The sequence below is a fragment of the Variovorax sp. 01N429 genome (assembly GCF_056399425.1).
On the sequence record NZ_JBFTRG010000011.1, the window covers coordinates 57,672 to 111,916 of the forward strand.

Annotated in this window: 64 protein-coding genes, 2 tRNA genes and 1 pseudogene (2 of these 67 cut by a window edge); 46 read left to right on the plus strand and 21 right to left on the minus strand. The window is 61.1% G+C overall.

Features of this window, described 5'->3' with window-relative positions; all coding sequences use genetic code 11:
* The 16 genes from mlaE to hisA form a co-directional block, all read left to right on the plus strand.
* Positions 1–700: the 3' portion of a lipid asymmetry maintenance ABC transporter permease subunit MlaE gene (mlaE, locus tag AC1DSF_RS19780; RefSeq protein ID WP_478125466.1), read on the plus strand. Its footprint begins 83 nt before the window's first position; only the last 700 of its 783 coding nucleotides appear in the window; the start codon falls outside the window, past its left edge; it ends in the stop codon at positions 698–700.
* 26 nt (positions 701–726) lie between these two features.
* Positions 727–1,215 (plus strand): outer membrane lipid asymmetry maintenance protein MlaD, encoded by a 489-nt coding sequence (mlaD, locus tag AC1DSF_RS19785; protein WP_478125467.1) that lies wholly within the window; start codon positions 727–729, stop codon positions 1,213–1,215.
* A gap of 20 nt (positions 1,216–1,235) precedes the next feature.
* The gene (locus tag AC1DSF_RS19790) at positions 1,236–1,940 is read left to right on the plus strand and encodes an MlaA family lipoprotein (protein ID WP_478145401.1); all 705 of its coding nucleotides are present in this window, start codon (positions 1,236–1,238) and stop codon (positions 1,938–1,940) included.
* Between the two features lie 127 nt (positions 1,941–2,067).
* Positions 2,068–2,730, plus strand: coding sequence for an MlaC/ttg2D family ABC transporter substrate-binding protein (locus AC1DSF_RS19795; protein ID WP_478125468.1), 663 nt, complete (start codon positions 2,068–2,070; stop codon positions 2,728–2,730).
* Positions 2,731–2,736: 6 nt separating this feature from the next.
* On the plus strand, positions 2,737–3,009 hold the full coding sequence (locus AC1DSF_RS19800; protein WP_478125469.1) for an STAS domain-containing protein: 273 nt from the start codon (positions 2,737–2,739) through the stop codon (positions 3,007–3,009).
* A 34-nt stretch (positions 3,010–3,043) separates the two neighbouring features.
* Positions 3,044–3,991 carry an ABC transporter ATP-binding protein gene (locus AC1DSF_RS19805; protein ID WP_478125470.1) on the plus strand — a complete coding sequence of 316 codons (948 nt, stop codon included), beginning with the start codon at positions 3,044–3,046 and terminating at the stop codon, positions 3,989–3,991.
* Entirely contained in the window at positions 3,991–4,755 is a 765-nt protein-coding gene (locus AC1DSF_RS19810) for an ABC transporter permease (RefSeq protein WP_478125834.1), read from the plus strand. Before AC1DSF_RS19805 ends, AC1DSF_RS19810 begins: the two co-directional genes overlap by 1 nt.
* Positions 4,756–4,762: 7 nt before the next feature.
* Positions 4,763–5,017, plus strand: a complete 255-nt coding sequence (locus AC1DSF_RS19815; protein ID WP_478125471.1) for a BolA family protein — start codon at positions 4,763–4,765, stop codon at positions 5,015–5,017.
* A gap of 18 nt (positions 5,018–5,035) precedes the next feature.
* Positions 5,036–6,322 carry a UDP-N-acetylglucosamine 1-carboxyvinyltransferase gene (gene murA / locus AC1DSF_RS19820; protein WP_478125472.1) on the plus strand — a complete coding sequence of 429 codons (1,287 nt, stop codon included), beginning with the start codon at positions 5,036–5,038 and terminating at the stop codon, positions 6,320–6,322.
* Entirely contained in the window at positions 6,319–6,960 is a 642-nt protein-coding gene (gene hisG, locus AC1DSF_RS19825) for an ATP phosphoribosyltransferase (protein ID WP_478125473.1), read from the plus strand. Before murA ends, hisG begins: the two co-directional genes overlap by 4 nt.
* A 13-nt stretch (positions 6,961–6,973) precedes the next feature.
* Positions 6,974–8,290: a histidinol dehydrogenase gene (hisD, locus tag AC1DSF_RS19830; RefSeq protein ID WP_478125474.1), complete on the plus strand. Its 1,317-nt coding sequence runs from the start codon at positions 6,974–6,976 to the stop codon at positions 8,288–8,290.
* A 27-nt stretch (positions 8,291–8,317) separates the two neighbouring features.
* Positions 8,318–8,683: a hypothetical protein gene (locus AC1DSF_RS19835; protein WP_478125475.1), complete on the plus strand. Its 366-nt coding sequence runs from the start codon at positions 8,318–8,320 to the stop codon at positions 8,681–8,683.
* Positions 8,684–8,688: 5 nt separating this feature from the next.
* A complete protein-coding gene (gene hisC / locus AC1DSF_RS19840; protein ID WP_478125476.1) occupies positions 8,689–9,780 on the plus strand; it encodes a histidinol-phosphate transaminase in 1,092 nt (363 codons plus the stop codon).
* Positions 9,777–10,406 (plus strand): imidazoleglycerol-phosphate dehydratase HisB, encoded by a 630-nt coding sequence (gene hisB / locus AC1DSF_RS19845; protein WP_478125477.1) that lies wholly within the window; start codon positions 9,777–9,779, stop codon positions 10,404–10,406. Before hisC ends, hisB begins: the two co-directional genes overlap by 4 nt.
* Complete coding sequence (gene hisH / locus AC1DSF_RS19850) at positions 10,403–11,053, plus strand: imidazole glycerol phosphate synthase subunit HisH (protein ID WP_478125835.1); 651 nt, start codon at positions 10,403–10,405, stop codon at positions 11,051–11,053. The genes hisB and hisH overlap by 4 nt, the downstream gene beginning before the upstream one ends.
* Positions 11,054–11,206: 153 nt before the next feature.
* Positions 11,207–11,950 (plus strand): 1-(5-phosphoribosyl)-5-[(5-phosphoribosylamino)methylideneamino]imidazole-4-carboxamide isomerase, encoded by a 744-nt coding sequence (gene hisA / locus AC1DSF_RS19855; RefSeq protein WP_478125478.1) that lies wholly within the window; start codon positions 11,207–11,209, stop codon positions 11,948–11,950.
* A 104-nt stretch (positions 11,951–12,054) separates the two neighbouring features.
* On the opposite strand, the gene AC1DSF_RS19860 is transcribed toward hisA, so the two are convergent.
* Together AC1DSF_RS19860 and AC1DSF_RS19865 are read right to left on the minus strand one after the other, a co-directional pair.
* Positions 12,055–13,008 (minus strand): amino acid ABC transporter substrate-binding protein, encoded by a 954-nt coding sequence (locus AC1DSF_RS19860; RefSeq protein ID WP_478183300.1) that lies wholly within the window; start codon positions 13,006–13,008, stop codon positions 12,055–12,057.
* Between the two features lie 12 nt (positions 13,009–13,020).
* Positions 13,021–14,328, minus strand: coding sequence for a dicarboxylate/amino acid:cation symporter (locus AC1DSF_RS19865; RefSeq protein ID WP_478183301.1), 1,308 nt, complete (start codon positions 14,326–14,328; stop codon positions 13,021–13,023).
* A 137-nt stretch (positions 14,329–14,465) separates the two neighbouring features.
* On the opposite strand from AC1DSF_RS19865, the gene AC1DSF_RS19870 reads away from it, so the two are divergent.
* The 9 genes from AC1DSF_RS19870 to tatC all read left to right on the plus strand — a co-directional run bounded on the left by AC1DSF_RS19870 (position 14,466) and on the right by tatC (position 19,294).
* Positions 14,466–15,308 carry a D-hexose-6-phosphate mutarotase gene (locus AC1DSF_RS19870; protein WP_478145335.1) on the plus strand — a complete coding sequence of 281 codons (843 nt, stop codon included), beginning with the start codon at positions 14,466–14,468 and terminating at the stop codon, positions 15,306–15,308.
* A 19-nt stretch (positions 15,309–15,327) separates the two neighbouring features.
* Positions 15,328–16,107, plus strand: a complete 780-nt coding sequence (gene hisF, locus AC1DSF_RS19875; protein ID WP_478125482.1) for an imidazole glycerol phosphate synthase subunit HisF — start codon at positions 15,328–15,330, stop codon at positions 16,105–16,107.
* 17 nt (positions 16,108–16,124) lie between these two features.
* Positions 16,125–16,526 (plus strand): phosphoribosyl-AMP cyclohydrolase, encoded by a 402-nt coding sequence (hisI, locus tag AC1DSF_RS19880; RefSeq protein WP_478183335.1) that lies wholly within the window; start codon positions 16,125–16,127, stop codon positions 16,524–16,526.
* Positions 16,523–16,906: a phosphoribosyl-ATP diphosphatase gene (locus AC1DSF_RS19885; RefSeq protein WP_478125484.1), complete on the plus strand. Its 384-nt coding sequence runs from the start codon at positions 16,523–16,525 to the stop codon at positions 16,904–16,906. Before hisI ends, AC1DSF_RS19885 begins: the two co-directional genes overlap by 4 nt.
* A 17-nt stretch (positions 16,907–16,923) precedes the next feature.
* Positions 16,924–17,313, plus strand: a complete 390-nt coding sequence (locus AC1DSF_RS19890; RefSeq protein WP_478125485.1) for a DUF4870 family protein — start codon at positions 16,924–16,926, stop codon at positions 17,311–17,313.
* A complete protein-coding gene (locus AC1DSF_RS19895) occupies positions 17,303–17,662 on the plus strand; it encodes a histidine triad nucleotide-binding protein (RefSeq protein ID WP_478125486.1) in 360 nt (119 codons plus the stop codon). Before AC1DSF_RS19890 ends, AC1DSF_RS19895 begins: the two co-directional genes overlap by 11 nt.
* A 65-nt stretch (positions 17,663–17,727) precedes the next feature.
* A complete protein-coding gene (gene tatA / locus AC1DSF_RS19900; RefSeq protein WP_478125487.1) occupies positions 17,728–17,964 on the plus strand; it encodes a Sec-independent protein translocase subunit TatA in 237 nt (78 codons plus the stop codon).
* Between the two features lie 13 nt (positions 17,965–17,977).
* The gene (gene tatB / locus AC1DSF_RS19905) at positions 17,978–18,436 is read left to right on the plus strand and encodes a Sec-independent protein translocase protein TatB (protein ID WP_478125488.1); all 459 of its coding nucleotides are present in this window, start codon (positions 17,978–17,980) and stop codon (positions 18,434–18,436) included.
* Between the two features lie 60 nt (positions 18,437–18,496).
* Positions 18,497–19,294 (plus strand): twin-arginine translocase subunit TatC, encoded by a 798-nt coding sequence (tatC, locus tag AC1DSF_RS19910; RefSeq protein ID WP_478125489.1) that lies wholly within the window; start codon positions 18,497–18,499, stop codon positions 19,292–19,294.
* A 19-nt stretch (positions 19,295–19,313) separates the two neighbouring features.
* Here the strand turns inward: tatC and AC1DSF_RS19915 are convergent, their stop codons facing one another.
* Complete coding sequence (locus AC1DSF_RS19915; RefSeq protein ID WP_478125490.1) at positions 19,314–20,477, minus strand: Do family serine endopeptidase; 1,164 nt, start codon at positions 20,475–20,477, stop codon at positions 19,314–19,316.
* Positions 20,478–20,620: 143 nt separating this feature from the next.
* Between AC1DSF_RS19915 and AC1DSF_RS19920 the strand changes: the two genes are divergently transcribed.
* Together AC1DSF_RS19920 and pdxA are read left to right on the plus strand one after the other, a co-directional pair.
* Positions 20,621–21,397 (plus strand): Nif3-like dinuclear metal center hexameric protein, encoded by a 777-nt coding sequence (locus AC1DSF_RS19920; protein WP_478125491.1) that lies wholly within the window; start codon positions 20,621–20,623, stop codon positions 21,395–21,397.
* A complete protein-coding gene (gene pdxA / locus AC1DSF_RS19925; RefSeq protein ID WP_478125492.1) occupies positions 21,394–22,461 on the plus strand; it encodes a 4-hydroxythreonine-4-phosphate dehydrogenase PdxA in 1,068 nt (355 codons plus the stop codon). Before AC1DSF_RS19920 ends, pdxA begins: the two co-directional genes overlap by 4 nt.
* On the opposite strand, the gene mscL is transcribed toward pdxA, so the two are convergent.
* Positions 22,448–22,879: a large conductance mechanosensitive channel protein MscL gene (gene mscL / locus AC1DSF_RS19930; RefSeq protein ID WP_478125493.1), complete on the minus strand. Its 432-nt coding sequence runs from the start codon at positions 22,877–22,879 to the stop codon at positions 22,448–22,450. The two genes, pdxA and mscL, sit on opposite strands and share 14 nt — an antisense overlap.
* 176 nt (positions 22,880–23,055) lie before the next feature.
* Here mscL and petA point away from each other — a divergent pair, with 176 nt between their 5' ends.
* The 6 genes from petA (at position 23,056) to AC1DSF_RS19960 (ending at position 27,269) form a co-directional block, all read left to right on the plus strand.
* The gene (gene petA, locus AC1DSF_RS19935; protein ID WP_478125494.1) at positions 23,056–23,670 is read left to right on the plus strand and encodes a ubiquinol-cytochrome c reductase iron-sulfur subunit; all 615 of its coding nucleotides are present in this window, start codon (positions 23,056–23,058) and stop codon (positions 23,668–23,670) included.
* Between the two features lie 10 nt (positions 23,671–23,680).
* A complete protein-coding gene (locus AC1DSF_RS19940; protein ID WP_478125495.1) occupies positions 23,681–25,081 on the plus strand; it encodes a cytochrome b in 1,401 nt (466 codons plus the stop codon).
* Between the two features lie 16 nt (positions 25,082–25,097).
* Positions 25,098–25,853, plus strand: coding sequence for a cytochrome c1 (locus AC1DSF_RS19945; protein WP_478125496.1), 756 nt, complete (start codon positions 25,098–25,100; stop codon positions 25,851–25,853).
* Positions 25,854–25,950: 97 nt separating this feature from the next.
* Positions 25,951–26,562 carry a glutathione S-transferase N-terminal domain-containing protein gene (locus tag AC1DSF_RS19950; protein ID WP_088955903.1) on the plus strand — a complete coding sequence of 204 codons (612 nt, stop codon included), beginning with the start codon at positions 25,951–25,953 and terminating at the stop codon, positions 26,560–26,562.
* A gap of 19 nt (positions 26,563–26,581) precedes the next feature.
* Entirely contained in the window at positions 26,582–27,154 is a 573-nt protein-coding gene (locus AC1DSF_RS19955; RefSeq protein WP_478125497.1) for a ClpXP protease specificity-enhancing factor, read from the plus strand.
* A 39-nt stretch (positions 27,155–27,193) separates the two neighbouring features.
* Positions 27,194–27,269, plus strand: a tRNA-Thr gene (locus AC1DSF_RS19960).
* Between the two features lie 217 nt (positions 27,270–27,486).
* On the opposite strand, the gene AC1DSF_RS19965 is transcribed toward AC1DSF_RS19960, so the two are convergent.
* The 4 genes and pseudogenes from AC1DSF_RS19965 to AC1DSF_RS19980 form a co-directional block, all read right to left on the minus strand.
* A complete protein-coding gene (locus AC1DSF_RS19965; protein ID WP_478125861.1) occupies positions 27,487–27,663 on the minus strand; it encodes a hypothetical protein in 177 nt (58 codons plus the stop codon).
* Between the two features lie 149 nt (positions 27,664–27,812).
* Positions 27,813–28,073 (minus strand): annotated as a pseudogene (locus AC1DSF_RS19970) (tripartite tricarboxylate transporter substrate-binding protein); the annotation flags it as partial.
* Positions 28,048–28,680 (minus strand): DsbA family protein, encoded by a 633-nt coding sequence (locus tag AC1DSF_RS19975; protein ID WP_478125498.1) that lies wholly within the window; start codon positions 28,678–28,680, stop codon positions 28,048–28,050. The pseudogene AC1DSF_RS19970 and the gene AC1DSF_RS19975, both read right to left, overlap by 26 nt.
* 31 nt (positions 28,681–28,711) lie before the next feature.
* Positions 28,712–29,440 (minus strand): SDR family oxidoreductase, encoded by a 729-nt coding sequence (locus AC1DSF_RS19980; protein WP_478125499.1) that lies wholly within the window; start codon positions 29,438–29,440, stop codon positions 28,712–28,714.
* A 461-nt stretch (positions 29,441–29,901) separates the two neighbouring features.
* Here AC1DSF_RS19980 and AC1DSF_RS19985 point away from each other — a divergent pair, with 461 nt between their 5' ends.
* The 4 genes from AC1DSF_RS19985 (at position 29,902) to AC1DSF_RS20000 (ending at position 34,202) form a co-directional block, all read left to right on the plus strand.
* Positions 29,902–30,351, plus strand: coding sequence for a winged helix-turn-helix transcriptional regulator (locus AC1DSF_RS19985; RefSeq protein WP_478125500.1), 450 nt, complete (start codon positions 29,902–29,904; stop codon positions 30,349–30,351).
* 99 nt (positions 30,352–30,450) lie between these two features.
* A complete protein-coding gene (locus tag AC1DSF_RS19990) occupies positions 30,451–32,739 on the plus strand; it encodes a TonB-dependent receptor (RefSeq protein ID WP_478125501.1) in 2,289 nt (762 codons plus the stop codon).
* A gap of 17 nt (positions 32,740–32,756) precedes the next feature.
* Positions 32,757–33,443, plus strand: a complete 687-nt coding sequence (locus AC1DSF_RS19995; RefSeq protein ID WP_478125502.1) for a Fe2+-dependent dioxygenase — start codon at positions 32,757–32,759, stop codon at positions 33,441–33,443.
* 114 nt (positions 33,444–33,557) lie between these two features.
* The gene (locus AC1DSF_RS20000; protein WP_478125503.1) at positions 33,558–34,202 is read left to right on the plus strand and encodes a PepSY-associated TM helix domain-containing protein; all 645 of its coding nucleotides are present in this window, start codon (positions 33,558–33,560) and stop codon (positions 34,200–34,202) included.
* A gap of 1 nt (position 34,203) precedes the next feature.
* Here the strand turns inward: AC1DSF_RS20000 and AC1DSF_RS20005 are convergent, their stop codons facing one another.
* Positions 34,204–34,509: a hypothetical protein gene (locus tag AC1DSF_RS20005; protein WP_478125836.1), complete on the minus strand. Its 306-nt coding sequence runs from the start codon at positions 34,507–34,509 to the stop codon at positions 34,204–34,206.
* Between the two features lie 176 nt (positions 34,510–34,685).
* Here AC1DSF_RS20005 and secA point away from each other — a divergent pair, with 176 nt between their 5' ends.
* Genes secA through AC1DSF_RS20025 form a run of 4 tightly spaced genes read left to right on the plus strand, consistent with a single transcriptional unit; the run spans position 34,686 to position 40,009 of the window.
* Positions 34,686–37,463 (plus strand): preprotein translocase subunit SecA, encoded by a 2,778-nt coding sequence (gene secA, locus AC1DSF_RS20010; protein ID WP_478183302.1) that lies wholly within the window; start codon positions 34,686–34,688, stop codon positions 37,461–37,463.
* A gap of 22 nt (positions 37,464–37,485) precedes the next feature.
* A complete protein-coding gene (argJ, locus tag AC1DSF_RS20015; protein ID WP_478125505.1) occupies positions 37,486–38,715 on the plus strand; it encodes a bifunctional glutamate N-acetyltransferase/amino-acid acetyltransferase ArgJ in 1,230 nt (409 codons plus the stop codon).
* On the plus strand, positions 38,712–39,581 hold the full coding sequence (locus AC1DSF_RS20020; RefSeq protein ID WP_478125506.1) for an ATP-binding protein: 870 nt from the start codon (positions 38,712–38,714) through the stop codon (positions 39,579–39,581). Before argJ ends, AC1DSF_RS20020 begins: the two co-directional genes overlap by 4 nt.
* Positions 39,581–40,009: an NUDIX domain-containing protein gene (locus AC1DSF_RS20025; RefSeq protein ID WP_478125507.1), complete on the plus strand. Its 429-nt coding sequence runs from the start codon at positions 39,581–39,583 to the stop codon at positions 40,007–40,009. The genes AC1DSF_RS20020 and AC1DSF_RS20025 overlap by 1 nt, the downstream gene beginning before the upstream one ends.
* Before the next feature lie 22 nt (positions 40,010–40,031).
* Here AC1DSF_RS20025 and AC1DSF_RS20030 read toward each other — a convergent pair whose 3' ends face one another.
* The 10 genes from AC1DSF_RS20030 to AC1DSF_RS20075 form a co-directional block, all read right to left on the minus strand.
* A complete protein-coding gene (locus tag AC1DSF_RS20030) occupies positions 40,032–40,241 on the minus strand; it encodes a DNA gyrase inhibitor YacG (RefSeq protein ID WP_478125508.1) in 210 nt (69 codons plus the stop codon).
* On the minus strand, positions 40,238–40,993 hold the full coding sequence (gene zapD, locus AC1DSF_RS20035) for a cell division protein ZapD (RefSeq protein ID WP_478125509.1): 756 nt from the start codon (positions 40,991–40,993) through the stop codon (positions 40,238–40,240). Before zapD ends, AC1DSF_RS20030 begins: the two co-directional genes overlap by 4 nt.
* 34 nt (positions 40,994–41,027) lie before the next feature.
* Entirely contained in the window at positions 41,028–42,041 is a 1,014-nt protein-coding gene (locus AC1DSF_RS20040) for a hypothetical protein (protein WP_478125510.1), read from the minus strand.
* A gap of 1 nt (position 42,042) precedes the next feature.
* Complete coding sequence (locus AC1DSF_RS20045; RefSeq protein ID WP_478125511.1) at positions 42,043–43,536, minus strand: MBOAT family O-acyltransferase; 1,494 nt, start codon at positions 43,534–43,536, stop codon at positions 42,043–42,045.
* Between the two features lie 74 nt (positions 43,537–43,610).
* Positions 43,611–44,213, minus strand: coding sequence for a dephospho-CoA kinase (gene coaE, locus AC1DSF_RS20050; protein WP_478125512.1), 603 nt, complete (start codon positions 44,211–44,213; stop codon positions 43,611–43,613).
* A 16-nt stretch (positions 44,214–44,229) separates the two neighbouring features.
* Complete coding sequence (locus tag AC1DSF_RS20055) at positions 44,230–45,072, minus strand: prepilin peptidase (protein ID WP_478125513.1); 843 nt, start codon at positions 45,070–45,072, stop codon at positions 44,230–44,232.
* Positions 45,072–46,295: a type II secretion system F family protein gene (locus tag AC1DSF_RS20060; RefSeq protein ID WP_478125514.1), complete on the minus strand. Its 1,224-nt coding sequence runs from the start codon at positions 46,293–46,295 to the stop codon at positions 45,072–45,074. Before AC1DSF_RS20060 ends, AC1DSF_RS20055 begins: the two co-directional genes overlap by 1 nt.
* A 20-nt stretch (positions 46,296–46,315) precedes the next feature.
* On the minus strand, positions 46,316–48,049 hold the full coding sequence (gene pilB / locus AC1DSF_RS20065) for a type IV-A pilus assembly ATPase PilB (RefSeq protein ID WP_478125515.1): 1,734 nt from the start codon (positions 48,047–48,049) through the stop codon (positions 46,316–46,318).
* 291 nt (positions 48,050–48,340) lie between these two features.
* A tRNA-Pro gene (locus tag AC1DSF_RS20070) sits at positions 48,341–48,417 on the minus strand.
* Positions 48,418–48,453: 36 nt separating this feature from the next.
* Positions 48,454–49,446, minus strand: a complete 993-nt coding sequence (locus tag AC1DSF_RS20075) for a polyprenyl synthetase family protein (protein ID WP_478125516.1) — start codon at positions 49,444–49,446, stop codon at positions 48,454–48,456.
* A gap of 185 nt (positions 49,447–49,631) precedes the next feature.
* Between AC1DSF_RS20075 and rplU the strand changes: the two genes are divergently transcribed.
* From rplU to proB, 4 genes are all read left to right on the plus strand, one after another.
* Entirely contained in the window at positions 49,632–49,943 is a 312-nt protein-coding gene (gene rplU / locus AC1DSF_RS20080; protein WP_478125517.1) for a 50S ribosomal protein L21, read from the plus strand.
* A gap of 12 nt (positions 49,944–49,955) precedes the next feature.
* Positions 49,956–50,213: a 50S ribosomal protein L27 gene (gene rpmA, locus AC1DSF_RS20085; RefSeq protein ID WP_478125518.1), complete on the plus strand. Its 258-nt coding sequence runs from the start codon at positions 49,956–49,958 to the stop codon at positions 50,211–50,213.
* A gap of 68 nt (positions 50,214–50,281) precedes the next feature.
* On the plus strand, positions 50,282–51,337 hold the full coding sequence (cgtA, locus tag AC1DSF_RS20090; RefSeq protein WP_478125519.1) for an Obg family GTPase CgtA: 1,056 nt from the start codon (positions 50,282–50,284) through the stop codon (positions 51,335–51,337).
* 50 nt (positions 51,338–51,387) lie between these two features.
* Positions 51,388–52,533, plus strand: a complete 1,146-nt coding sequence (proB, locus tag AC1DSF_RS20095; protein WP_478125520.1) for a glutamate 5-kinase — start codon at positions 51,388–51,390, stop codon at positions 52,531–52,533.
* Between the two features lie 4 nt (positions 52,534–52,537).
* Here the strand turns inward: proB and AC1DSF_RS20100 are convergent, their stop codons facing one another.
* Both AC1DSF_RS20100 and AC1DSF_RS20105 read right to left on the minus strand, forming a co-directional pair.
* Positions 52,538–53,035, minus strand: coding sequence for a CNP1-like family protein (locus AC1DSF_RS20100; protein ID WP_478125521.1), 498 nt, complete (start codon positions 53,033–53,035; stop codon positions 52,538–52,540).
* Entirely contained in the window at positions 53,022–53,678 is a 657-nt protein-coding gene (locus AC1DSF_RS20105) for an RNA pyrophosphohydrolase (RefSeq protein WP_478125837.1), read from the minus strand. Before AC1DSF_RS20105 ends, AC1DSF_RS20100 begins: the two co-directional genes overlap by 14 nt.
* 124 nt (positions 53,679–53,802) lie before the next feature.
* On the opposite strand from AC1DSF_RS20105, the gene AC1DSF_RS20110 reads away from it, so the two are divergent.
* Positions 53,803–54,245: the 5' portion of a proline--tRNA ligase gene (locus AC1DSF_RS20110; protein WP_478125522.1), read on the plus strand. Its footprint extends 1,306 nt past the window's final position; 443 of the gene's 1,749 nt are visible here — the first part of the coding sequence; its start codon is at positions 53,803–53,805; its stop codon lies beyond the right edge, outside the window.

Consider the following 54,245-nt stretch of genomic DNA (forward strand, 5'->3'; position numbering starts at 1 on the left):
GAGATTGTTCATACGCGGAGCGGGCAGCTTGCGCCGCTTTGGACTGGTGCGCGACCAGATTCATTTCCTTGGCAACTATTCGCTTGCGATCATCGCGGTGTCCGGTCTGTTCGTCGGGTTCGTGCTCGGGCTGCAGGGCTACTACACATTGCAGCGCTACGGTTCCTCCGAGGCGCTGGGATTGCTCGTGGCACTCAGCCTCGTCCGTGAACTCGGCCCGGTTGTTGCGGCGCTGTTGTTCGCCGGGCGGGCGGGCACTTCCCTCACGGCGGAGATCGGCCTGATGAAGGCTGGCGAGCAGCTCAGTGCCATGGAAATGATGGCTGTGGATCCGGTGCAACGCATTCTTGCCCCGCGGTTCTGGGCCGGCGTCATCACGATGCCGCTGCTGGCTGCGGTGTTCAGCGCTGTGGGCGTGTTGGGTGGTTACGTCGTGGGCGTCCTGATGCTGGGCGTCGACCCTGGGGCATTCTGGGGGCAGATGCAGACTGGCGTGGATGTCTGGAAGGATGTTGGCAATGGTGTCGTCAAGAGCATCGTGTTCGGGCTGACGGTCACCTTCGTGGCACTGCTGCAAGGCTATGCGTCACAGCCAACCCCTGAAGGCGTCTCCCGCGCCACTACACGCACTGTGGTCGTCGCTTCGCTCGCCGTGCTGGGGCTCGACTTCCTGCTGACCGCCATGATGTTCAGCATCTAGAAAAAACGATCAGGAGAGTGCAAGACATGCAACGTTCAAACAAAGATATCTGGGTCGGCCTGTTCGTGCTGATTGGTGCCGCCGCGCTGCTTTTTCTCGCGCTCCAGTCGGCCAACCTGTTGAGCCTCAACTTCCAGAAGACCTATACAGTGACCGCGCGTTTCGACAACATCGGTGGTTTGAAGCCGCAGACGGCGGTCAAAAGCGCGGGCGTCGTTGTTGGGCGTGTCGAATCGATCACGTTTGACGACAAGAACTTCCAGGCCAGCGTCGCGATTGCGCTGCAAAGCCGATACAGTTTCCCGAAGGACAGTTCGCTCAAGATCCTGACCAGCGGCTTGCTGGGCGAGCAATACGTCGGAATCGAAGCTGGCGCCGATGAAAAGAACCTGCAGGCCGGCGACGTCATCACGTCGACGCAATCCGCAGTCGTGCTCGAGAATCTGATCGGTCAGTTTCTATACAGCAAGGCTGCAGAGGGCAGCACGCCGTCAGGCAATTCAAACAAGAAATGAACCCACGATCCCTTTTTGACATGTCGAATGCGCTTGCTGCGTGCCTGCGAGGCTTGACCGTCGGCGCTCTTGTCATGCTCGCTGGTTGCGCAACTGGCCCGAACGCCAATCCGGCTGACCCGCTCGAGCCGCTCAATCGCCAGGTCGCGCGCTTCAACGACACCGTGGACGACGCCGTGCTGCGCCCGGTCGCGACGGTCTATCGCCGATTCCTTCCCTCACCGGTTCGCACGGGCGTGAACAACTTCTTCGGCAATCTCTCGGACGTGTGGAGCTTTGCCAACAGCGTGGCGCAGCTCAAGCTGCAAGACAGTGCACAAACCTTCATGCGCGTGAACGTCAACACGTTCTTCGGGCTTGGCGGATTGCTCGACATCGCGACAGAGGCCGGAATCGATCGCCACACCGAGGACTTCGGCCAGACGCTGGGTCACTGGGGTGTGCCAAGCGGTCCTTACCTGGTGCTTCCGCTGCTCGGTCCATCGACGTTCCGGGATACCGCTGCGCTCGTGGTGGACGTGAACGGCGACCCCGTCAACTATGTGACCAATATTCCGCTGCGAAACTCCATGTATGCACTTCGCTTGGTGGACCTGCGCTCCAACCTTCTGCGCGCGGGGCAGCTTTTGCAGGATGCCGCGCTTGACAAGTATTCGTTCACCCGCGACGCCTTCTTGCAACGTCGCCGCAATGACATTAACGATGGCAAATTGTCCGACGACTGAAGCCGTTGGATGACTGCGGGGTTTGCAATCCGTTGCTGCGAGCCTCGTGAGGCCATGGAACCGTGGCACTTGGTGCGGCGTCCAACACCGCTCGACCGATCAAGACTTCGAACAAGGGATTAGACCGATGAATCAGATTTTTCAACGCCGATTTTTGGGGCGCCTTGCGCTCGCCGGCCTGCTCATGGTCGGCGCGGCCTTGACGTTGGTACAGCCTGCCCGCGCAGCCGACGAATCGCCCGACGCGCTCGTCAAGCGCATTTCTGCGGACGTGCTCGACACCATCAAGGCTGACAAGTCGATCAAGGCCGGCGACATCAACAAGATCATGGCGCTGGTGAACACCAAGATCATGCCCAACGTGAACTTCGAGCGCATGACTGCTTCCGCGGTCGGGCCTGCCTGGCGTCAGGCGACGCCCGACCAGAAGCAACGGCTGGAAGAGGAATTCAAGAAGCTGCTGGTGCGGACTTACGCGGGGGCGCTCGATCAAGTCAGTGATCAGACCGTGAGCGTGCGGCCTTTCAGAGGCTCGCCAGACGAGAAGGAAGTGCTGGTTCGCACTGAAATCCGCGGCGGCGGCGATCCCGTGCAGCTCGACTATCGGCTTGAGAAAACGCCCGGCGAAGCAGGCGGCTGGAAGATCTACAACATCAATGTGCTGGGCGTCTGGCTCGTCGACACCTACCGCACGCAGTTTTCGCAGCAGATCAACAGCAAGGGCATCGACGGCTTGATCGACGCGCTGGTTGCGCGGAACAAGAGCAATTCTGCCAACGGCAAGGGCTGATCGGCCATGCTGGTCCTGCCGCAGAAGCTGACCCACGACGAAGCGCCCGCTTGCGTTTACATGCTCCAGCGCGGTCTGGCCGGGCAGACGGACACCGCCACGGTGGTCGATGCCACTGCGTTGCAGCACTTCGATTCTTCAGCGCTCGCGGTGCTGCTCGAATGTCGGCGAGAGTCGAGCGCGCTAGGACGCGGCTTCGCCGTAAAGGGCCTGCCACCACGCCTGCGAGAGCTTGCTTCTTTGTACGGCGTTGCGGGACTTTTGCCTGCCGCGCCATAAAGAAGCGGCCAGACCTCTAAAATCGCGGGTTCCCATGCCCGCGATCTCCTTTCAATCGGTCTCAAAGACCTATCCTGCCTCACGCCAGCAACGGGCCCAGGGAACACCGGGTCTACGCGCCGTCGACAACGTGACCTTCCAGATCGAGGAAGGTGAATTCTTCGGCCTTCTCGGCCCGAACGGCGCAGGCAAAACCTCCCTCATCAGCATGCTCGCCGGACTTTCGCGTCCGACGGAAGGCGCAATCAGCGTGCACGGCTTCGACGTCCAGAAGCAGTACGCTGAAGCGCGCCGCCAACTTGGCGTGGTGCCGCAAGAGCTGGTTTTTGATCCGTTCTTCAACGTGCGCGAAGCTTTGCGCATCCAATCCGGCTACTTCGGCATCAAGAACAACGACGACTGGATCGACGAGCTCCTGCACAGCCTGGGGCTGGCCGACAAGGCCAATGCCAACATGCGTCAGCTCTCCGGCGGCATGAAGCGTCGCGTGCTGGTCGCCCAGGCGCTGGTGCACAAGCCGCCGGTAATCGTGCTCGACGAACCGACCGCAGGGGTCGACGTCGAATTGCGCCAGACCCTATGGCAGTTCATCGCCAAGCTCAACAAGCAAGGCAGCACGGTGCTGTTAACCACGCACTACCTGGAAGAAGCGGAGGCACTATGCCATCGCATTGCCATGTTGAAACTGGGTCGAGTGATCGCGCTGGACCGTACGAGCGAACTCCTCCGCTCCGCCGCGAGCAACGTTTTGCGCTTCAAGACCGACGGCATGCTGCCATGGTCCATTGCGCAGCACGCGCGCGTCACCGGACGCATCGTCCAACTGCCTGCCCAGAATGCTCGCGAAGTCGAGCAATTGCTTGCCGCAATCCGCGAAGCCGGCCTGGATGTCGAGGATGTCGAAATGCGCAAGGCTGACCTGGAAGACGTCTTTATCGACCTCATGGCCGGCGAGCAGACGCCCTTGGAGGTCGCAAGATGATGGTCAATGCGCTCGGGTGGCGCGCGCTGCTCTACAAGGAAACACTGCGCTTCTGGAAGGTAGGCTTCCAGACCGTCGGCGCCCCGGTGCTGACCGCAATGCTCTACCTGATGGTGTTCGGGCATGTGCTCGAAGACCACGTCAAGGTCTACGGGACTGTGAGCTATACGGCTTTTCTAGTACCGGGCCTCGTGATGATGAGCGTCTTGCAAAACGCTTTTGCCAATAGTTCGTCGTCCATCATCCAGAGCAAGATCATGGGCAGCCTGGTATTCGTGTTGCTCACGCCTTTGTCTCACTGGGGCTGGTTTTTTGCCTACGTCGGATCATCGATCGTACGCGGGCTGGCTGTCGGCTTGGGTGTGTTCGTCGTGACGGCGTTGTTCGCCGTGCCGGGGTTCGTCGCACCGTGGTGGATCGCCATTTTTGCCTTTCTGGGTGCTGCCATTCTGGGTACGTTGGGGCTGATTGCAGGTCTTTGGGCCGAGAAGTTCGATCAGATGGCCGTGTTCCAGAATTTCCTGATCATGCCCATGACCTTCCTGTCGGGCGTGTTCTATTCCATCGGCTCGCTGCCCCCTTTCTGGCAGACCGTCAGTCACCTGAACCCGTTTTTCTACATGATCGACGGCTTTCGCTATGGCTTCTTCGGTGTCAGCGACGTGTCGCCATGGCTGAGTTTCGCGATCGTCGGCACTGCGTGGTTGGTGGTCAGTGCGATCGCCGTTCACTTGCTGCGCATCGGCTACAAGATTCGCGGATAACCCTGATATGACTGCTGAAGAACTTCAATCGATCATCGCGGCAGGCATGGCCTGCGAGCACATCGCGCTCGAAGGAGATGGCAGGCACTGGTACGCGACGATCGTCTCCGCGGAGTTCGAGGGCAAGCGCGCCATCCAGCGTCATCAGCGTGTTTACGCCACCCTGGGTGCCAAAATGCATACCGACGAGGTGCATGCGCTCTCGATGAAAACGTATACGCCCGCCGAATGGGCGAGCCAGAACTCTTCGCCTTCTCGCTAGACCTCCGCTGGATTTCACATGGACAAACTTCTGATTCGCGGCGGGCGTACGCTTCGCGGCGAGGTACTCATTTCCGGCGCCAAGAACGCCGCCTTGCCCGAACTCTGCGCGGCACTGCTGACGGATCAACCGGTGACGCTGCACAACGTGCCTCGCCTCAAGGACGTGGCGACGATGCTCAAGCTGATTCACAACATGGGTGTCGCAGCCGAGCGGGATGACAACGGCACAGTCCGCATCAACGCGCGATCGCTCGAAGTCCCCGAAGCGCCGTACGAACTTGTCAAGACGATGCGCGCTTCGGTGCTTGCATTGGGGCCGCTTCTTGCGCGCTTCGGCAAGGCCAAGGTGTCGCTGCCGGGCGGCTGCGCCATCGGATCGCGCCCTGTCGACCAGCACATCAAGGGCATGCAGGCCATGGGCGCTGACATCGTGGTCGAGCACGGCTATATGGTCGCGAGCGTCGGTGGGGGCCGCAAGCGCCTGCATGGCGCGCGCATCACCACCGACATGGTCACCGTCACCGGTACCGAGAATTTCCTCATGGCAGCCGCGCTGGCAGAGGGCGAGACGGTGCTCGAGAACGCCGCCCAGGAACCCGAGATTGCCGACCTTGCCGAGATGCTGATCGCCATGGGCGCAAAGATCGAAGGGCACGGCACCAGCCGCATCCGCATTCAGGGCGTGGACAAGCTGCGCGGATGCACCCACCAGGTGGTGGCGGACCGGATCGAAACGGGCACCTTCCTGTGCGCCGTGGCGGCTACGGGCGGCGACGTGCTCCTCAAGCACGGTCGGGCCGACCATCTCGATGCCGTGATCGAAAAGCTTCGCGCCGCAGGGGCTGAAGTGACCGCCGTCGATGGTGGCATCCGCGTGCAAAGTCGCGGCCGCCTCAAGGCGCAGAGCTTCCGCACCACCGAATACCCCGGCTTTCCGACGGACATGCAGGCGCAGTTCATGGCGCTGAACGTAATCTCGGAGGGCACTTCGACGGTGACCGAGACGATTTTCGAGAACCGCTTCATGCACGTCGACGAGATGCTGCGCCTGGGCGCCCGCATCCAGACCGACGGCAAGGTGGCAGTGCTCGAGGGAGTACCGCAGCTGTCGGGTGCAACGGTGATGGCAACCGACTTGCGCGCGTCGGCCAGCCTTGTCATCGCAGGACTCGTGGCGGACGGCGAGACGCTGGTGGATCGCATCTACCACCTGGACCGCGGCTATGACCGAATGGAAACCAAGCTGCGCGGACTCGGTGCCGACATTGAACGCGTCGCCGGGCCTGCCGAGGTGCAGCCATGATCACGCTGGCGCTCTCGAAGGGACGAATCTTCGAGGAGACCATGCCTCTGCTTGCTGCTGCCGGCATCGAGGTGACGGAAGATCCCGAGAAGTCCCGCAAGCTGATTCTGGCGACGACTCGGCCGGAAGTGCGTGTGGTGCTGGTGCGGGCGTCCGATGTGCCGACCTACGTGCAGTACGGTGGCGCCGACCTCGGCGTTACCGGGCTCGACGTTCTGCTCGAGCACGGAAACCAGGGCTTGTATCAGCCGCTCGATCTGCGCATCGCGGCCTGCCGCCTCAGTGTCGCGGTTCGCGCCGACTACGATTACGCTTCGGCCGTGAAGCAGGGTTCGCGCATCAAGGTCGCGACCAAGTACGTCGGATTGGCGCGCGACTTCTTCGCGAGCAAGGGCGTGCACGTGGACCTGATCAAGCTGTACGGCAGCATGGAGCTCGCTCCGCTGACGGGTCTGGCGGACGCCATCGTCGATCTGGTGTCGACGGGCAACACCTTGAAAGCCAATCAACTGGTGGAAGTCGAACGCATCATGGACATCAGCGCACGGTTGGTCGTCAACCAGGCTGCGCTCAAGCTCAAGCGTGAAGCGATCCGTCGCATCGTCGATGCTTTCGAATCTGCCATACCTTCTTCGTGACAGTGCACCCGCCATGAACCTGAAAGCAGTCCCCGCCCGTCTGTCGACCGGTTCGGCCACCTTCGAGGCCGAATTCAAGGCACGCCTCCATTGGTCCGCGGAGGCAGATGCTGCAATCGAGCAGGTCGTGGCGGACATTCTTGCCGACGTGCAACGTCGTGGTGACGCGGCAGTGCTCGAATACACCCGTCGGTTCGACCGGCTCGACGTGGCCACCATGGACGCACTCGAACTCACGGCCGTCGAACTGCGCGAAGCTTTCGAGTCGCTTCCTCACGCCCAGCGAGAAGCGCTGGAAGCCGCTGCAAGCCGCGTGCGCAGCTATCACGAAGCGCAGAAGACGGCGAGCGGCGAAAGCTGGAGCTACCGCGACGCGGACGGGACGCTGCTGGGGCAGAAAGTCACGCCACTGGACCGCGTCGGCATCTACGTTCCTGGAGGCAAGGCCGCCTATCCGTCGAGCGTCCTGATGAACGCCATTCCTGCGCATGTTGCCGGTGTCGGCGAAATCATCATGGTCGTGCCGACGCCCGGCGGCGAAAAGAATCCGCTGGTGCTCGCCGCGGCGCACGTCGCCGGTGTGACGCGCGCCTTCACCATCGGTGGGGCGCAGGCGGTGGCGGCGCTGGCTTACGGCACTGGCTCGGTGTCCGCGGTGGACAAGATCACGGGTCCGGGCAATGCCTATGTGGCTGCCGCGAAGCGCCGCGTGTTCGGCACCGTCGGCATCGACATGATTGCGGGCCCCAGCGAAATCCTGGTGCTTGCCGACGGCACGACGCCGCCGGATTGGGTGGCAATGGACCTGTTCAGCCAGGCAGAGCACGACGAACTGGCGCAGAGCATTCTGCTGTGCCCTGATGCGGCCTACATTGAGCGCGTTCAGCAGGAAATCGATCGACTCCTGCCCTCCATGCCACGCGCGGCAATCATCGCGGCGTCCCTCAGCGGACGTGGCGCGCTGATCCACACGCGAAGCATGGAAGAGGCGTGCGAGATCAGCAACCGGATTGCGCCGGAGCATCTGGAGGTGAGCAGCCGTGAGCCGCATCGCTGGGAACCGCTGCTCAAGCATGCGGGTGCGATCTTTCTCGGTGCGTACACGAGCGAAAGCCTGGGCGACTACTGCGCGGGCCCGAACCACGTTCTGCCGACCAGCGGCACGGCGCGTTTCAGCTCTCCGCTGGGCGTGTACGACTTCCAGAAACGTTCGAGCCTCATCGAGGTCAGCGAAGCCGGCGCGCAGGTTCTGGGGCGCGTCGCCATGGTTCTGGCAGAGGGCGAGGGGCTGTCCGCGCACGCCGAGGCTGCACGCATGCGACTGCGCTGATGGTCTTTGGAAGGAATTCCTGAAGTGATGCAAAACCGACTGAACACGCTCCGCGCTGCGCTGGCGTTGGCAGTGTGGGTCTTCGCTGCAAGTGCGCAAGCCATGACCATCCGCGAGCTTCGCACCCTCGAAGCGAACGAGAAAGACGGCAAGCTCTACGCGAACTACTACCTCGTCGGGGTCATGGAGGGTCTGCGTGAAGCCAATGACGCGGATCAGCGGGAGCACCTCAAGCCGCGCTTCTGCGTCAACGGCCGCAAACTCGAGCCCGTCATGGCGCGCTCGCTCTACCAAACCGAACTGACCCGCAACGCCGACAACTACGAAGCGGACATGCCCGTGCAGCTGGTGCTTGCCGCTGCCTTGCGTAACAGCTATCGCTGCGCGCCTTGAATCGAATGACTTCCATGACCGCCATAAACCGCGCACTCGGCCGCATTCGTGCTGATGTGCAATCCATGCACGCCTATGCCGTCCAAGACGCGCGTGGCCTGCTGAAGCTCGATGCGATGGAAAACCCATACAGCCTGTCGCCAGAGTTGCAGACGGCTTTGGGACAGCGCCTCGGTGCCCTTGCATTGAATCGCTACCCGGGCGCTCGGGGCGCCGATTTGCAACGCGCACTGGCGAAATACGCCGCGATGCCGGAAGGTTTTGCCCTGATGCTCGGCAACGGCTCGGACGAGCTGATTTCGCTCCTTGCCATGGCCTGCGACTTGCCGGGAGCAACCATCGTGGCGCCCGTCCCGGGTTTCGTGATGTACGCGATGAGCGCCCAGTTGCAGGGACTGCGCTTCGTTGGCGTTCCGCTGACGGCCGATTTCGAGCTGGATGAACCAGCGATGCTCGCGGCCATCGAGCGCGAAAAGCCCGCCATCGTCTATCTGGCCTATCCGAACAACCCGACGGCCAATCTCTGGAACGACGCAGCGATCGAGAAGATCGTCGAAGCGCAAGGCGCGCAGGGTGGTCTGGTCGTCATCGACGAGGCTTACCAGCCCTTCGCCGGCAAGAGCTACATCGATCGCGTGAGCCGCCATGACCATGTGCTGCTGATGCGCACGCTCAGCAAGTTCGGCCTGGCCGGGGTTCGGCTGGGCTACATGATGGGGCCGGCAGCGCTGGTCGCCGAGATCGACAAGGTCCGGCCACCCTACAACATCAGCGTCCTGAACTGTGAGTGCGCGCTTTTCGCGCTGGAGCATGCGGACGTGTTCGCCAACCAGGCAGCGGACATTCGAACACAGCGAAACCGGATTTTCGAGGCTTTGGGCCGTCTGCCCCGCGTGAAGAGTTGGCCGAGCGAAGCCAACATGATCCTCGTCCGGGTGCCGGATGCCTCGAAGACCTTCGAGGGCATGAAGGCGGCCGGCGTACTGGTCAAGAACGTTTCTAAAATGCACCCATTGCTCGCGAATTGCCTGCGCCTGACCGTCGGAACCGCCGACGAGAATGCGCGGATGATCGCGGCGCTCGAAGCTTCACTATGAACACTCCAACGGCACCCGAAGCAGTCGTCGCAGCTGGCGCGCGCGTGGCGTCCGTCACGCGCAACACCGCCGAGACCAAGATCACGGTCCAGGTCAACCTCGACGGCACCGGCCGCTCGAAGCTCTCGACCGGGATCGGCTTTTTCGATCACATGCTCGATCAGATCGCGCGGCACGGCCTGATCGACCTCGACATCGACTGCAAGGGCGACCTGCACATCGACGGCCACCATACCGTGGAAGACGTCGGCATCACGCTGGGGCAGGCTGTTGCCAAGGCAGTGGGCGACAAGACGGGCATCCGGCGCTATGGGCATGCCTATGTACCGCTGGACGAGGCGCTCAGCCGCGTGGTGATCGACTTTTCGGGCCGCCCGGACCTGGTGATGGATGTCCCCTTCACCAGCGGGATGATCGGCACCTTCGACACCCAACTCACCTCCGAGTTTTTCCACGGCTTCGTCAATCACGCTTTCGTCACGCTGCACGTCGACAACTTGAAGGGTGTCAATGCGCATCACCAGTGCGAGACTGTCTTCAAGGCTTTTGCCCGGGCGCTGCGTGCGGCGCTGGAACTCGATCCGCGTTCCGCCGGGGTCATTCCTTCCACGAAGGGTTCGCTCTGACAAAGAACACTGTTGCCGTCGTCGACTACGGCATGGGCAATTTGCGGTCGGTGTCGCAGGCCGTCCAGCATGCGGCCGATCAGGTGGGGGTGGAAGTGTTCGTCACTTCAGACCCGGACGTCGTACGTAAGGCCACGCGGATCGTGCTGCCGGGGCAGGGCGCCATTCCCGACTGCATGCGCGAGTTGCGCGATTCGGGCTTGCTCGAGCCGGTTCTCGAAGCCGCGGCTTCCAAGCCGCTCTTTGGCGTGTGCGTGGGCATGCAGATGCTGTTGTCACACAGCGACGAAGGACCGACCGAAGGTCTCGGCTTGATCCCTGGCGACGTCCGCAAGTTCGACCTGGCCGGCCGCGTGCAGCCGGACGGCAGCCGCTACAAGGTCCCGCAAATGGGATGGAACCAGGTGGTGCAGGCGCGCAAGCATGCAATGTGGGCCGGCGTGCCCGACCAAAGCTACTTCTATTTCGTGCATAGCTTCTACGTGAAGCCTGCCGATGCCGCCCACAGTGTGGGCGAGGCAGACTACGGCGGCCGCTTTACCGCCGCCGTCGCACGCGATAATATTTTTGCCACCCAGTTCCACCCGGAGAAGAGTGCGAACGACGGGCTTCAGCTCTACCGAAATTTCCTCCACTGGAATCCTTGACGCAGTGAACGCACCGAATACCCGGCTCCGGTCTGCGCCCGCAGGCCCTGCCGGAATCTGAGTACGATCCCGCTTCCTGCCGCCCACTTTCATCCGTCCGCTTCGATTTCCCGCGATTCCTCTTCCATCGCTCGTTCCAAGCAATTTCGCACCATGCTCCTCATTCCTGCGATCGACCTCAAAGACGGCCACTGCGTTCGCCTCAAGCAGGGCGATATGGATCAGTCCACCACTTTCAGCGAAGACCCAGCCGCAATGGCGCGCAAATGGCTGGAAGCCGGCGCGAGGCGGCTTCACCTGGTCGACCTGAACGGCGCCTTTGCCGGAAAGCCGCAGAACCACGCCGCCATCAAGTCGATCCTCAGGGAAGTCGGCGATGACATCCCCGTGCAACTCGGCGGCGGCATCCGCGACCTGGACACGATCGAGCGCTACATCGACGATGGCCTGCGCTATGTGATCATCGGAACCGCGGCGGTGAAGAATCCCGGTTTCCTGAAAGACGCATGCAGTGCCTTTGGTGGCCACATCATCGTCGGGCTTGACGCCAAGGACGGCAAGGTGGCGACCGATGGCTGGAGCAAGCTCACAGGCCATGAAGTCGCCGACTTGGGCAAGAAGTTCGAGGACTACGGCGTGGAATCGATCATCTACACCGACATCGGCCGCGACGGAATGCTGTCGGGCATCAACATCGACGCCACCGTGCGCCTGGCGCAGGCGCTCACGATCCCCGTCATAGCCTCTGGCGGGCTGTCGAACATGGCGGACATCGACAAGCTCTGCGCTGTCGAACCCGATGGTGTCGAGGGCGTCATCTGCGGTCGAGCGATCTACTCCGGCGACCTGGACTTTGCCGCCGCGCAGGCCCGCGCGGACGAACTCGCCGAACAATAGGCTCGCCCCCAGGTTGACTCACTTCGTGTGGTCGCCCACCCCCTGCCGGGGGCAGCGCCAGCGGCCCGGCGAAGCCGGTTCCGCGGCGCTTCGCGCACTGAAACCTACTCCGCCTTGATTGCCATCATCTGGATGATTGTTTCCAGCTGGGGGCTCATCGGAAGATTCAGGCTCGTGCCAGACGGCAGTTTGCGCAGGAACCAGCGCTTGTACTGGCGCTCGATCTCGCCATCCTCCGCGAGGTCGTGAAAGGTGTCATTGACAACGGCAGCCATCTGAGGGTCGTTCTTGCGATACATCACCCCGTACGGGTCATACGACAGAAACTCGCCGACAACCTGGTAGTCGCTCGGGGCGTTCGCACTTCCGCGGTCTTGGGCGATCAGGCCGTACAGCAGCACATCGTCGGTCGCGAATGCCTCCGCCTTGCCCGACTTCACCAGCGCAAATGATTCGGCATGGTCGTGCGACACCACGAGATTCAGGTTGAGCTTGAAGCGTTCCGAGATGTCGCGCATGGTTTTTTCGTTGGTCGTTCCGCGCGTTACGGCGACCGACTTCCCGGCCAGGTCCCGGAACGATTGGATCGGCGAATCCTTTCGGACCAGCAGCTTGGTGCCCGAGACGAAGATCGTGGGCGAAAAGCTCACGCGCTTCTGCCTCTCGAGATTGCTCGTGGTGGAGCCGCACTCGAGATCCACCTGGCCGCTGACGACGGCATCGATGCGCGATTCGGACGTCACTGGAACCCACCGGGTCGCGAGCGTCTTGTGGACCGAGTCGCTCATCGCCTCGACCAGCGCCTTGCAAAGTTCGATCGAATAGCCGATCGGCTCATTGCGTGACGATAGGTAGGAAAACGGAATCGAAGACTCGCGATAGCCGATGGTGACGGCTCCGGCATCGCGCACCTTGGCCAGCGTCCCGGCCAGCGCGGCGGGCGTGGCGGGCGCTGGGTCGGACTGTGCCCACGCCCGCGTCGACGGCGTTGAAAGGGCCGCAAAGCCGCAAATGAGCGCGGCTATGCCCGACAGTATTCGCGTTCGCAAGAGCGCCATGGCCGTTCGTCCTCAGGCATGGGCAGGATGAGCGATGGTGGCGGCGAGTTCGGCGTCCAGCGATCGGGCGTTTGCCTCGGCCTCGCTTTGGCTCATCAGTTCGCCTTCCCACTTGGCAACGACCGCGGTGGCGATGGAGTTGCCGACGGCATTGGTCGCCGAGCGGCCCATGTCCAGGAAGGTGTCCACACCCAGGATCAGCAGCAGCCCCGCCTCCGGGATGTTGAACTGGTTGAGCGTGGCGGCGATCACCACCAGCGACGCGCGCGGCACGCCGGCCATTCCCTTCGAAGTCAGCATCAGGATCAACAGCATGGTGATCTGCGTGCCGATGGGCAGGTTGATGTCATAGGCCTGCGCAATGAAGAGCACAGCGAAGGTGCAATACATCATCGAGCCGTCAAGATTGAAGGAGTAGCCCATTGGCATCACGAAGCTGGAGATCTTGCGCTTCACGCCGAATCGGTCGAGTGCGATCAGGATCTTCGGGTAGGCCGCCTCCGAACTGGCTGTTGCGAACGACAGCAGGAATGGCTCGCGGATATAGCTCAGCAGCTTCAAGATTCGCGGCCCCAGGAAGATGAAGCCGGCGAGGGCCAGCAAGCACCACAGCATGAAGAGGCTGATGTAGAAGCCGCCCATGAAAACGGCGAACTTGAGCAGGATGTCCAACCCGTTGACGGCAACGGTGGCTGCCATAGCGGCCAACACGGCAAGGGGCGCGAGCTTCATCACGTAGCCGGTGATCTTCAGCATCGCGTGCGAGAGTTCCTCGATGGCACTGACCAGCGTCTTGGCCTTCTCGCCGAGCGAGGCCAGCGCCACGCCGAAGAACATCGAGAAGACGACGATCTGCAGGATCTCGTTGTTGGCCATCGATTCGACAAAGGAACGCGGCACCATGTGGCTGACGAAGTCCTTGAGGGTGAACTTCGAGGTGGCCAGGTTGGCGGACGAGCCAATGTCCGGCAGCGGCAGACCCAGGTTGTGGCCCGGCTGCAGGATGTTGGCCATGACCAGCCCCAGGATCAGCGATACCAGCGAAGCAGTGACGAACCATGCCAGCGCCTTGCCGAATACGCGCCCGACCGCGGCCGCGTCGCCCATGTGCGCGATGCCCACCACCAGCGTGGAGAACACCAGCGGACCGATCAGCATTTTGATCAGCCGCAAGAACACGTCTGACATGATCGATATGTAGCCGGCGATCTCCGTTGCGGTCTTCTTGTCCGGAAAGTTCACGAAGACCATGTAGCCCACGATGATCCCAATCACCATCGCGATCAGGATCCAAACGGCTGGGGGCAGTTTCCTTCTCATGGGTGCTCTCCTTGCGAATACGTGCGGGAGGATCTTCTATGGCCGACATCCCGCCGTCGCGAGCGCCTGCTGACGCGATTTCAAGCGAAATCTGTGTTGACCGCAATCCCGACACAGGCGAAACCTAGAATCGGGCCATGTCTGTCCAAACGTCAGCTTTTCGCGGCCAACCGGTGGTGCGCCTTGCGCTTCCCGCCGGCGACAGTTGCATGGTCGCCCTCCACGGTGCGAACGTGCTGTCCTGGATGACCGCTGATGGCGTGGAGCGCCTATACCTGAGCCCCGATGCCCGTTTCGACGGCCACAGCGCCATTCGGGGGGGCGTGCCGATCTGCTGGCCGCAGTTCAACATGCGTGGGTCGCTGCCCAAGCACGGGTTCGTGCGCAATGTGCCGTGGCAGCCTGAATCGCAGGAAACCAATGGCAAGCGCAGCACGGCCGTCCTCTTGTTGCAGGCTGACGAGGCAACACGCGCCATCTGGCCACATGCGTTTCGCCTGCGCCTGACAGTGACTCTTGCGCCGCATTCGCTGCGCGTTGCGCTCACGGTCGACAATCCCGGGAGCGGCCCTTGGTCCTTTGCGGCTGCGCTGCACACCTATTTGCGTGTCGACGACGTGACTTCGCTTCGGCTCGAAGGCCTGCAAGGCGCCAATCGCTGGGATGCCGTGCGTGACGATCGCCATGTCGAACTGGCGCCCGCGCTCAGCTTCGGCTCTGAATTCGACAGCGTTTATGCATCCCCCGCGCGTCCGCTGCGGCTGATCCAGCCTTCAGGCACGCTCGAGATATCGCACAGTGCGAGCTGCACCGAGACGGTGGTCTGGAACCCCGGCCCCATCTTGAGCACCAAGCTCGACGACCTGCCCGATGATGGATGGCGCCACATGCTTTGCGTCGAGGCGGCGCGAATCGACGAGCCTGTCCTTCTGGTGCCGGGTGCGCAGTGGCAAGGCTGGCAGCAACTCACTATTTCCTGAATTCCTGACCCTCGAATCCATGCTTGCCAAACGCATCATTCCCTGCCTTGACGTGACCGGCGGCCGCGTCGTCAAGGGCGTCAACTTCGTCGAATTGCGCGACGCCGGCGACCCGGTCGAAATCGCCGCGCGCTACAACGCACAGGGCGCGGACGAGCTCACGTTCCTCGACATCACCGCCACGAGCGACGAGCGGGACCTCATCCTCCCCATCATCGAAGCCGTGGCTTCGCAGGTGTTCATTCCCCTGACGGTCGGCGGCGGCGTGCGCACCGTGGCGGATGTGCGCCGTTTGCTCAATGCCGGCGCGGACAAGACCAGCTTCAACTCGGCAGCCATCGCGAATCCGCAGGTCATCGAAGACGCGTCCCAGAAATACGGCGCCCAGTGCATCGTGGTGGCAATCGACGCCAAGCGCCGCACGGTGGAGGACGCTGCAACCCGTGGACCGGGTTGGGACGTCTACAGCCACGGCGGCCGCAAGAACACCGGTCTCGACGCAGTCCTATGGGCGGTCGAGATGGCGCGGCGCGGCGCCGGAGAGATTCTCCTGACCAGCATGGACCGTGACGGCACCAAGAGCGGCTTCGACCTCGAACTCACGCGCGCCGTCAGTGACGCCGTGAGCGTGCCCGTGATCGCTTCGGGCGGGGTCGGCAGCCTCGAACACCTAGCTGACGGCATACAGACGGGCGGCGCCGATGCAGTCCTTGCCGCAAGCATCTTTCACTACGGCGAATTCACCGTGGGCCAAGCGAAGGCGCAGATGGCGGCGCGGGGCATTCCCGTGCGGTTTTGATGACCGACAATTCAGCCATGAATTGGCTCAACGAAGTGAAGTGGGATGCAAACGGACTGGTGCCCGTGATCGCACAGGAGCAGGGCAGCAAGGACGTCCTGATGTTCGCCTGGATGAACCGCGAAGCACTGGCAAAGACCGCCGAAATCGGTCGCGCCGTGTATTTCAGCCGATCCCGCGGCAAGCTCTGGTTCAAGGGCGAGGAATCGGGCCACGTGCAGACCGTCCATGAGATTCGTATCGATTGCGACAATGACGTCGTGTTACTGAAGGTCACTCAGCTCGGACACGAGCCGGGGATTGCATGCCACACGGGCCGCCACAGCTGTTTTTTCAGCAAATACGAAAACGGCCGTTGGACAGTTGCCGAACCGGTCTTGAAAGACCCTGCCGCGATCTACACATCGTCCCCAAGATGAGCGACACACAATCCAACTCCGCGGACGCACTGGCGCGGCTGGCTGCCGTGATCGAGAGCCGGCTGCCTGCGCGCGGCGGCGATCCCGACAAGAGCTACGTCGCGCGCCTTCTTCATCGGGGGCCGGACGCTTTCCTGAAGAAAATCGGCGAAGAGGCGACCGAAGTTGTCATGGCGGCCAAGGATGCTGACCATGGCGGCGATCGCTCCAAACTGGTGAACGAAGTGGCCGATCTCTGGTTCCATAGCATGGTGGCGCTCGCGCATTACGGCTTTTCGCCAAGCGACGTGGTCGCAGAGCTCGAGCGCCGTGAAGGTACCAGCGGCATCGAGGAAAAAGCCCTGCGCAAGGCGCAGGATCGCGAAGCTTCCAACGACTGAGGAAACGAGAGGACACCATGCCCAACGACATCGTGACTGTCGAACCCAACGACTCCCTCAAGACCTGGGGCTGGGTCAGTTACATCCTGCACCTCGTGGTGGCAATCGGCGCGGTCCTGCCTGGTGCACAGGCTTCCGTCGGCCTGCTGCTGATCGCCCTGATCATCGACCTCGTCAAGCGCGACGAGGCGGCAGGCACTTGGCAGGCATCGCATTTCAGCTGGCGCATTCGAACGGTCGTGTTGGCCGGCGTGCTGTATGTGCTCACGGCATGGCTGTGGCTGCTTCTCTTCGTGCCGGGCTGGATCGCCTGGGCCCTGATTTCCCTTTGGTTCCTCTATCGCATCGTCAAGGGGATGGTGCGAATGAACGCGGGCCGATCCATGGAGCCATCGAATGTCCTCTGACCCGAACTGCGTCTTTTGCAAGATCATCGAGGGCAAGATTCCCTCGCGCAAGGTCTACGAGGATGAAGAACTCTTCGCCTTCCACGACATTGCGCCGTGGGCGCCAGTGCATTTCATGATCGTGCCGAAGCGGCATGTCCCTTCGATGGCACAGGTCAGCCCTGAAGACGCGCCTTTGCTCGGGAAGATCATGGTCCTGGCTCCCAAGCTGGCCACCGAGCAGGGTTGCAGGCCCTATCCGGACGGCGGTTTTCGTATCGTCGTCAATACCGGGGCCGAGGGCGGGCAGGAGGTCCACCATCTCCACATACACGTCATGGGCGGCCCCCGGCCATGGCTCAGAGGGTGATTCCCGCCCCATCAGGCGGCATTTGCGCGCCGTCTAAAATCTCTCATATTCTTCAGGAGTAATCCATGGGTTCACTTTCCATCTGGCACTGGCTGATCGTGCTGCTCGTCGTGGTGATGATCTTCGGCACCAAGAAGCTCCGCAACATGGGCTCGGACCTCGGCGGTGCGGTCAAGGGATTCAAGGACGGCATGCGCGACGGCTCGGCACCTGAAACGCCAGCCAACCCGAACGCTCAGGTGACCAACACCGGCGCTGCCGACAAGTCGACGATCGACGTCGAAGCGCGTCAGAAGTCCTGAGCCACAAACGTCCGTGATCGATCTCGGCATCTCGAAACTCGCGCTGATCGGCGCAGTCGCACTCATCGTCATCGGACCTGAAAAGCTGCCGCGCGTTGCCCGCACTGTGGGCACGCTGCTCGGCAAGGCGCAGCGCTACGTCAACGACGTCAAGGCCGAGGTCAATCGATCGATGGACCTGGACGAGTTGCGCAAGATGAAAGATACGGTGCAGGATGCCGCTCGCGATGTCCAGCACAGCATCCAATCGGGCGCGAGCGAGTTCGAAAAGCAGATTTCTGATATCGGCCACACGCCCGCCGATCAAGAGCCGGTGCTCGCCGCTTATCCGCAATACAAGCACCCACGCAAGAATTGGCGCTTGAAGCAGGGCGCCACGCCGCAGTGGTACAAGGCGCGCAACGGGGTGCGCACCAAGGCGCTCTCGGGCGCAGCGCGTGTAGCCCGTTACCGTCCTCACAAGATCAACTAGTTTCGGCGCGATCCGGGTGCATCGAGCGCGCCCTGAATTCCCGTCCGCAGCGCCCCCCACATGGCCGACTCCACCGACAAGAACAAAGAAGACGAACTGGCTGGCACCGAGCAGCCTTTCGTCCAACACCTGATGGAGCTGCGGGATCGCCTGCTCTATTGCGTCTATGGCCTCGTGGTTGCCGGCATCCTGCTTGCCATTTGGCCGGGCCCCAGCGGTTTGATCGACCTGATCGCCGTGCCGATCCGCAACCACATGCCACACGACGCGAAGTTGATCGCGGTGGGTGTTTTCTCGCCATTTTTCGTGCCGCTCAAGGTGCTGGCAATGACCGCGGTGCTCCTGGCGCTGCCTTGGCTCATGTACCAGGTCTGGATGTTCGTGGCGCCGGGGCTCTACAGCCACGAAAAGAAGTTTGCGCTGCCGCTGATCATCTTCGGCAGCCTGCTCGCATACGCCGGCATCGCGTTCGTCCAGTTCTTCGTTCTGGATAAGATGTTCGGCTTCATCCAGCGATTCACGCCGCCGTCTGTCGCCGCCACTCCGGATATTTCGTCGTACGTAGAGGCGATCCTGTCGCTCTACATCGCTTTTGGCGTGGCTTTCCAGGTGCCGATCGTGGTCATGTTGCTGGTGCGCTTCGAGATGGTTACCGTCGAAAAGCTGCGCTCATTCCGCGGTTATTTCATCGTCGTCGCCTTCGTGGTCGCGGCGGTGCTGACGCCGCCGGATGTCGTTTCTCAGCTTGCGCTCGCGATCCCGATGTGCCTGCTGTACGAAGTCGGCATCATCGGTGCGCGCTACTTCTCGAAGTACACCAAGGCGCCGGAAGAAAGCGCCGACTCCGCTCAGCCCTGAGCGGCAGCGGTCGCCTCTGTCACTCGGTCTCCGAGGGCACGCGTCGGACCGGCGATTTGGGCCTCGCGCCTGCGGTCACTTCCAGTTCGAGCTTGTCGCCGCCCCGCTGCATGGCAAATCGGGTCGAATTGCCTGGCTTGAGACCGGCCACGGCGGTCAGCAGCTCCTGGACATTTCGGATGTCCTTATTGCCGACGCCCGTAATGACGTCGCCAGGGCGAACGCCCGCCTTCGCCGCCGGCCCGTTTTGCAGCACGCCAGTGATGATCACGCCAGTCTTGGCCTTGACGCCGAAGGTCTCGGCCAGCTCGGGAGACAGTTCGTTCGGCTCCACGCCGATCCATCCGCGCGTGACCTTGCCGGTCTTGACGATGTCCTCCAGCACCTGTTTGGCCGTCGAGACCGGAATGGCAAACCCGATCCCCATGCTGCCGCCCGAACGCGAATAGATGGCGGTGTTGATGCCTTCGAGATTGCCGTTGACGTCGATCAACGCGCCGCCCGAATTGCCCGGATTGATGGCGGCATCGGTCTGGATGAAGTTTTCGAAGGTGTTGATGCCGAGTTGGTTGCGCCCGAGCGCCGAAACGATGCCGCTCGTGACGGTCTGACCGACCCCGAACGGATTGCCGATGGCGAGCACCTGGTCTCCCACTTGCAACGCATCGGAGTCGCCGAGGACCACCACCGGCAGCTTGTCCAGATCGATCTTGAGGACGGCCAGATCCGTATCCGGATCGGTCCCGATCACCTTGCCGTGCGCGTGGCGGCCATCGTTGAGCGTGACTTCGATTTCGTCGGCGCCCTCGACCACGTGATTGTTGGTGAGGATGTAACCGTCCGCGCTGACGATCACGCCGCTGCCCAGTCCAACCTGCGGCTGGTTGGCGCCCGGGTCGCCGAAAAAGAAGCGAAACCAAGGGTCGTTATTGCGGGGATTCAGCTGTGCCGCCTTGCTGGTGTTGATGCTGACAACCGCGGGCGACGCCTTCTTGGCCGCGCCGCTCAGACTACCGGGCGCCGTCGCCTGTGGATTTACGGGGGGCGCCTGCGTCAAGGCAATCGTGCCTCGCAGCCCGTTTGCTTGCCTGTCGAGCCACTCGGGCTTGAGTGTTCCAACGACAAAATAGGCCGCGAGAAGAACGGTAACGGCTTGGGCAAACAGCAGCCAGATGCGTTTCATGAAAAGAACTGATCCGAGGAAGTAAATGCGCCTCTGTGGGTGGGCGCAGTGCTTTTCATTGTCCCTCAACGCGCGACAGGTTTCCGGGTCTGCAGCCGCGCCCCTGGCATGCAGCCGGCGTCTGCCGGGTCCACAATGGCGCGATGAGCACGACCCGCCATGAACTACTTCTCGCCTTCGACGTGCTGCTTGCTCCCGAGCGATTCAAGGACTACGGACCGAACGGCCTCCAGGTCGAAGGCCGCACGACCGTCCGGAAGATCGTTTCCGGCGTGACTGCGAGCCGCGCGCTGATCGAAGCCGCCATTCACGCCGAAGCCGATGCCATCTTTGTCCATCACGGGCTTTTCTGGCGCGGCCAGGACGGGCGCGTGACTGGCTGGATGCGTCAGCGCCTCGGCCTGCTGCTCGGCGATGACGTCAACCTTTTCGCATATCACTTGCCCCTTGATGCACATCCGGAGTTGGGCAACAACGCTCAATTGGGCGCAAAGCTCGGACTGACCGCCCACGCCGGCTCAACGGGGCGGTTCGGGGATCAGGAACTCGGATTTTTCGGTGGACGAGCGGACGGCGAAGTCTTTGCCAACGCCGCCGCGCTGGCGGCGCATGCCGAGAAAGCGCTCCAAAAGAAAGTCACATTGGTGGGTCCCGCGCAGCAGCGTCCCATCAGGAGCGTGGCTTGGTGCACGGGCGGGGCCCAGGGCTACTTCGAGGCGGCGATCGCGGCGGGCGCGGACGCCTTCATCACCGGCGAAATCTCCGAACCCCAGGCTCACTATGCGCGTGAAATGAACGTGGCGTTCCTAGCGTGCGGGCATCACGCAACGGAACGCTACGGCGCACCTGCGGTCGCCGGCCATGTGGCCGCCCAACTGGGTCTCGCGCACGAATTCATCGACATTGACAATCCGGCGTGAGCAATCTTCAGTTTCCCATCGCGATCACACTGGGCGATCCCGCCGGCATCGGGCCGGAGATCATCGTCAAGGCCTTCGGCGGTAACGCGCATGATCTGCGGGGATGCTTCGTCGCCGGTGACGTCGGCATCATTCGGCGCGCTGCGCAATCCTTGGCGGTTCCGGGTTCGCTGCCGCTGCCCGTTGCAGAAATCGAATCACCCGACGCTGCGGCCGATGTCCCGCCTGCCTGCGTACCGGTCCTGCAGGTGGTCGATAAAGTCAGGACGCCAATCGACGTCGGGCGAGTCAGCGCGGTCGCGGGGCGCATCGCGGGTGAGTGCGTCGTTTGGGCCGCTCGAGCAGCCCTGAAAGGCGACATCGCGGCGGTCGTGACTGCGCCTTTGCACAAGGAAGCGCTGTCTGCGGCGGGCTTTCAGTTCCCGGGACACACCGAGTTGCTTCAGTTCGAGACTGCAATCCATCTGGGCCGTCCAGTGGCTGAAGTCCCGGTCCGCATGATGCTTGCCAACGACGAACTGCGAACCGTGCTGGTCAGCATTCACATGTCGCTGCGCAATGCGATCGAGGCGGTGACGCTCGACGGTGTTCTCGACACGATGAGGATCACGCATCGCGCGTTGAGCGCAGTGCTGGGCCGGTCTCCGAAGATTGGCGTGGCGGGGCTCAATCCACACGCTGGCGAAGGAGGTCTTTTCGGGAACGAGGAGCGCGACGTCATTGCGCCGGCGATTGCGGCTGCGAGGAAAGAGGGCATCGATGCCGATGGACCCCATGCGCCGGACACCGTTTTCATGCGGGCCCGCAAGAAGTCTGCAGGGGGAGGGGAGTTCGACGTGGTGATTGCGATGTATCACGACCAAGGCCTGATTCCGGTCAAGTACCTCGGCGTCGAGAAGGGCGTCAACGTCACACTCGGCTTGGCGCTGGTACGGACCAGCCCTGATCACGGCACTGCGTTCGACATTGCCGGCACGGGGCGTGCCGATCCGTCGAGCCTCGTCGAGGCGGTGCGCATGGCACGCACGCTCTCGCGAGACGCTGCGGCGCTCAGGGCCGCTTGAGGTTGTCGCGGATTTCGCGGAGCAACAGGACGTCTTCCGGCGTGGCGGCTGGCGGCGGCGGCGCAGCGTCGATCGCGTTCTTCACCTTGTTGATCTGCTTGACCATCAGGAAAATGATGAAGGCGAGGATCACGAAATTGAGCGCAACGGTAATGAAGTTGCCGTACGCCAGCACAGGAACGTTGGCCTTCTTGAGTTCGATGAGGTTGTCGGCGACGTTCGGCGGTTTTTGCGCCAGCAGGATGTACAGGTTCGAGAAGTCGAGTCTGCCGAAGACAAGGCCAACCAGCGGCATGATGATGTCGCTCACCAGCGAGTCGACGATCTTGGCGAAAGCGGCGCCGATGATCACACCGACTGCGAGGTCGATCACGTTTCCCTTGACGGCAAACTCTCGAAACTCCTTGAAGAAACTCATGCCGGGTACCTCATGTGCGGATTGAGACGCCGGCCAGTATAGGGCTGCGACTCAAGGGTTTTATCAAGGGGGAACTCGTCGCTCTCGCGCGACTCGGCGCGTTGAAATCGGCATTTACGCTCCGCTACAATCGCCGGTTGACCCCAAGACCCTAGCGAAGAACATTGAGGATCCCCATGAGTGACAGCACCGCCGGCCGCCCCCGGATCGACACTAGCAAGCGGACGTGGTTGATCGCATCAGGTTGTGCAGGAGCGGTGGGCGGAGTGGCAGTTGCCATTCCGTTCGTCAGCACCTTCGAGCCTTCAGAAAAAGCCAAGGCTGCCGGTGCGCCGGTCGAAGTCGACATCAGCGGCCTTCAGGTGGGCGAAAAAATGACCGTCGAATGGCGGGGCAAGCCTGTTTGGATTCTCAAGCGCACACCCGAACAAATCGCTGAGTTGCCCAAGCTCGATCCGCTACTTGCCGATCCCCAATCAAAGCGCAATCCCGACGAGTTCACTCCTCCCTATGCGCGCAACGAGCACCGCTCGATCAAGCCCGAAATCCTCGTTGTCGTCGGCATCTGCACCCACTTGGGTTGTTCGCCAACGGACAGATTCCAGCCCGGCCCGCAACCTTCGCTGCCGGACGACTGGCACGGCGGCTTCCTCTGCCCCTGTCATGGTTCAACTTTCGATCTGGCGGCTCGCGTGTTCAAGAACAAGCCCGCGCCGGACAATCTCCCGGTGCCTCCGCACATGTATCTCTCCGACACCCGCCTCCTGATCGGCGACGACAAGAAGGCTTGAGGAGAACGACATGGCTGAACTCAAGGAAATCTCCCCCAACGCACCCGCCGGCGAAAAGTTGCTGAACTGGGTCGACAACCGCTTCCCGCTGACCAAGCTCTGGAACGATCAGTGGGGCAAGTACTACGCGCCCAAGAACTTCAATTTCTGGTACATCTTCGGCTCTCTCGCGATGCTGGTCCTCGTGATCCAGATCGTGACGGGCATCTTCCTCGTGATGCACTACAAGCCGGACGCGCAACTCGCGTTCGCGTCGGTCGAGTACATCATGCGAGATGTGCCTTGGGGCTGGCTGATCCGCTACATGCACTCGACGGGAGCTTCGGCGTTCTTCATCGTCGTCTACCTGCACATGTTCCGCGGGCTCATCTACGGAAGCTACCGCAAGCCGCGAGAACTGATTTGGATCTTCGGCTGCGCCATCTTTCTTTGCCTGATGGCCGAGGCGTTCATGGGCTATCTGCTGCCTTGGGGTCAGATGAGCTACTGGGGCGCACAGGTGATCGTCAACCTGTTCTCCGCGATTCCATTCGTCGGCCCTGATCTCGCGATCCTGATTCGCGGTGACTACGTGGTGAGCGACGCTACCCTGAATCGCTTCTTCAGCTTCCACGTCATTGCGGTGCCGTTGGTGCTGCTCGGCCTTGTCGTCGCTCACTTGATCGCGCTTCACGAAGTGGGGTCGAACAATCCCGATGGCATCGAGATCAAGGCCAATCGCGGTCCTGACGGCAATCCGCTGGATGGCATCCCGTCGCACCCCTACTACACGGTGCATGACATCTTCGGCGTCGTTGTGTTCCTGACGATCTTCTCGGCCGTGATCTTCTTCGCGCCAGAAGCGGGTGGGTATTTCCTCGAATACAACAACTTCATCCCGGCCGATTCGCTGAAGACGCCGAATCACATCGCACCAGTCTGGTATTTCACGCCTTTCTATTCAATGCTCCGCGCGATCACCAGCGAGATGATGTACGCGCTCATTGCCTGCGTGGTCGCCGGTGCAGCGTTTGGCGTCTTGAAGACACGCATCCCGTCGATCTTCAAGGGGCTCATCGTGATCGTGGCGCTCGGCGTGGCCGCGATGATGCTGTCGATCGATGCGAAGTTCTGGGGCGTTCTCGTGATGGGCGGCGCCGTCATCATCCTGTTCTTCCTGCCTTGGCTGGACCACAGCCCTGTGAAGTCGATTCGCTACCGCCCGAGCTGGCACAAGTTCCTGTACGGGATTTTCGTCATCAACTTCGTGGTGCTTGCGTACCTGGGTGTTCAACCGCCGTCGCCTACCGGCGAGCGGGTGTCGCAAGTGGGTACCTTGTTCTATTTCGGCTTCTTTCTGCTAATGCCGTGGTGGAGCCGCCTGGGTGAATTCAAGCCGGTCCCTGAGCGCGTGACCTTTGCAGCGCACTGACCGGGAGAAGACAAGAATGAAGAAACTGATCCTCACGTTGATCGCAGCGCTTGGTTTCGTAGCAGGCGCGCACGCCGCGGAAGAAGGCATGCCTTGGGACAAGGCGCCAAATCGGACGAACGACCTCGCAGCTTTGCAGAACGGCGCCAAGCTTTTCGTCAACTACTGTCTGAACTGCCACTCGGCTGCGTTCATGCGCTACAACAGGCTGCAGGACCTCGGCATCACTGAGCAGCAGATCAAGGACAACCTGCTCTTCACGACCGACAAGGTCGGTGAGACCATGAAGGCCAACATCGATCCACGCCAAGCCAAGGAGTGGTTCGGTGCCGTTCCGCCCGACCTGACGCTCGTCGCGCGCTCGCGCGCAGGCCATGGTGGCACCGGTGCAGACTATCTCTACACCTACCTGCGGACTTTCTACCGAGACGACACGAAGGCGACCGGTTGGAATAATCTTGCATTTCCGAGCGTGGCCATGCCACACGTCTTGTGGGAATTGCAGGGTGAACGCCGCCCGATTTTCGACAAGGTCGAATCGCACGGTCACGAAACCGAGGTGTTCAAGGGTTGGGAGCAATTTACCCCGGGAACCATGACGCCGTTGCAATACGATCAGGCTGTGGGTGACCTCGTCAGCTACCTCCAGTGGATGGCCGAACCGGCGCAGAACACGCGCATCAGGGTTGGTGTCTGGGTGCTGTTGTTCCTCGTCATGGCTGTGGTCTTTGTTTGGCGGTTGAATGCCGCGTACTGGAAAGACGTCAAGTAGTACGACGACGATGCCGATCAGTCGCCTTGCGCGTCTGGTCCCGCAGAGTGGGTTGCGAACGCGACCCACTCTTTTTGATTTTTAGGAGCCTTTCGCCATGATGGTCTTGTATTCGGGAACGACCTGCCCTTTTTCACACCGCTGCCGCTTCGTGCTGTTCGAGAAAGGCATGGATTTCGAGATTCGCGACGTCGATCTCTACAACAAGCCTGAAGATATCAGCGTCATGAACCCCTATGGGCAGGTTCCGATCCTTGTGGAGCGCGACCTGATCCTGTACGAGTCGAACATCATCAACGAGTACATCGACGAGCGCTTTCCGCATCCGCAATTGATGCCTGGCGATCCGGTCGACAGGGCTCGCGTCCGACTGTTCCTGCTCAATTTCGAGAAGGAGTTGTTCGTGCATGTGTCGACGCTCGAAAATCGCAGTTCGAAGGGTAACGAGAAGGCGCTCGAGAAGGCCCGCTCGCACATTCGCGACCGGCTGACGCAGCTTGCGCCTGTGTTCCTCAAGAACAAGTACATGCTGGGTGACAATTTCTCGATGCTCGACGTGGCGATCGCGCCACTGCTGTGGCGCCTTGACTACTATGGCATCGACCTGAGCAAGAACGCTGCGCCGCTTTTGAAGTACGCTGAACGAATCTTCTCTCGTCCCGCCTACATCGAAGCACTGACCCCGTCCGAAAAGGTCATGCGCAAGTGAAGCGCTGACGCCGCCGGTCATGATCAACGCACTCGAATCGTCATCCACTCGCCCGTACCTGATACGGGCGCTGTATGAATGGTGCACGGACAACGGCTTCACGCCGTACGTCGCGGTTCAGGTCGACGATACCGTCCAGGTGCCCCGTGAGTACGTCAAGAACGGCGAGATCGTGCTGAACATCAGTTTCGATGCCACGAGCTCGCTCAATCTTGGCAACGAGTTCATCGAATTCAAGGCTCGCTTTGCGGGCACGGCGCGCGAAATCAGTGTGCCGGTGGGTCGCGTGATCGCGATCTACGCGCGCGAAAACGGGCAAGGAATGGCCTTTCCTGCGCCTGCGCCAGGACCTGCGCAGATCGAAACGGGCTCGGTTCCGGGGAACTCCACGCCGCCGTCCGCCCCGACACGGACGCCGTTGCGGGACGCTTCGCGGGGCACTGAAGGCGATGCAAGCAAGATCGTCCATCTTGTGACCGGCGAAGGTGCTGAAGAAGCTGTCGAGACCACGGATGCACCCGTGGACCCGGCGGACCCGCCCCGGCCGCCCAATGGTGGAGGCTCGCGGCCTTCACTCAAGCGAATCAAGTGAAATTCGAGCAGGCGCCGCGCCGCTAGAATCCGTCAATACGCCGCTTTAGCTCAGTTGGTAGAGCAACCGCCTTGTAAGCGGTAGGTCGTCAGTTCGATTCCGACAAGCGGCACCACTTCCCTTGCAGGGCGCCATCTGGCCGCGACTGCGGCGCCAGAATGGATGCGCAGATCCGATGCTCTTCAATTTGGATCCATGCTGCGCGCCGCCACAGAATGTTTCGCGGAAGGGCGCTTACACAGCGAACATGTCCCCCTGACTTTGCCTGACGATCGACTCTGCGTCGGCCATGATCTCCTTGATCAGGATACCGGCAGAAGGCAGCTCATGGATCAGTACAGCGACCACGCCGCACGACCAGGCACTGGCGTCCATGCGCCCCATCGCATGACCTTCGGGTAGACGCCGCCCACTTGCGCGGCCATGTCGCCCAAGCTGATCGCAGTCCCGAGTTCGCGCTCTTTGACAGGAGGTTGATTGCGACCGGCTTGACCGTCGTCGGTCGGCATCGCTCGATTTCCCCAGCGAAGAGTCCGCCGGTGTGCTTTGCGTGAGGGAGGTCAACGTGCCGAGTCCGCCAGCATTCGAAACGGCTGCAGCGAACCTTGGCGGCTGCGATATTGTCGGCCCACATCCTGATCGGAGAGGCGGCCGGCACTACGATGCCAAACGAATATCCTGTCAGGCCAACGAAGTAGGACGGGTCCGTGGCTGCATCCCACTTCAGGTCGGTCGTGTAGGGCAGGCGATAGATGCCCAGGGAAGCAATGCCCAAGGTGGAGCCGCCGTTGCCGGCGCTCCGAAGCACTTTGCTTGGCAAAGTCCCACCAGCGCTTGGCCGGCTCTCGACGATCACGGGTTGCTTCAGCAGCTTCGAAACGCCCCAAACATGTTCAGGACCTCTGCTGTTGCCTGTCACGAACGGCCATGACTTCTTCCTCGACCTCCCGCAGGCGGTCCTTGCCGAAGAACATCTCTGTTCCAACGAAGAAGGTAGGCGAGCCGAACGCTCCGCGCGCATGCGCTTCTTGCGTACTGGCCATCAGTTGCGCTTTCACCTCCGGAGCTTGGCTCAGCGCCACGAGCGCGTCGGCGTCCAACTCGGCCGCACGCAGCTGCGCCCGCATCACTTCCAGTTCGTCCATCTTCTTCTCCTGCTCCCACATGCTCGAGAAGACCACCTCGACATAGCGATCGAAGCAGCCTAGCTTCTGTGCCGCGACCGCCGCCCGCATGATTTGCAGCGTATTAATGGGAAAAAATGGATTGCGTCGGAAGGCGGTGAGCCCATGCTTTCGCACGAAACGCTGGAGCTCCAGGAGCTCGTAATTGCGCTTGTTCGGGATTTCGGCATTCGTCTCGCCGGGCGAGCGATTGTTGGTGAGCTTGAACAAGCCGCCCAACAGGATCGGCACGTATTCAAAACGCGCTGCGCTGCGCGCCTCGATCTCCGGAATGAGCTTGTGACTGAGGTAGGCGTTGGGGCTACCGAAGTCGAAAAGAATTTGCACAGGAACAGGATTCATAAGACGTGCTTGCTGGAATGGCCGGCGGCTCTCACCAGGATTCCATCCACGGCCGGATCTCGGTCTCGTGAGTCCAGGCGTCCCGCGGTTGCATATGCAGCTGCCAGTACAGATCTGCGATGTGATTTGGATCGACGATGCCGCCCTGGTCTTTGAGCTGATAGCGCTCCGGGAAGTTGGTGCGGATGAACTCGGTATCGATGGCGCCGTCCACGACCGGATGCGCCACATGGATGCCCTTGGGCCACAGCTCGCGCGCCATGCTCTGCGCAAGTGCGCGCAGCGCGTGCTTGGCACCCGCAAACGCCGCGAAGCCATCCCGGCCGCGCAAGCTCGCGGTGGCCCCCGTGAAGATGATCGTTCCACGGCCGCGCGGAAGCATGGCCTTGGCGGCTTCCCTGCCCATCAGAAATCCGGCAAAGCAGGCCATTTCCCAGACCTTGTAGTACACGCGGGCGGTGGTCTCCGTAATGGGAAAGCGCACATTGGCCCCAATATTGAAGATAGCCACTTCGATGGGCGCGATCTCGTTTTCGATCTTCTGCACCAGAGCAACCATCTCCTCTTCTTTGCGGGCGTCGCTTCCGAAGCCGTGCGCCTCACCGCCGGCAGCGCGGATCTGGTCCACGAGGGGTTTCAGCTTCTGAGCGTCGCGCCGAGTCACGCAGGCGATGTAGCCCTCGCGCGCGAACCGCTGCGCGATCGCTCCGCCAGTGGCATCGCCGGCACCGATCACGAGAACCGCTTTCTTTTCTGACATTGAATTTCCTTGGCTGGGTTTGAAGGAATTCACCGTGCGCGACTATTGCGAACACGTGAACGACCGGCGTTGCGCGGAGAGCTCGGACGCCTGCTTGGACAGTTCGTGCTTGAGGATCTTTCCGGCGGAAGACTTCCTCGTTGCCCGGGGCTTGGCGGCCGACCACCGCGCAGGCGGCGACCGCCGGATGGCTTGCGATCAAAGCTTCGACTTCCGGTGGATACACATTGAAGCCGGATCGGATGATCAACTCCTTGGTGTGCGGCCTCGATCAGTGCGGGCGCGACCGGCTTTTGCCGCGCCCAAGGGCGGAGCACGTGAGACATGCGTGCGGGCAGCGAGGCGAGCTGTTCGGCGAGTGCACTGAGTGTTCTCATCATCGCGACGTCCCTTGCGTTTATTTTTAGAACTGACCGCACCATAAGTTTGAAAAATGAACTCGTCAAGCGTAGAGTTGCGCCATGAAATGGACAGATCTGCAACAAGAGCATTGCTCGGTCGCACGGACCGTGTCAGTGATCGGAGACCGGTGGACGATGCTTGTGCTGCGCGACGCGTTTCTCGGTGTGCGCCGATTCGAGGACTTTCAGGAGCGACTGGGCATCTCGCGCCCCATGCTCGCTGATCGTCTGACCAAACTGGTCGATGCGGGGGTCTTCAAGAAGGTGGCCTATCAGGACTCTCCTGTGCGCTATGAGTACCGGTTGACGCCCAAGGGCATGGACCTCCATCCGGTATTGATGGCAGTGGTGCATTGGGGCGATGTCCACATGTCAGGAGAGGCCGGAAGGCCGCTGCTCCATCGTCACTCCGGATGCGGACACCTGTTCGATCCCGTGACGGTCTGCTCCGAATGCAATGAGGCTTTGCGAGCCAGGGATGTCGCAGTCGAGCGAGGACCTGGCGCGTAGATAGAAAAAGATAGAAAGATTGATTCGTATTTAGAATCGCCGACTGCAAGGCAGTCCCGTTGACGATTTGGGCCCTGCAAGCTTTCCTTCAGGAGTTCCATGAGTCGCTCGGAGTGCCCTCGTACGTTGCGTACGCCCATCGCATTGACCGTGATTGCCATGGCCTCCCTTCCGGCCACCGGGCAACAGTCGCCACCTGCGACATCCGAACAGCCGGCCGGCGCGCCATCATCTCCGGCGAGCACTTCGGTTCCGGCGACATTGCGCGAAGTGCAGGTTCAGGACACTGCCGACAACGGAAGCTTCGGCCCCAATCCGCTGTCGATCAGCCGGTTGCCTGCGGATCCGCACGATGTGCCGCAGTCGGTCACCATCATCAATCAGCCGCTGATGCAATCGCAGGGTGCCACCTCGCTGGCGAGTGCTCTGCGCAACGTCCCGGGCCTGACCATTGGTGCTGCTGAAGGTGGGCAAATCGGCACCAACATCAATCTCAACGGCTTTTCGGCTCGAACGGACATTTTCTTGGACGGTGCACGCGACCGTGGCCAGTACTACCGCGATACGTTTGCGCTGGACAGCATCGAGGTGCTGATGGGACCTTCGTCCATGTTGTTCGGTCGCGGTTCGACGGGTGGCGTGATCAACCAGGTCAGCAAGAAGCCGTCTCTGACACCCGCGGGGAACGCGGAGCTTTCAGTCACGAGCAACGGTCTTGTGCGGACGACTGTCGATGTGAATCGGCCGCTGTCGGAGACGTCGGCATTTCGCATCTCCGCAATGGGGCAGGAAGGTGATGCGTCGAATCGCGACCAAACGAGAATTCAGGACGTCGGCGTTGCCCCGTCGTTGAAGTTCGGCATCAACACGCCCACTCAGATCACCTTGTCTGCGTTACTTCAGCACAACCGCGACATGGCCGACTACGGGATTCCCCCGCTGAACGGCGCGCCGGCGCAGGTCGATCGGAACAATGCTTATGGATTCAACGACGATCGCACCGTTTCGGATATCGGCGCATTCAATGCAACGATCCTCCACAAGCTGACATCGACCAGTTCGATTCGCAACCAGACGCAGTACAACCAAGTCACGACCAACGCGACGGAGACCGCGCCGCAGGGCATCGGAACCGTGAGCGTCAGGGGCTATACGCCGTTTTCGACGGGGACCACAGCTTTCCCCGCCGCGGCAACCAGCACCTTGCCCCTCGGTCAGATGTGGGTTCGTCAACAGAGTCATGACCGGGACATCCGCGACACTTCGCTGTTCAACCTGACCGAATACAACACGAAATTCGAGACGGGCACGCTCAAGCACGCACTGCTGGTGGGGCTGGAACTCGGGCACGATACGTACAGGAACCAAGGCTACTACCGCAACGGCACCTGCGCCGGCATTCCGATGAATCCGGTGGGCGGAACAAGCGGCTATGTGTCTTGCACACCGCTTCTGAATCCCATCCCGTCCGATTCGCCTCTCAATGCGCCGGGGCTTCCTGGCAATCTTGCGACGGCAGCTGCCGACACGGTTGCGGGGTATGTCAACGACACGGTCGACCTCAGTCCTCAGTTCAAGCTCGTTGGCGGCGTGCGCCAGGACAACTATCGGGCCAGCATCAACAACACGGTGACGAGCGCGACAACCCTCGCCTACGAAAGGCAGACGGTCAACTACACCAGCGTCCGCGCCGGAGGCATCTGGCAACCGACTACCGAGCAGTCCTATTACGTCTCCTACAGCACCTCGTTCAATCCTTCGCTCGAGCAACTGGTGGCGACGACCGGGGCCACCCAGCCCTTGCCTCCACAGGAAAACAAGGCATACGAACTGGGCGGCAAGTGGGATGCCAATGGCGGCGCGCTGTCGATGACCGCTGCGGCCTTCAGCATCACGCAAGACAACGCGAGAGCGCAGAACTCCGACGGCACCTACTCCGCGACCGGCACCGTGCGTGTCAATGGCGCCCGCGCCGGCATTGCAGGGCGGATCACCGACGCCTTTCAGGTGTTCGGCGCCTATACCTTTCTCGACGGCACGATCGTCGACGGCATCGCCCCCGCGACCCAAGGCAACGTGCCGGCAAATACGCCCCGCAACGCCGCCAGCATTTGGGCCGTCTATACCGTCACCCCTCAGTGGGAATTTGGCGGCGGCGCCACTTACGTCGGGAGCCGTTATGCCTCCAACACCAACCTCGTCGCGGTAGGGAGCTACACGCGAATCGACGCAATGTTGGCCTATCACCAGCCTCACTACGATGTACGGCTCAACCTGTTCAATCTTTTTGACAAGCACTATTACGACGCCTTGATCCCGTCCGACGGCGGCCGGGCCGTCCCCGGCATGGCGCGCACCGCCATGCTGTCCGTGAACTACCGGTTCTGACGTCAATCCTCACCGCCATGCTGCTCTGTATTCCCCAGGTTCTCGATCCCGAGTCACTCAAAGCTGTTCGCGCGCGTCTGGATGCTGCAGGTGACGCATGGGTGGATGGCCGAGTCACAGCGGGGCACCAGGGCGCGGAGGTGAAGTTCAACCAGCAGATCGACGAACGGTCACAGGTGGCCAGGGACTGCCAGGCCATCGTGGTCGGTGCACTCGAACGCAATCCGCTCTTCATCAGCGCGGCGCTGCCCAACGTGCTGTATCCGCCGATGTTCAACCGCTACAGTGCCGGTATGACGTTTGGCCTGCACGTGGATGGCGGAGTGCGCATACATCCTCACAACGGGCGCAAGCTGCGCACCGATCTTTCCGCCACGTTGTTCCTCTCGCCGACCGATAGCTACGACGGCGGTGACCTGCAGATGGAAGACACCCATGGAATGCAGAACGTGAAGCTGGACGCCGGTGATATGGTCATCTATCCGGCGACCAGCCTGCACCAGGTGACTCCCGTCACAAGGGGCGTACGTCTCGCTTGCTTTTTCTGGGTGCAGAGCCTCATCCGTGACGCGGGAGACCGGGCGCTTCTTTTTGACCTCGACAACGCTATCCAGCGACTGAATCAGACCGGCGCAGACGAATCCGCGCGGCGGACGCTGGTCGGGACGTATCACAACCTTCTTCGCAAATGGAGCGACACGTAGGTCGTCCACATGAACACCGCTCACGATTTTTCAGCCGGCCCCGGTGGGACTGCATTCATGTCGTCCACGCCGCTTGACGAGCGCCTTCGAAGCCGGCAACGCCGCACTGCGCTCGTGCAATGGATTCGCAAGACTCACGGTTGGATCGGCCTGTGGGGCGCGATTCTCGGGTTGATTTTCGGCACGGCCGGCGTATGGCTGAACCACCGTGCGGTGCTCAAATTGCCGATGGCCCAGCAGCGCCTTAACGCGCAATTGTCATTGCCCGACCCGGCGCCGGCCAACGCCAAGGAGATGGCCACCTGGCTTCAGACGGCGCTGGGGCAGAGTGGCCCGCCGAACTCCATGCGCGTGGAACCTTCGAAACCGGTCGGCTGGGCGGAGAAAGGCAAGCACGCCAGCGCCTCCGCGCCCGAAGACGCGCCTCGTGAACCAGCCTTGATGCAGCCGGAACGCTGGGTCTTCAACTATGGCGGTCCCGATGCCATTGTTCAGGCGGAATACTGGCGCGGCAATCGCTCGGTGGGTGTCACGACCACCAGCAACGGGTTTGTCGCCACGCTCGCAAATCTGCACAAGGGGGTCGGCATGCCGGTCGCATGGATTCTGCTGGTGGACACGCTGGCGGGGAGTCTGATCTTCCTGTCGGTGTCTGGCGTGGCGCTGTGGATGCTGACCCATCGCCGTCGGCGCGTCGGCCTGACCATTTTTGGCACATCGGTCGTGCTCACACTCGGGTTGGTTTTGGCGCAGCTCTGACTCAGCGGCCTGTCTGGACCTTGATGCGGAGGGTGGCGACGTCCCAACCCCTGGCCTTCAGTCGCGACAGGAAAAGTGGCGCCAAGTGACGGAGCTTGGCCGCTGCGGCGCTGCCGCTGACCAACATGCACCATACATCTGCCTCCGCCGGCCCTGCCTTGATGGTGGGGCGCAGTTCGGCAGGGATCAGGTCCTGGATGGCAGCGAGCCGTTCGTTCGCGTCGCGCGCTCGGGCGGTCAGGCTCGCCAGGGTTGGCGACTCCTCGGTCGCCTGGAGCAAAGTGACGGCGTGATAGCGGCGGTTCATGGGCAAAGGTCTGGACTCAAGAGTTTGGACAAGGCGGCTAAAATCTGCGGTTTGCCGGCAATCCTGCGGGCCGGTCGGCTTGCTTTCCAGCAAAGCGCGCCCAAGTTCCTTCTCGTCTATCTTAGGGATTTCGGTCGAAGTGCCCGCATCCAGCGAGTGTCCTTCGATCTCCATTCATGGCCACCAACCTCCTGACCCAAATTTTCGGCAGTCGCAATGACCGGCTTCTGAAGCAGTATCGCAAGACGGTCGAACGCATCAACTCGCTGGAGCCGTCGTTCGAGAAGCTCGATGAAGCTGCGCTGCGCGGCAAGACGCAGGAGTTCAAGGATCGCGTTGCCAAGGGCGAATCGCTCGACGAACTCTTGCCAGAGGCTTTTGCGACGGTGCGCGAAGCATCCAAGCGGGTCATGAAGATGCGCCACTTCGACGTCCAGTTGCTGGGCGGCATGGCCCTCCACAACGGCAAGATCTCGGAGATGCGCACCGGTGAAGGTAAGACGCTGACGGCGACCCTTCCGGTCTACCTGAATGCGCTCACCGGCAAGGGCGTCCATGTGGTCACGGTGAACGACTACCTCGCCAGCCGCGATGCCACCTGGATGGGTCGGCTCTACAACTACCTCGGCCTTTCCGTCGGTATCAACCTGCCGCAAATGCCGCGCGAAGAAAAGCAGCAGGCCTACGGCAGCGACATCACCTACGGCACGAACAACGAGTACGGCTTCGACTACCTGCGCGACAACATGGTGTACGAGCCCGGCGATCGGGTTCAGCGCGGCTTGAACTACGCAATCGTCGACGAGGTTGACTCGATCCTTATCGACGAAGCCCGGACCCCGCTCATCATCAGCGGCCAGGCCGAAGACCACACGGACCTGTACCTTGCGATCAACAAGGTCGTGCCGCTCCTGGTTCGCCAGGAAGGCGAGGCTGATCCTCGCACCGGCGAAGGCGTTACCAAGCCTGGAGACTTCACGGTCGATGAAAAAACTCACCAGGTGTTCATGACCGAAGACGGCCACGAAAAGGCAGAGAAGATTCTTGCCGAGTTCAAGCTGCTTCCTGAAGGCGCCTCTCTCTACGACCCCGCCAACATCACGCTGATGCATCACTTGAATGCAGCGTTGCGCGCGCGGCATCTATATCACCGCGACCAGCACTACGTCGTGCAACAAGGCGAAGTGATCATCGTCGACGAGTTCACCGGCCGTTTGATGACTGGGCGGCGCTGGAGCGACGGCTTGCACCAGGCGGTTGAAGCCAAGGAAGGCGTCGAGATCCAGGCCGAGAACCAGACGCTCGCCTCGATCACCTTTCAGAACTATTTCCGCCTCTACGCAAAGCTCGCCGGCATGACCGGCACGGCCGACACCGAAGCGTACGAATTCCAGGAAATCTATGGTCTCGAGACCATGATCATCCCGCCGAATCGCCCGAGCAAGCGCGATGACCAGCTGGACCGCGTGTACAAGACCACGCGCGAAAAATACGAAGCTGCCATCCAGGACATTCGCGAGTGCTATGAGCGTGGCCAACCCGTGCTGGTCGGCACGTCGTCGATCGAAAACTCCGAAATCATCGCAGGCTTGCTCGAGAAAGCCGACCTGCCACACCAGGTTCTCAACGCGAAGCAACACGCACGCGAAGCGGACATCGTCGCGCAGGCCGGCCGCACCAAGATGATCACCATTGCAACCAACATGGCGGGCCGTGGTACCGACATTGTTCTGGGCGGAAATGTCGAGAAAGCCATCGAAGCGGTCGAAGCCAATGAAGAACTCGACGCCAGCGCCAAGGCTGCCGAGGTCGCCCGGCTTCGTGCCCAGTGGGAGAAGGATCACGAATTTGTGAAGTCGCTCGGCGGCTTGCGGATCATCGCCACCGAACGGCATGAATCTCGCCGCATCGACAACCAGCTGCGCGGCCGCTCGGGCCGGCAGGGCGACCCTGGCTCGTCCCGCTTCTATTTGAGCCTGGACGATCCGCTGATGCGCATCTTTGCCGGCGACCGCGTGAAGGCGATCATGGATCGCCTCAAGATGCCCGACGGCGAAGCCATCGAGGCGGGCATCGTGACGCGCAGTATCGAGAGTGCCCAGCGCAAGGTCGAGGCGCGCAACTTCGACATCCGCAAGCAGCTGCTCGAATACGACGATGTCTCGAACGACCAACGCAAGGTGATCTACCAGCAGCGCAATGACATCCTGGATGCGGGTGACCTCACCGCGCAAATCGGGGCGCTGCGCGAGGGCTGTTTCAACGATCTCGTTCGCCAGTACGTGCCCGCCGAGTCGGTCGAGGAGCAATGGGATCTCGCGGGCCTGGAAAAGACTCTCTCCGAGGACTGGCACCTCGAATTGCCGCTGCGGCAAGAGGTCGAGGCCGCCACGGCCATCGGCGACGAAGACGTTGTCGAAAAGGTCGTCGCCGAGGCCAACAAGGCATTCGATGCCAAGGTCGAGCTGATCGGGCAGGAGAACTTCACGCAGTTCGAGCGCATGGTTCTGTTGCAAAGCATCGATACACACTGGCGTGAGCACCTGGCTTCCCTTGATTACCTGCGGCAGGGCATTCACCTTCGCGGCTACGCGCAGAAGCAGCCGAAGCAAGAATACAAGCGCGAAGCTTTCGAGCTCTTCGGTCAATTGCTCGACTCCGTCAAGAACGAAGTGACCCGTCAACTCATGACCGTGCGCGTCCAGTCCAGCGAGCAGCTTGAGCAAGCTGCCGAAGCGATGGAAAGCCGAGGTGAGAACCTCGCGAACGTCACTTACACGGCGCCGACCGAGACCGGCGAAGTCGAAGTGCGCGTGGACGAGGAAAGCCTTCGCCGCCAGGCTGCCATGGGACTGGGCGCCGGCGCTGCCGCATTTGCGCGCGTCGGGCGCAACGATCCGTGCCCCTGCGGCAGTGGTAAAAAATTCAAGCATTGCCACGGCAAACTTTCTTGATATCGATCTGGAGGACGTCTGGATGCCCGTGAATCTCTCCGCCCCCGATCCCGCAGCGCTGCACGCTGTGCCAGGTGTTCGCATTGGCGTCGCCGAAGCCGGCGTGCGCAAGGCCAACCGCAAGGACCTGACTGTCGTGCTGATCGACGAAGGCGCCGCCGTGGGCGGCGTGTTCACGCAGAACCGGTTTTGCGCCGCGCCGGTTCAGGTCTGCCGCGATCACCTCGAGAAAAATTTCGGGATTCGCGCGATGCTCATCAACACGGGCAACGCGAACGCCGGAACGGGCGAGGACGGCCTGATGCGTACGCGTGCCACCTGTATTGCGCTTGCGCGGCAATTGAACCTGGCCCCTGCGCAGATTCTGCCTTTTTCCACTGGCGTGATCATGGAGCCGCTGCCTATCGACCGCATCGAGGCTGGTTTGCCTGCTGCCTTGGCCGATGCGAAGGCGACCAACTGGGCGCGCGCCGCAGAAGGCATCATGACGACCGATACGGTGCCCAAGGCCTTCAGCCGGCAAGTGATGATCGACGGGGCGACTGTCACGATCACCGGCATCAGCAAGGGTGCCGGGATGATCCGTCCGAACATGGCCACGATGCTCGGTTTCATGGCGACTGACGCGAAGATCGATGCATCGCTGATCCAGCCGCTCGCGAGGGCTCTGGCGGAAGCATCCTTCAATCGTGTGACGATCGATGGGGATACATCGACCAACGATTCGTTCGTGGTCATTGCGACGCAGAAGGCTGCCCACGGCACCATCACCTCGCTCGACTCCGCGGAGGGGCGCGCCTTGCTGGAGGCCATGCAGACTGTGGCTAGGCTACTGGCGCAAGCCATCGTCCGCGACGGCGAAGGTGCGACCAAGTTCATCACGATTCGTGTCGAAGGTGGCAAGGACGCTGCCGAGTGCCGGCAGGTGGCCTACGCGGTCGCGCATTCGCCATTGGTCAAGACCGCGTTCTATGCGAGCGACCCGAACCTTGGGCGTATCCTGGCGGCGGTCGGATACGCCGGCATTGCCGACCTGGACCAGACAGGCATCGACCTTTTCCTGGATGACGTGCACGTGGCGGTGAAGGGGGGTCGCAATCCGTCCTATCGTGAGGAAGACGGTCAACGGGTGATGAAGCAGAGCGAGATCCTGGTGCGCATTGCGCTTGGCCGCGGCGATGCTGCCGACACCGTCTGGACCTGCGACCTCAGCCACGACTACGTTTCGATCAACGCCGACTACAGGTCATGAACGAGAAGTTCGAACGCCTGATCGAGCGCGCCGAGCATCTGATGGGTCGCATCGAGTCGATCCTGCCGCAACCGTTGGCTGCGCCCGCCGACTGGAACGCATCCATCGCATGGCGCTACCGGCGACGCAGTTCTGGTCACGGCACGCTGGAACCTGTCCGCCATATTGCGACGATGCCACTCGACGCGCTGAAAGAAATCGATCTTCAGAAGGAAAAAATCGAGCGCAATACCCGTCAGTTCGTCGAAGGCAAGCCGGCCAATAACGTTCTGCTGACGGGTGCCCGCGGCACCGGGAAATCATCGCTGATCCGCGCCTGTCTTCATGCCTACGCGCCGCAGGGTCTGCGCCTGATCGAGGTCGACAAGGCCGAGTTGACCGACCTGCCGGACATCATCGAGGTCGTTTCGAATAGGCCCGAGAGATTCATCATCTTCAGCGATGACCTGAGCTTCGACGAGGGGGAGCCGGGCTATAAGGCGCTCAAGTCCATTCTGGACGGCTCCATCGCTGCGGCGACGCCCAACGTGTTGATCTACGCGACCAGCAACCGCCGTCATTTGCTCCCGGAGTACATGAAGGACAACCTCAGCTACACCCACACGGAGGACGGCGAAGTGCATCCTGGCGAAGTGATCGAAGAGAAGATTTCGCTCTCGGAGCGTTTCGGTCTCTGGGTGAGCTTCTATCCGTTCAGCCAGAACGAATACCTGACGATCGTCGCGCAGTGGCTTTCGTCGTTTGGCGTCGAAGCAAAAGCCATCGAGGCGGCGCGACCGGAGGCGCTCGTGTGGGCACTCGAAAGGGGTTCGCGCAGTGGACGCGTCGCCTACCAGTTCGCACGAGATTACGCGGGGCGCGCCTGATGCCCGCCAGCACAACCGCGCGCAAGCACACTGAGGTTGCCGTCGGCATCCTCATCCGTGAGGATGGCGCGCTGCTGCTGTCTACGCGACCCGAGGGGAAGCCCTACGCAGGCTACTGGGAGTTTCCAGGCGGCAAGATCGAAGCCGGTGAGACGGTCGAACAGGCATTGCGCCGCGAACTCCACGAAGAACTCGGCATCGCCATTGATTCCGCGGCCATTTGGAAAGTCACTGAGCACGACTATCCGCACGCGCTTGTTCGATTGCACTGGTGCAAGGTCATTGCATGGGCGGGCGACTTTGAAATGCGTGAAGGCCAGTCGATGTGCTGGCAACAATTGCCGCTCGATGTGGCGCCGGTGCTTCCCGGAGCGCTACCCGTCTTGGAGTGGCTCGCTGAAGAACGGACCCGGCCCAGCGTTATTTAAGCAGCGCTGACGCCCTCGCGCGTCATTGCCGCTTCGGGTCGCCGAAAGGATCGTCGTCCGGCGGCGCTTCCGCGGGCATCCTGAAATCTTCACTTGCCCATGCGCCGAGATCGATTCCCTTGCAGCGGGCGCTGCAGAATGGCCGATAAGGATTGCTTGGTGCGTAGGCGCTGTCTTGTCCGCACGCGGGACACTTGACGATGCGCTCGCCGAAAGAATTGACGGGGCTCATGCGCAGAGAGTCAGCTCGAATGGCGTGTCGTCCGTGCTCTGGCGCAAGCGATCGTCTGTCTCCTTGCGCATGAGCCGCACAGACACCATCAGGCGGTTTCCGCTGATTTCAGGAATCAGCCCCAGCTTGGGATCGATCTTCAAGCGCAACAGCTGAAAGCTACGGCCTTGCGGCAGAGTCTGCTGAAAATGCCCGTTCGCCGCCATGACCTTGTAAGGCACGTCCGCGTCACGCAGTAGTTTCAGCAGCAGATAAATCGATTCCGCCAAAGGCGCCAGCGTCGACGACCAACGTTCCAGATCGGCGCGTCGCTCGGGGGGGCGGCCGTTCTGCCACGCGAAATAGGCCGGGAGGTCGAATTCACAGGTGCCGCCGGGAATGCTTGCACGGCTGCGGATGCTCATGAGCCATTCGTTCTCGGTCAACGCCTGGCCGGCCTTGCCAGGCATGTTGTTGAGGGTTGTGAAGTTGCTCTCGAGCTTGCTGACCACCTGATCCAGCACCGACTCGGCAATCGCCGGGTTTCCCCGATAGCTGTTGAACACGTTCTTGTGCTTATCGAGGTCTCGCAGCAAATCGGCCTTGAGGTCGGCGCGCGCGGCCACATCCATGATCTCGAAGATCGTCACAAGTGCGTAGTGATGCAGCAGGGCCGAATCGGCAGGCACGAGTTCGCCAAGACGGCGAAACAGATGCTCCAGCCGCAAATAGGTCCGGATGCGCTCGTTGAATGGGTACTCGTAAAGGATCACGCGGGACGGCTTCCGATCAGAGACGATGATAGCGTCAAGATGGCTTCATCGACGGTTGCGGCACTATCTTACGAATTGCCTCCAGCATGACTTGGCCAAGCGCCAACTGACCATGCATCGACAGGTGGGTGTCGTTGGGAAAGTAGAAGTCACGGATTTTCGACTTCTGCTCCTGCGCGAACGTGAAAAGGTCCGGTCCCAAGCCTGCATGGTTGAAGGCCGTCACAAAATCTTTCGAGTGATCCGGCATGACGTAGGTTGTCGTCTTGTTGGGCACCACCATCCACATGATGGATCGGGAAGGGTGGGCTTTGTCGAAGGCGCTCATCTGTGCAACATTCTCGACAGTAAGCTCCCCGTTGTCGTCGTCTTCCTTGAAGAACAAGGCCTTCTCGCAAAAGCGGTTGCTGAACATCGAGCAGCCATCAGGCACGGGCCGCACCCAGGTCGCTTCGCCGGCCAGCGTTGTGCCTTCGGATTTCTTCGCGGCACGCGTATTCCGGTAAGTCGTGAGGCCGGAGGTCAGCTTGGCTTTCGAATTGAGTGCGAAACCAGGAACGTATTCGGGAGATTCGAAAAACGGCTTGGCCAGTGGCTCGATTGGTTTTTGCATCTTGGCGCACTTCTGCGTGTTGATCAGCCGATCTCGAAGCAGGCGTTCGACGCTCTCGACCACCACGACTTTGCCCTTGAAGCCGGCGCGGTCGAGCCATGCATCGAAGTCGTCGCAGAGGGACTCACCGAGTTCGCCCCAGTAAACGGTGGAGATCTTGTAGCCTTGTCTGGTGAGTACCGATTGCCAGCGGTAGGTCATGGAAAAGCTGTCGCCGATCACAAGAATGTCGGCCTGTGTGATGGGCGACCCTCGAAGATATTGAGGATCGACATGGGGCGGCTCCAACTGCCAGCCGAATTCGTGGTCCGATACCTGTCCAATTCTTGACAGGTCCCCATAAGGGATGGGCGTTCCCATCGTGATGAGCAGCATTGCGACCACAACGGCGAAGCCCGCCGCGAAGATCTGCAACCAAAGTTTTGCGGGCGTCATATCAGAACTGGAAATAGAGGAACGGGCTGTACGTACCCAACCTCGACACGCAAAGGCCAAAAAGGACGACAGTCACAAGCGCCATGAACGCAGTGAAAGCTGTCGCCGCACGCGGCCGCCCAGCAAGCGCCTGAGCCTGAGGGACCCAGCGCTGCAGCGTGATCGTCGGCGGTAGCGCAAGACAGATGAACAGGCCAACCAGCAAGGTCTGGAAGAACTCCGGTTTGCGAGACGGCACACGGCCGAATTCCTCGAAGGCGACGAGCGGCGCGCCATGCATTCCGAGCATTCCCTTGTAGATCTCGATCGCGGCATGCATGCTTTCCGCGCGAAACACGACCCAGGCAATCATGACGAAGACGAAGGTCAGGAACCAGCCAAGGACCCGTGCCGAACGCCCCGGCTTGGCGTTGCGACGCACCTTGGCATTCCAGAGATGGTTGACCGCAAGAAAGGCGCCGTGCAGGGCCCCCCATATGACGAACGTCCACGCAGCGCCATGCCATAGCCCGCCTAGCAGCATCGTGATGAAGAGGTTCAGGTACCGGCGCCCGGGCCCCTTGCGGTTGCCCCCCAAAGGAACGTACAGGTAGTCGCGAAGGAACGTTGACAGCGAAATGTGCCAGCGGCGCCAGAATTCGATGAGACTGGTCGACTTATAGGGGGAATTGAAATTGAGCGGCAACTGCACGCCCAGGCACAGCGACAAGCCCACGGCCATGTCTGAATATCCCGAAAAGTCGAAATAGATTTGAAGCGTGTACGCGAGCACCCCGAGCCAGGCCGTGTAGAGAGTGGGTACCGCGCCGTTGTGGACGCCCGTGAACATGAGGTCGGCGTATTCGCCCACCTTGTCGCCAATCAGCAGCTTCTTGGCCAGCCCGAATACGAAGATCGCCAAACCTAGTGCAACCTTGTTCAAGTCCACTCTGTAAGTCGCCGGATTGGCGAACTGCGGCATCATTTGCGCGTGATGCAGCACCGGACCCGCGATCAAGTGCGGAAAGTAGGTGACGAATAGCGCGTAGTGAATGAAGCTGCGCTCGTGGACCTTGTCTTGCCAGCAATCCACCAGGAAAGCGATCTGCGTGAACGTGTAGAAAGAGATGCCGATCGGCAGCGCAATATGCAGCAACGGCAGGGGTGTGAATCCGGCGACGGAAAGGCCTTCATTCACATTGGCCAAGAAGAAATTCGCGTACTTGAAGGTGGCGAGCACGCCAAGGTTGACCACGAGCGCGAAGACCAGCGTTCGCTTTCTGCTGGACAGAGTCCGCCCGGGGCCGTTCGTCAGGCGCAGCCCCGCCCAATAGTTGAAGCAGATCGATCCGATGAGCAGTGGGAGAGCGTTGATGCTCCACCAGCCATAGAAGAACAGTGAGGCCAGCGCGAGAAAACCGGCCGCAGCACGCGCATTTCGCTTTCCGATGAGGAAGAACCCGAAAAGGACTATCGGGAAATAGCAGAAGATGAACGCGTATGAATTGAAGAGCATCTTTGGGATCTGTCGCGGGGCTCATTGACGCGCCGCTTTCTTGTTGTCCGGCGCAGGGCCGGCTTAGCCACGGATTATCGCGTGCCCGCGACCGTCCACTGCTTCCAGAGACCCCGCACGACGGAAGAGAGTTCCGCAAGAGTCAACCGCTCGTTGTAGATCACCGCATCTGCTGCCGCCCTGCGCAAAGCACGATGGGCTTGTTGGGCAATCACCGCGCGGACTGCATCGGGCGTCCAGCCTGACCTTGCGATCACGCGTTCGAGTTGCGTCTGTTCGCTGGCGTCGATCACCAGAACGCGATCGACGATGCCACGCCAACGCTTTGATTCCACCAGCAGCGGCACGTCGAACACGATGGGTTGTCCTGTGACCGCTGCGGCAGCTTGGCGCTCGCACTCCACTCCAATCAGCGGATGCAGGATGGTTTCCAGCCGCCTCTTGGACATGGGGTCGAGAAACGCGATTTCCCTCATGCGCGCGCGGTCCATGCTGCCTTCGGGCGTGACGATGGAGCGGCCGAATTCGGCTTCCAATGCGGGCATCGCAGCGCCGCCCGGCGCAGTCATCGCTCTCGCGATGGCATCGGTATCGACCAGATTCGCGCCCAGCGCAACCAGTTCGGAGGCGACCGTGCTCTTGCCGCTTCCTATGCCGCCGGTCAGCCCGATGCGCATGATTCGAGTGTCCTTCTCAAAGGCCAACCACTCGGAGAATCGCATCGGGGCCGAAGACCATGGCGGTGAAGCCCGCCCCCGCGAGGAACGGCCCGAACGGCACGTAGCCGCCTTCGCGAAGCTTGCTGTTGATCTTGAGTGCGACTCCGACGATCACGCCGATGACCGATGCCATCAGGATGATCGGTATCAAGGCCTGCCAGCCGAACCAGGCGCCGAATGCAGCAAACAGCTTGAAGTCGCCGTAGCCCATCCCTTCCTTCCCTGTCGTCAGTTTGAACAGCCAATAGACGGCCCAGAGCGAACAGTAGCCGGCAACCGCCCCCCAGATGGCGTTCGTTATCGAAGTTCCGGTGAAGCCGGCCATCGACGCCAGCAACCCTGCCCATAGCAACGGAAGTGTGATGTCGTCAGGCAGGAGGGTCGTATCCCAGTCGATCAGCGCCAACGCCAGCAAGGCTGCTGCGAATCCACACCATGCGAGGCCCCCAAGGGAGCCTGGCATGCGCCAGACGCACCACGCGAAGAGCGCAGCCGTCACCAGTTCGACCACCGGATAACGCATGCTGATGGTCGTCTTGCATGCCGAACACTTCCCGCGCAGAAGCAGATAGCTGAGCACTGGAATGTTCTCGTACCAGCGAATGACGTGGCCGCATTGTTGGCAGCGCGAGTGCGGCACCATCAGATTGAAACGCTCCGCGGACGGAGGCTCCGAATCATTCAGGCTGGCGCAGTCGGCCGCCCATTGCTGCTCGAGCATTTTGGGCAAGCGATAGATGACGACATTCAGGAAGCTGCCGATCAACAATCCGAGCAAGCCGGCCAGTGCGGCATCCACCCCCTGCGAAACGAGCATCAGACGACCTGACCGAGCTTGAAGATGGGCAGATACATCGAAACGACGATTCCGCCGATGATCACCCCGAGGAACACGATGATGATGGGTTCCATCAGGCTCGAGAGACCGGCGACCATGTCATCGACTTCGCTCTCGTAGAAGTCTGCGGCTTTGCCCAGCATGTGGTCGATAGAGCCCGATTCCTCTCCGATAGCAGTCATCTGCAAGACCATCGAAGGGAACAGATTGGCGTTGGTCATCGCTGTGGTCAGGCTTGTGCCGGTCGACACTTCCTGCTGAATCTTGGTCGTGGCCTCCGCATAGACAGAGTTGCCGGAAGCACCACCGACCGAATCGAGTGCTTCGACCAGTGGGACGCCTGCTGCAAACATGGTGGCAAGTGTTCGCGTCCAGCGTGCGACGCACGACTTGTCGATGAGCGCGCCGAAGATCGGTAGGCGAAGCAGAAGCCGGTCCATGACTTTTTGAACGCGCTCGTTGCGCTTCCATGCTTGCAGGAAGAAGTACGTTCCACCGCCGATCACTCCGAAGATCAACCACCAGTAGGAGACGAAGAACTCGCTGATGCCCATGACGATCAGCGTCGGGGCAGGCAAGTCTGCGCCGAAGGACGTGAACACCTGCTTGAACGCGGGGATCACGAAGATCATGATGATCGCCACGACCACGAACGCAACCACGATCACGGAAGTCGGATACATCAGGGCCGATTTGATCTTCGACTTGATCGCCTCCGTCTTCTCCATGTAAGTGGCCAGGCGGTCGAGCAGGTCCTCAAGAATACCGGCGGCCTCGCCGGCCTCGACGAGATTGCAGTAGAGGTTGTCGAAGTACTTCGGGAACTTGCGAAAGGCGGCGGAGAGGGAGGTGCCGGTTTCCACGTCGCTGCGAATGTCGTTCAGCAGCTTGGCCACGCTCGGATTGGCGTTCCCGCGGCCCACGATATCGAAGGCTTGCAGCAGGGGGACGCCCGCCTTCATCATCGTTGCCAACTGGCGCGTGAAGATGGCGATGTCCTTCGGCTTGATCGCCTTGCCGGAGCGCATGCGACGCTTCTTGATCTTCGTCGTCAGCACGCCTTGCCGTCGAAGCGCCGCCTGTACCTGGTTTTCGCCAGCAGCCCGGACCTCGCCGCGGACTGTCTTTCCGCTGCGGTCTTTGCCTTCCCACTCGAATACGTATTCCTTGAGCGTTCGGTTTGATGCTGCTGCCGTTGCCATTGATTCTCCGCTTCTCGGTGCTACTCGTTGGTGACCGCGAGCACTTCTTCAAGTGACGTCAGTCCCTGCATGACTTTCTTCAATCCTGACTGACGGAGCGAACGCACGCCCTCGGCCTCGGCTTGCTTGGCGATGTCCAGTGAGGAACCGTCGCGAAGAATGATCTTCTGAATTTCCTCGCTGATCGGCATCACTTGGTAAATGCCGACGCGACCTTTGTAGCCACCATTGCAGGCAGAGCATCCGACGGGGTGATAGGGCTTCCAGGTGCCATTGATATCGTGCTCCTTGAAGCCGGCGTCCAGCAACGCTTGTTTGGGCACGTCCGACGGCGCGCGGCAAACCGTGCACAAGCGTCTTGCAAGGCGCTGTGCAGTAATCAAGATTACGCTCGACGCAATATTGAAGGGGGCGATTCCCATATTACGCATTCGCGTCAAGGTCGTAGGGGCGTCATTCGTATGCAGAGTCGAGAGCACAAGATGACCTGTTTGGGCGGCCTTGATCGAAATGTCGGCGGTCTCCAAGTCCCGGATTTCGCCGACCATGATGATGTCGGGATCCTGGCGCAGGAAAGCACGCAGTGCTGCGGCAAAAGTCAGGCCTGCTTTGTCGTTGACGTTGACCTGGTTCACGCCAGGCAAATTGATTTCGGAAGGATCTTCCGCCGTCGCGATGTTGACGCCCGGTTTGTTGAGCATGTTCAGACAGGTGTACAGCGACACCGTCTTGCCGGAGCCCGTGGGCCCGGTGACCAGCACCATCCCATAAGGCCTGGCAATGGCTTGCAGCAGACGCTCCTTTTCGTCGGCGTCATAGCCGAGGGCATCAATGCCCAGCCGCGCACTGCTCGGGTCAAGAATACGGATGACGATCTTTTCACCGAAAAGGGTCGGCAGGGTGCTCACCCGGAAGTCGATCACGCGATCAGGACCGATCTTCAGCTTCATCCGGCCGTCTTGGGGAATGCGCTTCTCCGAGATGTCCAGCCTCGAGATCACCTTGATGCGCGATGCCAACTTGTCCTTGATGACGGTTGGCGGGCTCGCGATTTCGCGCAGTTCTCCGTCGATGCGGAAGCGAACCCGGTAGTTGTGCTCGTAGGGCTCGAAGTGGATGTCAGATGCGCGCATGCTGAACGCGTCGAGCAGCATTTTGTGGAGGAACCGGACGACTGGCGCATCCTCGACCTCGGCGACGGCTTGGTCGGGTGTCTCGCCGGGCGTATCCGTCGAGATCTCGTCGAACTCGAACTCGGAGCCGATGATGCTGTCGATGGTTTCGGAGGCCGTGACGGCCGCCGCTTCGATCATGCGAGAGAGCTTGTCGTACTCGGCGATGACCCAGTCGACGCCCATCTGCGAGGCGAACTTGATCTTTTCGGCAGCTTGCTGGTCGGAAGGATCTGCTGTGGCAACAATGAGACGATTATTGCGCTTGCTGAGCACAACGACCCTGTAGGCCTGACAGAGCTTGGCGTCCAGCAGGTCCTTGGGAAGGCGCTGTGGATCAATGGCATCGAGGTCGAGCAGCGGTGCCCCGAAAGCTGTGGAAAGCGTATGCGCCAAGTCAGCTGCCGACACAGCGCCCGTGCCAGTCAGCTCTGCAATGAAGCTGGTGCGCCCGCTAAGCGACTTCTGATAAATGTCTTCCGCAACCTTGGCGGGGAGTTTTCCAGCCGAGACCAATGCGCGCGCCAAGCCCGGAAGGGCTACAGGCGAGCTTTCTTTAACAAGGGGTTCGGCAGCGGCCATTCAACAATGTAAGAAACGTGAAAAAGTGCTTCACGATCATCGCTGATCACTCCGGGGCTGTAAACCTCTGCGAGGCGTCCGTCGCGGAGCATTTGGCATTTGCAGCTTGAAAGGTGGTTCCGCAGCGAAGATTGTGGGCTCCGGCCTCTGTCAGAAGACGAAAAAGCATCTTAGCAGCAGACCGAGGAGGTCGAGGGAATTGAAGGACCTTCAGGAGATGATCTGCACTTCGCGCCCCCTTGCAGGGCAGGCAGATTGATGTGCTGGGACGTTTGGTTTCCAGCGGATATCTGGTCGGGGTGAGAGGATTCGAACCTCCGGCCTCTACGTCCCGAACGTAGCGCTCTACCAGGCTAAGCTACACCCCGATGTTGCGAAAAAGAGAGTCGTCCTTTGTGGGTGACTTAGGCGCGTCGCTCAAGCAACTGAGCCGCTAATTGTAGCAAACCGGCAGAGTGCGAATTCGCAGGAAAACCATGAAGCGCATCAATGGCGCGCTGAGCTTCTGCGGCCGCAGCATCCCTTGTCGCCTCGAGAGCGCCCGTTTCCCGCACGATGGCGACGATCTGCGGCAACTGCGTTGTGTCGCCAGCTTCGATGGCTGTGCGGATGAGGTCTCGTTGGCGTTGGTTGCCTCGTTGCATTGCCAGGATCAAGGGAAGGGTCGTCTTGCCCTCCCGCAGATCATCTCCGACGTTCTTGCCGGTTTCGTTCGCGTCGCCTGCATAGTCCAGAACATCGTCGATGACTTGGAATGCTGTGCCGAGCGCCTGCCCGTAGGTGGCACATGCCTCTTCGATTTCGGGTGTTGTATCGGCAAGTACCGCGGCAAGGCGAGTGCTTGCCTCGAAGAGCTTGGCGGTCTTTGAGCGAATCACCTTGAGGTAGGCTTCCTCGTCCAGCGAGGCGTCATGCATGTTCATAAGTTGGAGAACTTCTCCTTCTGCGATGACGTTGGTTGCCTCGGCGAGGATCTCCATGACGCGCATGTTGTGTGCGTCCAGCATCATCTGGAATGCACGCGAATAGAGAAAGTCGCCCACGAGTACGCTGGCGGGGTTGCCGAAGTATTCGTTCGCGGTCGGCCGCCCACGCCGAAGCGTTGATTCGTCCACCACGTCGTCGTGAAGCAGTGTCGCCGTATGGATGAATTCCACAACGGCAGCCAAGTTGAAGCGCTGTTCGCCCTTGTAACCCAGTGCACCGGCCATCAGCAGGAGCAGCGCCGGGCGCAGGCGTTTGCCGCCCGCAGAGATGATGTACTTTGACACCTGACTCACGAGCGGAACACCAGTGTCTAGGCGGCGCTCGATGACGAGATCGACTCCGGCCATATCCTCCGCGATCAGGCTGAGGACGCTGGCGACGGGGGAAGAATCTGCGGCGAGAACTGACAAGGCGAGGGCGCTTGCGCGCTGCGAAGGGGGCGACGATGGCGCTGGGCCGGAAGCGCTGATTATAGAGAGGCCAGAGCTTTGCAGGCCTGAGGCGATAAGGTGTGGGTGCTTGGCCAGCAGGTGCATGCTAGAATCTTGGGCTCTGCGGAATTTGCCGTAGAGCCATCTTTTCCCAAGAGGTCCACATGTACGCGGTCATAAAAACCGGTGGCAAGCAGTATCGCGTTGCTTCCGGCGAAAAAATTAAAGTAGAACAGATTGCTGCGGACGTAGGCCAGGAAATCGTGATCGACCAAGTTCTCGCAGTCGGCGACGGCAGCGAAATCAAGGTTGGTACGCCCCTGGTGTCCGGCGCATCTGTAACAGCCACTGTGCTGTCGCACGGCAAGCACGAAAAGGTTCACATCTTCAAGATGCGTCGTCGCAAGCATTATCAGAAACGTCAAGGCCATCGCCAGCAATTCACCGAATTGCAAATTGGCGCGATTGCCGGCTAAGGAGTTGATTCCATGGCACAGAAAAAAGGCGGCGGCTCTACGCGAAACGGGCGCGACTCGAAGCCCAAGATGCTCGGGGTGAAGGCTTTCGGCGGCGAGTTGATCAGTGCAGGCTCGATCATCGTGCGTCAACGCGGCACGCAATTCCACCCCGGCGTCAACGTCGGTGTCGGCAAAGACCATACGCTGTTTGCGCTGGTCGATGGCCACGTCTCCTTCGGGACCAAGGGCGCACTTAACAAGCACATGGTCAACGTGACCCCGGCTTAAGCCAGTCACTTCGATCTTTTCGGAGCCCCGCTTTGCCGGGGCTTCTTCATTTGTAAACTGGATACCTCATGAAGTTCGTTGACGAAGCCTTCATCGACATTGCCGCCGGCGATGGCGGCAATGGCTGCGTGTCGTTCCGTCATGAGAAGTACAAGGAATTCGGTGGACCGAACGGCGGAGACGGAGGGCGAGGTGGCCACGTATTCGCTGTAGCTGATCCGAGCCTCAACACTCTGGTTGACTTCCGCTTTTCGCGCCGACATGAGGCCAAGCGGGGCCAGCATGGGATGGGGTCGGACATGTTCGGTGCCGCCGGCGACGACATCACGCTCAAGATGCCGGTCGGAACCATCATTTCCGACGCGGAAACCGGCGAGGTGCTGTACGAACTGCTGACGCCCGGCGAGGTCATCACGATTGCCAAGGGCGGCGACGGCGGGTTTGGCAACATGCGATTCAAGAGCGCCATCAATCGCGCTCCTCGCCAGAAAACTCCTGGGTGGCCCGGCGAGAAGAAGAGCCTCAAGCTCGAACTCAAAGTGTTGGCCGACGTTGGTTTGCTGGGCATGCCCAATGCCGGCAAGTCGACGCTGATCAGTGCTATTTCGAACGCTCGTCCTCGCATCGCTGATTACCCTTTCACGACGCTGCACCCGAACCTCGGGGTCGTTCGCGTAGGCCCGGAGCAGAGCTTTGTAGTCGCCGATCTCCCGGGACTGATCGAAGGCGCGTCCGAAGGCGCCGGCCTCGGCCACCTGTTCTTGCGTCATCTGCAGCGCACCCGACTTCTTCTGCACATCATCGATCTGGCGCCGTTCGATGAGGGCGTCGATCCGGTGGCCCAGGCGAAGTCGATCGCTGGTGAGCTCAAGAAATACGACGCCGCTCTCTATGAGAAGCCTCGTTGGCTAGTCTTGAACAAGCTGGACATGATCCCCCTCGACGACCGCGCCGCGCGCGTCAAGGATTTCGTCAAGAGATTGCGGTTCAAAGGGCCGGTCTTTGAGATCTCCGCGCTCACCCGAGAAGGGTGCGAGCCTCTGGTGCAGGCGATTTATCAGCACGTCAAGGCTCAACAGGTGGCTGAGCAGCCGCCGACCGAAATCGATCCGCGGTTTTCGTGAGTGCAAGCCAAGGCGGACATTCCAGCAGCCATCCAGTCAGTCATAGCTCCATGCCTTCAAGTTCTGCTTCATCCGTGCTCCACGATGCGCGCCGCATCGTTGTCAAGGTGGGCTCAAGCCTGGTCACCAATGAAGGGCGAGGCCTCGACGAAAACGCCATTGGCGAGTGGTGCCGCCAACTCGCAACGCTGGTGCGCGATGGCCGAGAGGTCGTGATGGTGTCGAGCGGTGCGATCGCCGAAGGGATGAAGCGACTGGGTTGGCGTGTTCGCCCGCATGAAGTCCATGAACTGCAGGCAGCCGCGGCAGTGGGTCAGATGGGTCTGGCGCAGATCTACGAAACGAAGCTGCGCGAAAACGGGATAGGTAGTGCACAGGTATTGCTGACGCATGCAGACCTTGCGGATCGCGAGCGCTACCTCAATGCGCGCTCCACTCTCGTGACCTTGCTTGCGCTTGGCGTGGTTCCCGTCATCAATGAGAACGACACGGTCGTCAATGATGAGATCAAGTTCGGCGACAACGATACGCTGGGCGCGTTGGTCGCTAACCTGGTGGAGGCCGACGCGCTGGTCATTTTGACGGACCAGAAGGGCCTTTTCACTGCAGATCCACGCAAAGCTCCCGATGCTCGCTTCGTATATGAAGCTGCGGCGGGGGATCCTGCACTCGAGGTCATGGCCGGTGGCGCCGGCAGCAGCATCGGCCGCGGAGGGATGATTACCAAGATCCTCGCAGCCAAGCGCGCTGCAGCGTCTGGCGCATCGACCGTGATCGCCTGGGGCCGCGAGCCCGATGCACTGCTTCGGCTCTCGCGCGGCGAGTCCATTGGTACGCTTTTGCTGGCCCAAACCGCCAAACATCAGGCGCGCAAGCGCTGGATGGCCGATCATCTTCAATTGCGTGGCGCCGTATCGGTCGACGCAGGTGCGGCCACCAAGGTGCGCACCGAAGGCAAGAGCCTGTTGCCGATCGGCATGACCGCTGTCGAGGGTGAGTTTTCGCGCGGCGACGTGATCGCCATACGAGATGATCGCGGATTTGAACTCGCGCGTGGTCTGGCCAATTATTCCAGTGCTGAGGCCCGCATGCTCTGCCGCAAGCCGTCAGCGGAATTCGAGCGGCTTCTCGGCTATGTCGCTGAGGCTGAGATGGTCCATCGGGACAACATGGTCCTGATGCCTGGCGCCCACTGACGAATCATTCGGTCTCGCGGATCGGGGCCTTCAGGTATCGAACCATCTCGCTGACGGACGCGCGCGGAGCATGGCCGCGACACAGCCCCTGGTGGGCCAGCGCCTTGGCGTAGCGCGAACTCCTCTCATTGAAATGCTTCCATTCGGGATCGCGCTGCTGTTCCCACGCGCCGTTGCTGAAGTGGGCGTAGGTCTTGTATTGATCGGTTGCGCAGCGGATGCCTTCGTAGAAGGCGTTGAATCCGCCGTTTTCACGATTGGCAGCGACGACCACGTAGCGGACGATGCCGTCGCCTGTCACCTTGATGGTGGCCGGATCGACGCCGAACTTCAGGCTCATGTAGCGTGGCATGTCGATGTCGATCAGCTTGTCCTGAGCGAAGGCGGGAGGTGGGGGCGCTTCGCTTTCCTTCCAGTCGGCGTCGTCGAACAATTGCGCGTGGGCGAGGCTCGAAGCTCCAATCGCGCATGCAATGGCCACGTTCCAGCTAACGCGGCGCATGAAATGGGTCAGGTGTCGAGGGAGAGTCGTTCGCAATATTGGCATTCGGATTCGGGTCGAAGCTGGCACCGGGCGGCAGCTCGAAAGTAGGTTCATGGCCCCCGCCGGACGGGTGGCGCTCAAATTCTCGTGCGCGCACGTTGCTGCGCAGAAAACGGTTGCGGAAATCCTGACGAGGGAGATAGCGGGCGAGTTCGGTCAATGCCATCTCATAGACGCCGCGCTTGAATTCGACGACGACGTCCAGCGGGACCCAGTAGTCGTGCCACCGCCACGCGTCGAATTCCGGATGGTCGGTGGCGCGCAGGTTGAGATCCCAATCGTGACCGATCAACTGCAGCAAATACCAGATCTGCTTTTGACCCTTGTAGTGGCCGCGCGCGTCACGGCGGATGAACCGATCCGGCACCTCGTAGCGCAACCAGTCACGGGTACGGGCCACGATGCGCACATGCTCCGGGTGGAGGCCCACTTCCTCGTGCAATTCCCGGAACATGGCCTGCTCGGGACTTTCGCCGCGATCGATGCCGCCTTGAGGAAACTGCCAGGAGTGTGTACGAATACGCTTGCCCCAGAAAACCTGGTTTCTCTGGTTGAGCAGGATGATGCCGACGTTGGGCCTGAAGCCGTCCCGGTCGAGCATAATCAAACCCCAATTTTTGAACTGAGCCGATTATGCCTGCCGGCTTGCGTACGGCAAGCAGCCAGTTCCGGGCGCTTCCGCCCTGTCATTCGAGCCCTGCCCGTATCCCTCATTTGCGCGTCCAATGAAAGCTTCCCGATTCTTCATTTCCACCCTCAAAGAGGCGCCGGCTGACGCCGAAGTGGCGAGCCACCGTCTCATGATGCGCGCGGGCATGATCAAGAAGCTCGGCACCGGCATCTATACCTATATGCCGATGGGCCTTCGGGTCATTCGCAAGGTCGAGGCAATCGTCCGTGAAGAAATGGATCGGGCGGGCGCGGTCGAGCTGACCATGCCCGTGGTGCAGCCCGCCGAATTTTGGGAAGAGAGCGGTCGATTTCAGGGTTATGGCCTCGAGCTCCTGCGCATCAAGGACCGCCATGAGCGTTCGTTCGTGATCCAGCCGACCAGCGAAGAAGTCGTGACCGACATCGCCCGCCAGGAGATTCGCAGCTACAAGCAACTGCCAAAGAACCTCTATCAGATCCAGACCAAGTTCCGCGACGAGCGGCGTCCGCGCTTCGG

Coding starts and splice junctions, on each gene's coding strand:
- mlaD (WP_478125467.1), top strand. CDS start 727: ATGCAACGTTCAAACAAAGATATCTGGGTCGGCCTGTTCGTGCTGATT.
- AC1DSF_RS19790 (WP_478145401.1), top strand. CDS start 1,236: ATGTCGAATGCGCTTGCTGCGTGCCTGCGAGGCTTGACCGTCGGCGCT.
- AC1DSF_RS19795 (WP_478125468.1), top strand. CDS start 2,068: ATGAATCAGATTTTTCAACGCCGATTTTTGGGGCGCCTTGCGCTCGCC.
- AC1DSF_RS19800 (WP_478125469.1), top strand. CDS start 2,737: ATGCTGGTCCTGCCGCAGAAGCTGACCCACGACGAAGCGCCCGCTTGC.
- AC1DSF_RS19805 (WP_478125470.1), top strand. CDS start 3,044: ATGCCCGCGATCTCCTTTCAATCGGTCTCAAAGACCTATCCTGCCTCA.
- AC1DSF_RS19810 (WP_478125834.1), top strand. CDS start 3,991: ATGGTCAATGCGCTCGGGTGGCGCGCGCTGCTCTACAAGGAAACACTG.
- AC1DSF_RS19815 (WP_478125471.1), top strand. CDS start 4,763: ATGACTGCTGAAGAACTTCAATCGATCATCGCGGCAGGCATGGCCTGC.
- murA (WP_478125472.1), top strand. CDS start 5,036: ATGGACAAACTTCTGATTCGCGGCGGGCGTACGCTTCGCGGCGAGGTA.
- hisG (WP_478125473.1), top strand. CDS start 6,319: ATGATCACGCTGGCGCTCTCGAAGGGACGAATCTTCGAGGAGACCATG.
- hisD (WP_478125474.1), top strand. CDS start 6,974: ATGAACCTGAAAGCAGTCCCCGCCCGTCTGTCGACCGGTTCGGCCACC.
- AC1DSF_RS19835 (WP_478125475.1), top strand. CDS start 8,318: ATGCAAAACCGACTGAACACGCTCCGCGCTGCGCTGGCGTTGGCAGTG.
- hisC (WP_478125476.1), top strand. CDS start 8,689: ATGACTTCCATGACCGCCATAAACCGCGCACTCGGCCGCATTCGTGCT.
- hisB (WP_478125477.1), top strand. CDS start 9,777: ATGAACACTCCAACGGCACCCGAAGCAGTCGTCGCAGCTGGCGCGCGC.
- hisA (WP_478125478.1), top strand. CDS start 11,207: ATGCTCCTCATTCCTGCGATCGACCTCAAAGACGGCCACTGCGTTCGC.
- AC1DSF_RS19860 (WP_478183300.1), bottom strand. CDS start 13,008: ATGGCGCTCTTGCGAACGCGAATACTGTCGGGCATAGCCGCGCTCATT.
- AC1DSF_RS19865 (WP_478183301.1), bottom strand. CDS start 14,328: ATGAGAAGGAAACTGCCCCCAGCCGTTTGGATCCTGATCGCGATGGTG.
- AC1DSF_RS19870 (WP_478145335.1), top strand. CDS start 14,466: ATGTCTGTCCAAACGTCAGCTTTTCGCGGCCAACCGGTGGTGCGCCTT.
- hisF (WP_478125482.1), top strand. CDS start 15,328: ATGCTTGCCAAACGCATCATTCCCTGCCTTGACGTGACCGGCGGCCGC.
- hisI (WP_478183335.1), top strand. CDS start 16,125: ATGAATTGGCTCAACGAAGTGAAGTGGGATGCAAACGGACTGGTGCCC.
- AC1DSF_RS19885 (WP_478125484.1), top strand. CDS start 16,523: ATGAGCGACACACAATCCAACTCCGCGGACGCACTGGCGCGGCTGGCT.
- AC1DSF_RS19890 (WP_478125485.1), top strand. CDS start 16,924: ATGCCCAACGACATCGTGACTGTCGAACCCAACGACTCCCTCAAGACC.
- AC1DSF_RS19895 (WP_478125486.1), top strand. CDS start 17,303: ATGTCCTCTGACCCGAACTGCGTCTTTTGCAAGATCATCGAGGGCAAG.
- tatA (WP_478125487.1), top strand. CDS start 17,728: ATGGGTTCACTTTCCATCTGGCACTGGCTGATCGTGCTGCTCGTCGTG.
- tatC (WP_478125489.1), top strand. CDS start 18,497: ATGGCCGACTCCACCGACAAGAACAAAGAAGACGAACTGGCTGGCACC.
- AC1DSF_RS19915 (WP_478125490.1), bottom strand. CDS start 20,477: ATGAAACGCATCTGGCTGCTGTTTGCCCAAGCCGTTACCGTTCTTCTC.
- AC1DSF_RS19920 (WP_478125491.1), top strand. CDS start 20,621: ATGAGCACGACCCGCCATGAACTACTTCTCGCCTTCGACGTGCTGCTT.
- mscL (WP_478125493.1), bottom strand. CDS start 22,879: ATGAGTTTCTTCAAGGAGTTTCGAGAGTTTGCCGTCAAGGGAAACGTG.
- petA (WP_478125494.1), top strand. CDS start 23,056: ATGAGTGACAGCACCGCCGGCCGCCCCCGGATCGACACTAGCAAGCGG.
- AC1DSF_RS19940 (WP_478125495.1), top strand. CDS start 23,681: ATGGCTGAACTCAAGGAAATCTCCCCCAACGCACCCGCCGGCGAAAAG.
- AC1DSF_RS19945 (WP_478125496.1), top strand. CDS start 25,098: ATGAAGAAACTGATCCTCACGTTGATCGCAGCGCTTGGTTTCGTAGCA.
- AC1DSF_RS19950 (WP_088955903.1), top strand. CDS start 25,951: ATGATGGTCTTGTATTCGGGAACGACCTGCCCTTTTTCACACCGCTGC.
- AC1DSF_RS19955 (WP_478125497.1), top strand. CDS start 26,582: ATGATCAACGCACTCGAATCGTCATCCACTCGCCCGTACCTGATACGG.
- AC1DSF_RS19965 (WP_478125861.1), bottom strand. CDS start 27,663: ATGCCGACCGACGACGGTCAAGCCGGTCGCAATCAACCTCCTGTCAAA.
- AC1DSF_RS19975 (WP_478125498.1), bottom strand. CDS start 28,680: ATGAATCCTGTTCCTGTGCAAATTCTTTTCGACTTCGGTAGCCCCAAC.
- AC1DSF_RS19980 (WP_478125499.1), bottom strand. CDS start 29,440: ATGTCAGAAAAGAAAGCGGTTCTCGTGATCGGTGCCGGCGATGCCACT.
- AC1DSF_RS19985 (WP_478125500.1), top strand. CDS start 29,902: ATGAAATGGACAGATCTGCAACAAGAGCATTGCTCGGTCGCACGGACC.
- AC1DSF_RS19990 (WP_478125501.1), top strand. CDS start 30,451: ATGAGTCGCTCGGAGTGCCCTCGTACGTTGCGTACGCCCATCGCATTG.
- AC1DSF_RS19995 (WP_478125502.1), top strand. CDS start 32,757: ATGCTGCTCTGTATTCCCCAGGTTCTCGATCCCGAGTCACTCAAAGCT.
- AC1DSF_RS20005 (WP_478125836.1), bottom strand. CDS start 34,509: ATGAACCGCCGCTATCACGCCGTCACTTTGCTCCAGGCGACCGAGGAG.
- secA (WP_478183302.1), top strand. CDS start 34,686: ATGGCCACCAACCTCCTGACCCAAATTTTCGGCAGTCGCAATGACCGG.
- argJ (WP_478125505.1), top strand. CDS start 37,486: ATGCCCGTGAATCTCTCCGCCCCCGATCCCGCAGCGCTGCACGCTGTG.
- AC1DSF_RS20020 (WP_478125506.1), top strand. CDS start 38,712: ATGAACGAGAAGTTCGAACGCCTGATCGAGCGCGCCGAGCATCTGATG.
- AC1DSF_RS20025 (WP_478125507.1), top strand. CDS start 39,581: ATGCCCGCCAGCACAACCGCGCGCAAGCACACTGAGGTTGCCGTCGGC.
- AC1DSF_RS20030 (WP_478125508.1), bottom strand. CDS start 40,241: ATGAGCCCCGTCAATTCTTTCGGCGAGCGCATCGTCAAGTGTCCCGCG.
- AC1DSF_RS20040 (WP_478125510.1), bottom strand. CDS start 42,041: ATGACGCCCGCAAAACTTTGGTTGCAGATCTTCGCGGCGGGCTTCGCC.
- AC1DSF_RS20045 (WP_478125511.1), bottom strand. CDS start 43,536: ATGCTCTTCAATTCATACGCGTTCATCTTCTGCTATTTCCCGATAGTC.
- coaE (WP_478125512.1), bottom strand. CDS start 44,213: ATGCGCATCGGGCTGACCGGCGGCATAGGAAGCGGCAAGAGCACGGTC.
- AC1DSF_RS20055 (WP_478125513.1), bottom strand. CDS start 45,072: ATGCTCGTTTCGCAGGGGGTGGATGCCGCACTGGCCGGCTTGCTCGGA.
- AC1DSF_RS20060 (WP_478125514.1), bottom strand. CDS start 46,295: ATGGCAACGGCAGCAGCATCAAACCGAACGCTCAAGGAATACGTATTC.
- pilB (WP_478125515.1), bottom strand. CDS start 48,049: ATGGCCGCTGCCGAACCCCTTGTTAAAGAAAGCTCGCCTGTAGCCCTT.
- rplU (WP_478125517.1), top strand. CDS start 49,632: ATGTACGCGGTCATAAAAACCGGTGGCAAGCAGTATCGCGTTGCTTCC.
- rpmA (WP_478125518.1), top strand. CDS start 49,956: ATGGCACAGAAAAAAGGCGGCGGCTCTACGCGAAACGGGCGCGACTCG.
- cgtA (WP_478125519.1), top strand. CDS start 50,282: ATGAAGTTCGTTGACGAAGCCTTCATCGACATTGCCGCCGGCGATGGC.
- proB (WP_478125520.1), top strand. CDS start 51,388: ATGCCTTCAAGTTCTGCTTCATCCGTGCTCCACGATGCGCGCCGCATC.
- AC1DSF_RS20100 (WP_478125521.1), bottom strand. CDS start 53,035: ATGCGCCGCGTTAGCTGGAACGTGGCCATTGCATGCGCGATTGGAGCT.
- AC1DSF_RS20105 (WP_478125837.1), bottom strand. CDS start 53,678: ATGCTCGACCGGGACGGCTTCAGGCCCAACGTCGGCATCATCCTGCTC.